Genomic DNA, 52,901 nt, shown 5'->3' on the forward strand with positions numbered 1-52,901 from the left:
GTGCCCGTCAAGTGGCGTGCCTTAGTGGAAATTCGCGTCGCTCGGACCACACCGAAATGGGTCGGCCTTGTTGCCATTTCCAATCACGAAAAGTTGTGAACCGAACCGTTCGGTTCGATCTTGAAATTGAGTAAACGATCCAGCGGCCACATTCTTATCACGCGATATCAATGGGTTACGATGATCGTCGCGCGAAGGCCATCCCTGTATGGGGTGCCGGTGTTCACCATAGTTACACGAACCGTCAACGTTAATTGAACCGAACGGTTCGGTTTTATTGCTTGCACGACCCAACAGGCGGCTCGGCAGGCACCACGACCGGGATTTCGACAGCCGAGAAACCACGTTTGCCTTGAGCGCGGATCGATACTATCGGTTGCCTCGGGAACCAATTTGGACACCGCCTGCCCTTTGGCGAGGTCGATGCCATTGGGAGGAAACAGCGACAAACGATGCGGCTGCTGCTTGTCGAGGACAATCGCGAACTGGCCGATTGGCTGAGCAAGACGCTGCGCCAGGCGAGCTATGTCGTCGACGTCGTGCATGACGGCGAGGATGTCGAACATGCTTTGGCCGCCGGCGACCATGCCTTGATCATCCTCGACCTTGCCCTGCCCCGCATGGGCGGCATGGAGGTGCTGAAGAGGCTGCGGGCGCGCGGCAACCCGGTGCCGGTGATCGTGCTCACCGCCAATGCCAGCCTCGACGGCCGGGTCAAGGGCCTAAACGAAGGCGCCGACGACTATCTGGCGAAACCCTTCCAGATCGAGGAGCTGGAGGCGCGCATCCGCGTACAGCTGCGCCGCGCCAACGATCGCACCGCGCCGGTCATTGCCTGCGGCGACCTTGTCTTTGACACCAACACCCGCTTGTTCTCGCTTGCCGGCGCGACGCTGACGCTAACACCGCGCGAGCACGCTGTGCTGGAACAACTCGTCGTCAAAGCCGGCCGCACGGTGAGCAAGACGGCGCTGTCGGCCGCGATCTACGACTTCGAGACCGACGCCGACCCGAGCGCCATCGAGATCTATGTGCACCGCTTGCGCAAGAAGCTCGAAGGCTCGCGCGTCCAGATCGCCACCTTGCGCGGCCTCGGCTACCTCTTGCGCCATGACGATCCGGCGCTATGAGGATCGGCAGGCTTCGGATCGCCAGCCTTCGCCTGCAATTGCTGGCATGGGTGGTGCTGCCGCTGGCGGGGCTCGTCGCCATCAATCTGTGGACCAGCCAGCGCAACGCGCTGGCAACGGCGGATCTCGTCACCGACCGCATGCTGGTCGGCTCGGCGCGCGCCATCGCCGAGCAGGTGGCGATGGCCGACGGCGCACTCGACGCGACGGTGCCGCCGGCGGCGATCGAGATGTTCGACACCGGCGACCGCGACAGCGTCTACTATCGCGTCGAGACCGCCGGTGGACGACTGCTGACCGGCTATCCCGACCTGCCCGTGGCTCCGGAGCACGGCAGTATCGAAGCCTCCTATCGCGATCACCGGCTGCGCCTGGCGTCGCTCAGCCATGCGGTGATCGGTGCCGGCACGGATTCGCCGATCAAGGTCACGGTCGGCGTCACGCTCGCCGGACATGACGCCATGGTCAGGCGCCTGTGGCTCAGCGCCTTCGCCCAGCAGCTTGCCCTGGTGGCTATTGCGGGCGTATTCGTGCTGCTTGGCCTGCGCCGCGGGCTGGCGCCGCTGATAAGGCTGCGCGATGCCGTGCGCTCGCGAAGCCGCAGCGATCTCGAACCGGTCGAGGTCTCGGGCGCGCAAAGCGAGATCCGGCCGCTGATCGAGGCGCTCAACGTCTATATGGAGCGTGTGCGGGCGCAGATGGCGGCGCAGCGGCGCTTCATCGCCAATGCCGCGCATCAGCTGCGCACGCCGCTGGCGCTCTTGTCGACCCAGGCAAGCTATGCCTTGCGGGAAACCGCGGCCGACCAGCGCCAGGAGGCCCTGGTTGCCTTGCAGGCGAGCTCCGGCAAATTGGCGCGGTTGGCCGAACAGCTGCTTACCTTGTCGAGGGCAGAACCCGGCAGCCGGCGGCCACGCGCCGACCGCATCGACCTCACCGAAGCCGCCCGCCATGTGCTGGAAGCGCAGGCGCCGAAGGCAGTCGAACGCAACATCGACCTCGGCCTCGAGGAGAACGGACCGGTGCCGGTGATGGGCGACGGCACGATGTTGCGCGAGATGATCGTGAACCTGGTCGACAACGCGCTGCGCTATTCCAAACCGGGCGGCAGCGTCACCGTGAAACTCGCCGCCTCGGATGGTAAGGCGGAGCTCTCGGTCAGCGATACCGGGCCCGGCATTGCACCTGAAGAGCGGCAGCATGTCTTCGAACGCTTCTATCGTATTGCCGGCGCGACCGAGGAAGGCAGCGGGCTCGGCTTGGCAATCGTGCGCGAGGTGATCGAGAATGCCGGCGGCAGCGTCACGCTTGGCGACGCCGCCGGGGGCGGGCTCAAAGTCGAGGTGCGGCTGCCACTGGCCGACTCCTGAACGGCCATCTGCCTGATCAAGCCCCCTGCTCGTTGAACGGCGCCGGACGCCACTTCACCACATAGTTCTCGAAGCGGGTGATCAGGAACTCCACCACCAGCGCCATCACCGCCAGGATGATCATGGCGGCGAAGACGCCATTGGCGTTGAAGGCGCCCTGCGCGGTGGAGATCAAGAGGCCCATGCCCTGCTTGGCGCCGAGAAACTCGCCGACGACCGCGCCGACCAGGGCGAAACCGAATGAGACATGCAGGCTGGCGAGGATCCAGCTCATCGCCGAAGGGATGATGACCGAGGTGGTGATCTGGAACGGCGAGGCGCCGAGTATCTGGGCGTTGGCGATCATCGCCCTATCGGCCTCGCGCACGCCCTGGAAGGCATTGGCGAAAACGACGAAGAACACCATGACCACGGCCAGCGCCACCTTGGACGCCATGCCCAGCCCGAGCGCGATGATGAACACCGAGCCAAGCACCACGCGCGGCACCGAGTTCGCTATCTTGATGTAGATCGAGAACACATCCGCCAGCAGCTTGTTGCGGCCGAGGATGATGCCCGCCACGATGCCACCGACGGCGCCAATGGCGAAGCCGAGGAAGGTTTCCTCAAGCGTGACATAGATCTGCAGCCAGAGCGGTCCCTGCGAGGTGCCCTCGGTGACCCAGGACCAGATCTGTTCCCAGATACCCGACGGGCTGGAGAAGAAGAACGGGTCGATGATGTTGTAATCGGCGCCGAGTTCCCAAAGGCCAAGGAAGACGACGAGGATCGCGAGGCGCAGGCCGATGACCAGAGCGTGGCGCTTGCGCAGCCGGGCCCTTGCCTGCGCTTCGGCGGCGATGATCGAGGTGGCGCGGGCGGCGGCCTGATCGGCTGGAGAGATGGCGGTCATGACAATTCTCCCCTCAATGGCTTGCCTGGAGGCCACGGCTCTGGCCGAGCTGCACTTCCTCGCGCAGATCGTTCCAGATCACCTTGGCGATTTCGATGAATTTGGGATCGTAACGGATGTCGGACATGACGCGCGGGCGCGGCAGGTCGATGCGATAGACACTCTTCACCGTGCCGGGGCCGGCGGTGAGCACATAAACCTTGTCGGCCAGCGCCACCGCCTCCTCAAGATCGTGCGTGACGAAGACGACGGATGACTTCAGCCCGGACCATAGGCCCAAGAGCTCGTCCTGCATGGCGGTGCGGGTCTGCATGTCGAGCGCGCTGAACGGCTCATCCATCAGCAGGATCTTGGGCTGGTTGATGAAGGTCTGGGCAAGCGCCGCGCGCTTGCGCATGCCACCCGAAAGCTGGTGCGGGTAGTGCTTCTCGAAACGCGAAAGGCCGACGCGACCGATCCAGTCGCGCGCCTTCTCATAGGCTTTCTGCTTCGGCGTGCCGCGAAAGAGCGGGCCGGCGGCAACGTTGTCGATGACGCTGCGCCACGGAAACAGCGCATCGGCCTGGAAGACGAAGCCGATGTCGCGGCTGATGTCGGTGACCGGATTGCCCATGACGCGGACATTGCCGGTGGTCGGGCGCAGGAGCCCAGTGACGAGGTTGAGTGTCGTCGACTTGCCGCAGCCGGTCGGGCCGACGACGCAGGCGAACTCGCCGCGCGCCACCGTCATGGTGAAATCGCGGATCGCCGTCATCATGTGGCCGTCGGGCGTGACGAAGCGCAGCGTCACATCGTCGATGGCTATCGCGGCGTCGGCCGGCGGCGCGGCGGGAGACAATTTCTCCGCCGCCATGGTCTGCGATTGCATGGCACACTCCTGTTGCGGTGGCGCGGGATGGCGATCCAGGCCCGCGGGCCTGCTCGCCGTCATCCGGAAACGCGGCCGCCGAATTGATTCAGGCAGCCGACGCAAGCTATTGCTTTCAAGGGCGGACGGGTCCGTCCGCCCTCGCCTGCCGGCGGTTACTTCGCCGCGTCGACGAACTCGGTCGTGTAGGTCTTCGACAGGTCGATCTGCTTACCCTGCAGGCTCTTGGAGAAAGTCGACAGAACCTTCAGCACGGTCTGCGGTCCATCGGCCGGCATGCGCCCGTCCGGCGTGAACATAGCCTTGCCACCTGCCAGGCCCTGAACATAGAGCTCCTTGCTGCCGGCGTAATAATCCTTCGGCATCTTGTCGGCGATCTCCTCGGCCGAATGGCCGGCGATGAACTTCATCGTCTTGACGAAGGCGTTGGCGAGCTTCTGCGCCTCGTCCTTGTGACCCTCGAGCCAGCTCGACTGGACGTAGAAAGAGGCTGCCGGATAGTCGCCGCCCAGCGCTTCCTTGGTCTTCTCGGGCGTGCGCATGTCGACCAAAACCTTGGCCTCGCCGGTCTGCAGCAATTTGGCGATGGTCGGCTCGGTGGTCATGCCGGCCTGGATCTGGTCCTGCTTGACGGCGGCGATGAAGGTGTTGCCGGCGCCGACGGGAAGCAGCGTGTAGTCGCCCGGCTTCAGGCCGCTGCGAACCGCGAGATACTGCGTCAGGAAATCGGTCGAGGAGCCGAGACCGGTGACGCCCAGCGTCGCGCCTTTGAAATCGGCCGGGGACTTGATTTCCGGATGCTTGGCCGAGACCAGCTCGACCTCACCCGGCGCCTGGCTGAACTGCACGATCGACTGGATGTACTTGCCCTTCGACTGCAGGTCGACGGTGTGGTCATAGAAGCCGACAACGCCTTGCACGGCGCCGGCCAGCAACTCATTCTCGGCTTCGACGCCCGCGCGGGAGTTCACCAACTCCACGTCCAGCCCTTCATCCTTGAAGTAGCCGAGCTGCTGGGTGAGCACGGCCGGCAAATAGATCTGCTTTTCCATGCCGCCGACGATGATGGTGATCTTGTCGGCTGCGGATGCTGCCGATGCGCCAGCGCCAATCATGGCAAGCGTCAGCGCCACTGAACGCAGGGCGCGTTTAGAGATGAAACGGGTCACTAGTCTTCCTCCACTGGGCGGCGCGCCGCGCCGCATTTCCTCCTGCCGGCCGCTCCCAGGCCGTTCATGTGGCGACCGCCACAAAACCGTCATGGCATGGCCAAGCTTTCAGCTGGCTTTCAGCCGTTTTAGAGGCCGTTGGATGGCGTCCGGCGTGGTTCCCGGTCACGAGGCGGTTAAGCCCAGCACATCGTTCATGTCATATTCGCCGGGCGGCCGTCCGGCGACCCAGAGCGCTGCCGCGATGGCGCCCCTCGCGAACATCGAGCGGTCGGAAGCGGCATGCGAAAGCGTGAGCGTCTCGCCATCGCTGAGGAAGCTCACGGCGTGCTCGCCGACGATGCTGCCGCCGCGCAGCACGGCAAAGCCGATCTCGTCCATTGGGCGCGAACCAACCAGGCCGTCGCGGGCACGCTTCACCACATCGTCCAGCCTGACGCCACGTCCTCGCGCAGCCGCTTCGCCCAACATCAGCGCCGTGCCCGACGGCGCATCGACCTTGAAGCGGTGATGTGCTTCGAAGATTTCGATGTCGCAGTCATCAGGCCCAAGCGCCCTCGCCGCTTGCTCGACCAGGCCGGTCAGCAGGTTCAGCCCGAGCGAATAGCTGCCGGAGCGCACGATGGCGATCTTCTTCGCGGCTTGCGCTATCGCTTCCAGCTCGGCGACGTCAAAACCTGTCGAGCCGATCACCAGCGCCGGACCGTCGCGTTCGGCGCAGGCCGTTGCCAGTTCGGCAGAAGCCGCTGGCGTGGTGAAGTCGACGACCACATCGGTAAGCGCCAGAGCTTCGTCGCGCTCGACCAGTCCCTCTCCCGCGCTGCCCGGCCGATGGAAGCGGGCGACGAGTTCCAGCCGAGAATCGGCAGCGATTGTCTCGGCCATCTGCCCGCCCATGCGGCCGAGCGCGCCGGCGATGGCTATCCTGAGCGGCTGCGGCATGGCTATCCTGTCGAAAGCTGAGTCGGAACAATCCTCTAGCACGCCGCCTTGGCAAATTGATTCAAACGGCGCCAGCGGCGGCGCCTCGGCCGGCCCACGCAGATAGGACGAATTCTCGTCATGCGGAATGCCCAGAAGCGAGACCTTGGCCACGACATCCTCCCTCGTTGCCGAGACAAGGGGCCTCTATAGACGCCGGAGCTGGCGGGTGCGACGAGAGGTGCTTGGGCCAGATGGAAGGCTAGAGCATGATCCGAAAAGTGGGAACCCGGTTTTCGGAGAAGATCATGCTCCACAAGGAGTTAGATCAGGATGGCGATTCAACGAAACGTCATCCTGATCTATCGCCGAACTCTTCAGCTTTCCGCAGCCACACCTTATTGTCGTGGACGGCGGCGCCGCCATAGGGCGCGGGCGCATCGGCGCCGGTCAGCACGTTGATGCCTTCGCCGCGCTCATGCGCGCTGTTCGGCCAGATGCCTTCGGCGATCACCACGCCGCGCTTCACGCCATCGAAGAGTTTTGCGTGCAGCACCACGTCGCCGCGCCGGTTGCCGACCTCGACGCGGCCGCCATCCTCGATGCCGAGCGCTGCCGCATCCTGTGGGTGGACGAGCAGCTCCGGCCTGCCCTCCTTGGCTTTGGACACCGGCGTTTCGGCGAAGCTCGAATTGAGGAAGTTGCGCGCCGGCGAGGTCGCCAGCCGGAACGGGTGCTCCTCGTCCGCGACCTCGATCAGCTCGACATGGTCGGGAAATTCCGGCAGCCGCTCGACCGGGCCGAACAGGCCCATGCTTTTCGGTGGCCGGTTGGGCGCCGATTGCCCGGTCCAGTTGGGCCGGAAGTGGAACTTCTTATCGGCATGGCCGAAGCCGTTGATGAAATGCGCATCGTCGAAGTCGGGCTGCAGGTCGACCCACTTCTCAGCCTTCAGACTATCGAAGCTGCCTAGCCCGCGCTTGCCGAGGATGATGTCGATATGCTCGCGCTCGGTCAGGCCGAAGCCGGGCCGATCGCCGACGCCGAGGCGCTTGCCGAGTTCCTCATTGACATAGTGGTTGGTGCGCGGCCCTTCCGGCGGCTCGATCAGCTTGGGGCCGAGCGTGATGTGCTGGTTGCCGCCGCCCTTGTAGATATCGTCATGCTCCAGGAACATCGTCGCCGGCAGCACGACATCGGCGAGCTTGGCCGTATCGGTCATGAACTGCTCATGCACGCAGGTGAACAGGTCCTCGCGCAGAAAACCATTTCTCACCAGCCGCTGCTCGGGCGCGACGTTGGCCGGATTGGTGTTCTGGATCAGCATCGCCGTCACTGGCGGGCCGCCATAGAGCGCATCGGCCGCGCCCATCAGCACCGGACCGATGCGCGAATGGTCGAGATAGCGCACCTTCGGGTCGCGCATCGCGGTGCCTTCGAGCACGTCCTGGTTCAGCTTGAAGATGCCCGAATTGGAATGGAAGGCGCCGCCGCCCTCATACTGCCAGGCGCCGGTGACGGCGGCGATGCAGGAGACGGCATGCATGTTGACGGAACCATTGCGCTGGCGTGCGAAGCCGTAGCCAAGGCGGAAATAGGTTTTCTTGGTCTTGCCGACGAGATGGGCGAACGCCTCGATCTCGGCGACGGACAGCCCGGTAATGGCGGCCGCCCATTCGGGCGTGCGGGTGCGCAGATGCTCTTCCAACCCGCGCGGATCGTCGGTGTATTTCTCGAGATAGGCGCGGTCGGCGAGCCCGTCGCGGAACAGCACATGCATGACCGCGCAGGCGAGCGCGCCGTCGGTGCCGGGCTTCAGCACCAGGCCAAGATCGGCCTGTTTCATCGTGGCGTTGTCATAGATGTCGATGACGACGATCTTCGCCCCACGCTCCTTGCGCGCCCGCATCGCGTGGGTCATGACATTGACTTGAGTGACCACGGCATTGGTGCCCCAGATCACCACGCAGTCCGACTTCGCCATCTCGCGCGGATCGGGACCGCGCAAGGCGCCCACACCCATCATCCAGCCGGTCCAGGCGAGATTGGTGCAGATCGAGCCGAAGAAACCCGAGTATTTCTTGGCGTGGCGCAGCCTTTCGATGCCGTCGCGCTGCACCAGCCCCATCGTGCCGGCATAGAAATAGGGCCAGACGGTTTCCGAGCCGTATTTCTCTTCGGCCGCGAGGAATTTTTCCGCGACGAGATCGAGCGCGGCTTCCCAGCTCGCCTCCTTCCAGGCGCCCTCGCCCTTGGCGCCGGCGCGCACCAGCGGCTTCAGCAGTCTATCGGGATGGTGGATGCGGTCGGCATAGCGGGCGACCTTGGCGCAGACGATGCCCGCGGTGTAGCTGTTCGCCTTGGCGCCATGCACGCGGCCGATGCGGTTGTCATCGAGCAGCTCGACTTCGAGCGCGCAGGTGGAAGGACAGTCATGCGGACAGGCAGAATGGCCGATCCGGAGCTTGGCGTGCTGGTTCATGCGGGGTGTGTAGCGGGTTTTAGGGACGAGGTGTAGGGCCAGATGGGCTCCCCTTCTCCCCTTGCGGGAGAAGGTGTCGCCGAAGGCGACGGATGAGGGGTGTTCCAGGAAACGCCGACGTCTCCGCTGGAACACCCCTCATCCGTCTCGGCGCTGCGCGCCGATCCACCTTCTCCCACAAGGGAGAAGGGAAATCGCGCTACTCCGCGATCCCTTCCTCATACTCCGCCGACATCGTCAGCCACTTGTCCTCGTTTTGCGCCAGCGTATGCGCCAGTTGCGAGCGCTCCTTGGCAAGCTGCGTCGCGGTCGAGGGATCCTTTTCGTAGACTGCCGGATTGGCGAGTTCGTCCTCGATCAGGTCGATGCGCTTGCGGATGCGGTCCATCAGCGCCTCGGTGGCGCGGATCTCCTTGGCTAAAGGCTCGAGCGCGGCGCGGCGCTGGGCGGCTTCGCGGCGGCGGTCGGCCTTGGACGCCTTGTCCGCCTCCTTCTGCTCGCGGCGGTTGGAGGACACGCCGGTGACCAGCGTCTTGTAGTCCTCGAGGTCGCCGTCATAGGGATTGACCGCTCCGTCCTTGACCAGCCACAGCCGGTCGGCCGTCGCCTCGAGCAGGTGCCGATCGTGCGAGATCAGGATCACGGCGCCCGGAAACTCGTTCAGCGCATGGATCAGCGATTCACGGCTGTCGATGTCGAGGTGATTGGTGGGCTCGTCGAGGATGAACAGGTTCGGCCCCTCGAAGGCCGACAGCCCCATCAACAGCCGCGCCTTCTCGCCGCCGGACAGATCCTTGGCGGCGGTGTTCATCTTCTCGGTGGTAAGCCCAAACTGGGCGACACGGCCGCGCACCTTCGATTCCGGCGCCTCCGGCATCAGCCTGCGAACATGTTCGTAGGCGTTTTCCTCAGGCCTGAGATCGTCGAGTTGATGTTGGGCAAAGATCGCCACCTTCAGCCCGGGCGCCACCGTCATCGTGCCGGCCTCCTGCTTCAGCCGGCCGGACAGAAGCTTGGCGAAGGTCGACTTGCCGTTGCCGTTCGCGCCGAGCAGCGCGATGCGGTCATCGGCATCGATGCGCAAGGTCATCTTCTTCAGAATCGGCTCACCAGGCGTATAACCGACACTAACGTTGTTGAGCGCAACGATCGGCGATGCCACCGTCTTCACCGGTTCCGGAAACGAGAATGGCCGCACCGTGTCGTTCACGATCGCCGCGATCGGCTTCATCTTTTCCAGCGCCTTGATGCGCGACTGCGCCTGCCTGGCCTTGGAGGCCTTGGCGCGGAAGCGCTCGACGAAGGATTCCATATGCTTGCGGGCGGCTTCCTGCTTGATGCGGCCCTTCTCCTGCTGTTCCTTTTGCTCGGTGTACTGGCGCTCGAACTGGTCGTAGCCGCCGCGCCAGAAGGTCAGCTTCTTCTGATCGAGATGGACGATCGAGTTGACGGCGCGGTTGAGCAGGTCGCGGTCGTGCGAGATCAGCAAGACCGTGTGCGGATATTTGGAGACATAGTTCTCCAACCACAGCGTGCCTTCGAGGTCGAGATAGTTGGTCGGCTCGTCGAGCAAGAGAAGGTCCGGCTCGGAGAAGAGTACCGCGGCCAGCGCCACGCGCATGCGCCAGCCGCCTGAGAAGGACGAGGCCGGACGCTTCTGCGCGGCATCGTCGAAGCCGAGGCCGGCAAGGATGGTGGCGGCGCGGGATTCGGCCGAATGGGCGTCGATATCGGCCAGCCGCGTGTGGATCTCGGCGATGCGATGCGGATCGGTCGCGGTCTTTTCTTCTTCGAGCAAGGCCTGGCGCTCGACATCGGCCTTCAGCACGATGTCGATCAGCGGCTCCTCGGTTCCGGGCGCTTCCTGCGCCACCTGGCCGATGCGCGTGCTCTTCGGCAGGCTGATCGAGCCAGTCTCCGAAGGGAAATCGCCGGTGATCGCCTTGAACAGCGTGGTCTTGCCGGTGCCGTTGCGGCCGACAAGGCCGGCCTTGGTGCCGGCCGGCAGCGTCAATGAGGCATGATCGAGAAGCAGCCGCCCCGCCATGCGCAGCGTAAGGTCGTTGATGATAAGCATAAGCGGGCTTTTGCACGGGACTTCGGAGCTTCGCAAGAGCCAGCGCCTGGACGAGGCCCTGCGCACGCCGTCTGCGGCCGTTCAGCAAAGACTCGACGAACTGGAACCAGTTGCCTGCCGGAGCGTTTTGGAGCCCGTGATCCGCTATCTCGCCCTCGCCTTCATCTTTTTCCAGGTCGCCACGACAACCGCGCTGGCGACGCAGGTGGTTCTGTTCGAGGACGGGACCGCTCACATTGCTCTCGCCGCTGGATCCGCGAGCGGGCCGCAGGCCCAACCAGCCTCCTCCCAAGCGGCCAAGGTTGCGAGCCGGCTAGAGACGCGGCAGCCGGAACACCTGTTGATCCAAATCGATTCCGGAAAAACATCTTAGGCTTCGCCTATGATTGATGAAGAGGCTGGCGGGACCGCCGCCTCTGCTCTGCCGGGCCAATTTCCCCTCAAGGAAAGATTGTTCGTTCCTCCGCTTTCGCCAATCACCGGTCACACTTTGCTTGCCACGTCACAGGTTTGGCGTTGATCGCCGCTGTTGTCTCAACCTATGCTGGCGCGAGCGGCGGGTTCGGTTCAAGCAGAGGACAGATCAGATGCCGAGCAAGACCACGCTCCTTTCGGCCTCGCTGACGGTCACGATTTTCGCAGTCGTCGCCGGGCTGGCCATGCTTCTCACCAGCCCCGCGGCCCGTGCGGCAGGCATCGACTGCGCGGCAGCGAAGACACAGGCCGACCTTGCTACCTGCACGGCCGCGAATGCCGCTTCGGCGGACGCGGGGCTCAATGCAGTCTACAAGGCGCTGGCGGGCCGCCTCGCTCCCGCCGACCTGAAGCGTTTGCGCGACGCGCAGCGCGCCTGGATCCCGTTCCGCGACAAGGAATGCGCCTTTCGCACCCAGCCCTATGCTGACGGCTCGGTGTATTCGAGCCTCGTCGAGACCTGCAAGGCGGAGTTGACTAAAGTGCGGCTGGCGCAGTTGCAGCACCAATTGCAATGCCCGGAAGGCGACCTCTCCTGCGTGCCGCAAAGCGGCGGCAATGCCGCGCCCACGAAGAACGCGCCTGCGACGGCCAAGGCCGCGCCTGCGACGGCTGGCGCCGCGCCTGCGAAACCCGCCCCTGCCCAGTCAAGCCAGAACGACACGAAGCCATGCGTGCAATCCGCCGGCAAGGCGAAGTCGGACCAGTATGTCTCGCAGTGCATCCAGGTGTCGCCGGCGACCAATCCGCCCTGCAACGGGCAGAATGCATGCAGCATGATGATCGACGAGATCAAGCGCGGCTGCGCCATGATCGGCAACGACAACCCGCCGGGCTTCTGCTCTGCCTATAAAGGCTGAGCGGCCTCGCCGCCGTAGCCGGCCCGGCGCGATCAACGTTCCGTTACGGAAAATCAACCGGGCGCGGCAAGATAACCGCAAGTTCGGCTTTGGCTGAATATTGGCGGGACAAGCCACCGTGCCACCAAAAAAGGACAGCGAAATCTTGCGGGCCAAGCATGATGCTTATCAAAAATTGATTTCAGTTTTATCGCAAACCTGCAAACCTGTAGACGCGCCGTGAGTCGTGAGTGGGCGCCAACGATAACTTGGTCCCAACATAACTTGGCCCAAATACTTGGCCGCATCAGGAGCTCACGATGGATGGAGCGCCCAGCGATTTACGAATGTTGAGATATGTCGCGGAGATCACGCGCAAGCTGGCAAAAATGCTCTCGCATACGCGCTATCAGATGCTTGTCTATCTTCTTGAAATGACAGCGGTTGAAGCGGAGAGCCTTGCCGGCGAGCAGGATCCCAAACGCACCCGCCCGGTCAAGCCATCTCAGGCCCGCCCTCGCTAGTTCTAACAGCTCGTGCGCGGCCGACCGTTGCTGCAAGGCGGTCCAGAACGGCCAGGCAATTCAGCCTGCGCGCCTCGATGACCGACGGGTCATCGCATTCAACAATAGCGCGCTCGAACCGGTCGAGCGCGTCGAGCGCGGCAAGCAGGTCGCCGGACGGCTCGCCCAGTGAAAACAGGATGCGCCGCGCCTTGACGCCATTGGCTGCGTCCGCCGAGGACTGGGCGGCCACCCCGCGGCGCAAAGAGTCGAGCGCAGCCTGACGGTCGCGCCATGGCCATGGCGCGACGTCACCCAATGCGGGCGCCATGCCTCAGGCCTTGGCCTTGCGCTTGCCCTTGCCTGCATCGCCGCCGGCCGGCTTGCGGCCGAGGCCGGACGATTTGGCCAACGCCGAGCGGGTCGCCGAATAGCTCGGCGCCACCATCGGATAGTCGGCGGGCAGGCCCCATTTCGCGCGGTATTCGTCCGGCGTCAGGCCGTGATCGGTCGCAAGGTGGCGCTTCAACGACTTGAACTTCTTTCCGTCTTCGAGGCACACGATGTAGTCGGGAAAAACCGAGCGCTTCGGGTTGACGGCGGGCGTCTGCGCCACCGCCTCCTTGACAACGCTGCCGCTGGCGAGCTTGCGCACCGAGGCGCTGACGCTGGCGATCAGGTCAGGCAGGCCAGAGGCAGGAAGCGGATTGTTGCCGACATAGGCCGAGACAATGTCGGCGGTCAGTTCGATTGCAGTCTTGTCGTCGATGTTGGACAATTTTTTCACCTTCTGCTGGCGCTCAAATCGCCAGCTCTTTTTTTAAGACTTTCGTCGGTGTATCGAGTTGGACCTGTCCCCCAACGGACCGTCCAGAGTCAGTAAAGCTACGAGACTCAATACCGGACGATGTTTCTACACAGACTGGAGACGCGCAAGTTAGGAATTCTAATAGCTATAGCCAACGCTTTATAGCACCGGCTGCCCGCCTGGATGCGTAAAAGGGGCTATAGCACTTCAACCTGCGGTAGGAGTTGCTGAAAAATCGAAGTTCAGACCAAGTTCCGGCACGGCAACGATAACCCGCCGGCCAGACAGTCGACCATGCGCGATTCGGCGCTTCCATGGCAAATCCCTCATTTGCCGGCGACACTGCGCCTGAGCTCCGCAGCCGGCGTGTCCGCGAGGATCTCCAAGACGCGCTTCCAGCGCGCACAGCGGCCGAAATCCTTCTGCTCGATGGCCTTTTCCGCCTTCATGGCTGCATAGAGCGGCGCCTCCGCGCCAAACTCCCGGACCAGCCAATGCGCCTCCTGCCTGGCGCGGCATTCGTCCTCGTCAACGGCGATTTTGGACATTGTGCCTGGTCTCCGTACCTTCAATGCCGACCGCGAGGCAGCTGCCAATGACGAGGACGGCGCCGGCAATCGCCGTCATCGACAGGCTTTCGCCCGACAGGGTCAGCAGAAACGTGGAAGCGATCGGCGTCAGATAGGCGACGATCGCTATCCTGCCGCCGTGGTCGAGCTTTGCCGCTCGCGACCAGAAATAGTAGCCGAGCCCCATCGGGCCGATGCCGAGATAGAGGCCGAGCAGAAGGTGCGCGACGCTCGGGCGCACGACGCCGTCATGCACACACCAGGCGAAGGTGAGCGCGACGCCGATCAGCGCCGAGGGCAAGAGCAGACGCTCGGGCGACACTGCAAGGCGGCCGACCGTGAGCGAGTAGAAGGCCATGCAGAGCGCTGAGCCGAAAGCGGCGAGATAGCCGACGAGGCTGCCGCCTTCGAACCAGGCGCTGTTGGACCAAAAATGCGCGCGGCCGCCGGAAATCACCAGCGCCACCCCAACGAAACCTAGCGCCGCCGCCAGCCCGAGCAGCAGCGGACGGCGCGGTCGGTCAAGCAGGATGACCGCCGCGGCGGTGATCAGCGGCCAAGTATAGGCGACGAGGTTTGCTTCGATAACCGGGACCGAGGCGAAACCGATATATTGCAGGACCATCGTGCCGACCAGGCCGAGGAAACCGACTGCGTAGGCGACCGCAGCATTTCCCTTCTCCCCTTGTGGGAGAAGGTGGCCTCGCGAAGCGAGGTCGGATGAGGGGTGCTCAAGGGAACGCCGACGTCCCGCTTCGCCGGAACACCCCTCATCCGTCTCGGCGCTACGCGCCGATCCACCTTCCCCCACAAGGGGGGAAGGAGAAGCGCTCGTCAGCCGGATCAGCGCGAAGACCAGGGTCGCGCCGCAAAATTGCAGGAACTGCACTTGCGACACCGGATAGGCGGCGAGCAGCGTCTTGCCGACCAGGGCGTTGGTCGCCCACAGCGCCACGGCGCCAAGGGCGAAGGCAAGCGCCGCCCCGAGGGCGCCGGAACGGCTTTGGCTTTCCGGCACGACCGGACCGAGGCTCAGCGACACTGAGGGCGGCAGACGCTCGACCGGATCGTTGGTCATTACCAAGACTCCCTCGCCCCGCCGGAAACCGCTTCCGCCGTCGGCTGCGGCACAGGATGCTCCTCGGCATGGCGGCGGTAGGCGGGCAGTTGGTTGGTCCAGACATCCTCGGCCAGTTCGTTCACCCAGGAACGGTCATGGTCGTTGTCGGCGGCAAGATAGAACATACGGTTGTCGTCGACATAGGGTTTGATCGCCGAGCGCTGGTTGAGCACCAGCGTGACGCGATCGCCGAGCTGGATCGGGGCGGTGCGGTGGAGCACGCCGAGGAACTGGCCGAGCGTGGCGTAGTTCATCTTGTGATCGATGCGCATGATCTTGTTGCGCGGCAGCTCGCGGCCGGATTCTAGGATCGAGCGGCCGGTCTCGGAATCGTCGCAGTAGATTTCAAGATGACCGCCGATGAGCGGATCGCTGATCGACAGCGGAATGAGCTCCGTCACCGGAACGCCGTCGCAATGCCATTCGACCGCGCCGTCCCTGGGGTTCATGAAGGTGACGGTCGAGCCGACGATCGACAGCGGATACGGCTCGAGCTTGGTGCCCATCATGTCCGACAGCCTTTCCAGGCGCAGCTTGTCGTGCAGGAGTTCCTTGATCTCCGGAATATAGCGGTCGGCGCCGGTGATGAAGGTGAGGTCGAGGTGCTTGTGCACGGCATGGCTGGCCTTCAATTTGAGCGCCGCTTCTTCGATGGCGGCAAGCAGAGCCGGGTCGTAACCGTGACGATACTGGGCGACGCCGAAACCCGACACTTTCCAGGAGGTCTCATGACCAATGATGGCCTCGCGGCTCATTGCACAGCGCAGTTCGGGAATTGTATGGGCGTTCATTCTATTTTCTCCAAGGTGGGGGCAACACTTGGTTAACAGTCATTTAAACGCCTACCCCTGTAAATTTAGGAATGCTGGTGGTAGCGTAAGCCCAGCTTAAGGTCGAAAACCCCGTGCGTCTGCTCAGTCAGGTCAACCTCAATTCGCTGAAAATCGTGGAGAGCGCCGCGAGACACAGGAATTTCACGCGCGCCGGCGAAGAGCAGTTCATCACCGCTTCCGCCGTCAGCCAGCGCGTGAAGAGCCTGGAGGATCAGTTGCGCTTCAAGATCTTCGAGCGCGGCGGCAATGCGGTGTCGCTGACGCCGGAGGGCGAAACCTATGTGGCGCGCGTGCGCGAGGCGCTGGAGCGCATCGTGGCGGCCAGCATGGAGGCCACCGGCCAGTCGCAGGCGCATGTGCTGCGGATCTGCGTGCTGCCGACTTTCGCGGCGCGCTGGTTGTTTCCGCGGCTTTCGGCCTTCCAGCATCAATATCCCGACATCGAGATGCGGGTGTCGACCTCTTACGCCACGCATGAATTCTCGACCTCGGAATACGATCTCGAAATCCGTTATGGCGACGGCAATTTCCCCGGTCTCACTTCGGAGCTGCTGTTCAAGGAAGATCTGACGCCGGTGTGCAGCCGCAAGCTCTTCCATGAGGTGCTGGGCGACAAACCGCTGTCGAAGGTGGTGCCGGAGGATCTGCGCTACTTCACGCTGCTGCATTCCGACACGTGCACGCAGAACTGGCAGTCGTGGCTGGGCTTTGCCGGCGCGAGCTTCGTGCTTGGCGAAACGAGGAGCGTCTATTTCGATAGCTGCATGATGTCCTACGAAGCGGCCAATGCCGGCATGGGCTTTGCCGTCGCCAACCGCGCCTATATGGCAAGCGACATCCGCGCCGAACGGCTGGTGGCCCCCTTCGCGGTCCACCATCCCAACACGGCGGGTTGGTATTTCGTCAGCCCCATCAAGGCGGTCGGCGCCCGCAAGGTCGAGCTGTTCAAGCGGTGGATCATGGCCGAAGCGGCGCTGACGCAGCGCCAGTTGGACATCGAGATCGCCAAAGTGCCGGTACGGCGCGTGGCGATGGCGTGAAGGTCAGTCTTCCACGGATACTCACTTGAGCGAATCCCGCACCATCGGAGGCCTCACAATGACGGGCCCTGCAGAATTTCGTGATTTTCCGGTGGCTCCATAGCCGGCTACCGCGATCGCACCATGACGCGAAGCGGAGACTCAGCTATCTTGTGTTGTGCGGCGGGCCTGATTTTCCCGCTTGGCCGGCGCTACCGAGCTTCCTCCCAAGCGGCGCCGGCCTTCTTCGTTTCGGCCCAACGATAATCCGACCTGCCCTGCCCTATTGCTTCGGCGGCGTGCCCGGCTGGTCTCCGCCGGTGGTCGATTTCGGCACCGGGTTCTTGTCGACCTGAGGGTTCTGGTTGACTTCGTCGCCCGGCGCCTTGGTGGGCTGCACGCTGTTGTCGCAGGCGGCGAGCGCGAGCCCTGCCGCAAGAGCCAGCAGTACAGGACGTTTCTTCATGACGACCTCCTCTCGTTCGCCCCTTTCATGAGGGGCAAACGAGGCGGTGGCGGTTTGGTTGCGTCGACCGGCGGGAACCAACCGACCCGAGTCCGGTTGAAATCCCGAGCCAATCGAACGCAACGAGGAACTGATCATGGTCCGCCTTCTGCTTGCCGGCCTTTTTGCCTACACCGCCTATCGCGTTGCCGTGAGGATCATCGACGAAGTGCCTGGAAATGTCGCGCCGCTGGATATGCCGGGCGACGAAAGGCGCAGGCTGCGTCGGCAGTCGGCGGCGATGGGAGTCGAGCCGAAGCGGTAGTTCAGCCGATCTCCCCCTTGTGGAGAAGCTGAGTTGTATTGCGAACAAAGCGGAAACGATGCTTGATGGGCGATGAACATCGCCGCCCGTGATTCGTCCTTCGAGACGCCCGCTTATCTTGCCCGGCTGAACGACGAGCAGCGGCTGGCGGTGGTGCATGGCGACGGCAAGGCGGCGGGACCTCTGCTGGTGATCGCCGGCGCAGGTTCCGGCAAGACCAACACGCTGGCGCATCGCGTCGCCCATCTCGTCGTCAAGGGCGCCGATCCGCGCCGCATCCTGTTGATGACCTTCTCCCGCCGCGCCGCCGCCGAAATGGCCAAGCGCGTCGAGCGCATTGCCGGCGAGGTGCTGGGGCGCGACGCGGCGATCATCGCCGACGCGCTCGCCTGGGCCGGCACGTTTCATGGCATCGGCGCAAGGTTGTTGCGCGACTATGCCGAGCAGATCGGCCTCGATCCGGCCTTCACCATCCATGATCGCGAGGATTCCGCCGACCTGATGAACCTTGCCCGGCACGAGCTGGGATTCTCCAAGACCGAAAGCCGTTTCCCGACGAAAGGCACCTGCCTGCAGATCTATTCGCGGGCCGTGAACGCGCAGGCGCCGCTCGGCGAGGTGCTGGGTTCCGCCTTCCCCTGGTGCGCGGCTTGGGCGGACCAGTTGAAGGAACTTTTCGCGGCTTATGTCGAGGCCAAGCAGGCGCAAAATGTGCTCGATTACGACGACCTTCTGCTTTACTGGGCGCAGATGGCGGCCGAGCCCGAGATCGCCGCGCATCTCGGTTCCCGCTTCGACCATGTGCTGGTCGACGAGTACCAGGACACCAATCGGCTGCAGGCCTCGATCCTGCTGGCGCTGAAGCCCGACGGCGCGGGGCTGACTGTGGTGGGCGACGACGCGCAGTCGATCTATTCCTTCCGCGCTGCGGAAGTGCGCAACATCCTCGATTTCCCGAAACTATTCGCAAAGCCCGCCGAGATCGTCATGCTGGAGCGCAATTACCGCTCGACCGTGACGATCCTGGCCGCCGCCAACAAGGTGATCGGCGAGGCCAGCGAGCGCTTCACCAAGAATCTGTGGACCGAGCGCCAGTCTTCGCACAAGCCGCAGCTGGTCAGCGTGCGCGACGAGGCCGAGCAAGCCAATTATGTCTGCCAGTCGATCCTGGCCGAACGCGAGGCCGGCACGGCGCTGAAGGCGCAGGCGGTGCTGTTTCGCACCTCTAGCCACAGCGGACCGCTGGAGGTGGAGCTGACGCGCCGCAACATCCCCTTCGTCAAGTTCGGCGGCTTGAAATTCCTCGACGCCGCGCATGTCAAGGACATGCTGGCAATGCTGCGCTTCGCCGAGAACCCGCGCGATCGCGTCGCCGGCTTCCGCGTGCTGCAGCTCATGCCGGGGATCGGTCCGTCCGCCGCCTCGCAGATCGTGGACGCCATGACGACGTCACTCGACGAGACGCTGGGCCTTGCCCGCTTCCGACCGCCGCAGCGCGCCGCGCAGGATTGGCCGGTCTTCCTCGACATCTATAGCGGGCTGCGCGCGGGCGCCAAATGGCCGGCCGATCTGGAACGGATCAGGCTCTGGTACGAGCCTCATATGGAGCGTATCCATGAGGACGCGATCACGCGACGCGCCGACCTCCTGCAGCTCGAGCAGATCGCATCGACCTATCCGTCGCGAGAGCGCTTCCTGACCGAGCTCACCCTCGATCCGCCCGACGCCACAAGCGACCAGGCCGGGCCGCCGCATCGCGACGAGGATTACCTCATCCTGTCGACCATCCACTCGGCCAAGGGCCAGGAATGGAAGAACGTCTTCGTGCTCAACACGGTAGACGGCTGCATCCCGGCCGATCTCGGCGTCGGCACCAAGGAGGACATCGAGGAGGAGCGGCGCCTGCTCTATGTCGCGATGACCAGGGCCAAGGACAGCCTGCATCTGGTGGTGCCCCAGCGCTTTTATCCGCACAACCAAGCAGCCCGCGGCGACCGCCATGTCTATGCCTCGCGCACCCGCTTCATCCCGGCCTCGATGCTTTCGGCCTTCGAGCAATCGTCCTGGGCAAGCGCGGCGCTCAAGGACGACCCGCGCCAGAGGCCAGGCGTCAAGGTCGATCTCGGCGCCCGCATGCGCGGCATGTGGAAATAGGCTGCCTGCCCTTTCCAGCCGACCAGAGCCGCTCAGCGTTCGATAGAACCGCCGGGCTGCTCCAACTCTTTGTTTTTACGCAATTCCTGACGGAGAACCACGATTTGTTTTCCTGGAATGGCTCCAGGCGTTGGAGCCCTTCGTTCACGAGGGATCAAGTCCAATGCGGAAAAATCGGCATGCGCGGAACTTCCGGTCGCAAGCCGCGTTGTGTGGCGTCCTTCCCCCAGATCGGAGGCCCGCCGCCTCCGCAGCCAACAGTCGAGGTCCGAATGCACGACAGGACGTTCTTCACCCCCGTCGCCCTCAGCGTCGGCGCCGGCCACAAGCGCATGATCGCCTCGCTGTTCGACATGCATGACTTCCTGACCGAGTTTCCGCCCTCGCGCCGGCGCCTCAGCTACGGCACTGCGGTGAAGGCCTGCGAGGCCGCGCGGAGTGGAGAAATCTCGGTCGAGGCGGCGCGCGATGCGCTGATCACCTTCGCGGTGACGGCCGGCGTGCTCTGGCCTTCGGAGCAGCCGATCGTCTCGGTCAAGCCGGTGGCGCGCGGCTGTGGCGGCTTCGCTGCCTGACAACAAGGCACTACCCTTTCAGGAGTCCTGCCACCTATGAACCGACCCCGCAGGTCAGTTCACCGAGGCGGGCATTTCCCTGCCGTCATTCCGGCTTGGCGGCCGCCGGCGAAGCTTCGGCGATCGGCGCGACCGGCTCGGCCGCGGTCACGAAGGGATAGACGAGCTGCTGGTGATAGAGCTGCGGCACCGGCTCGTCGACACCGTATTTTTCCGGCATATGCTGCGGCATGAACAAGGTGCCGCCGATCAGGTCGAGAACGGACAACTGGGCGGCGAAATTCTTGTCATAAGCCTGGCGTTCGTTGGCATGATGCCAGTGATGAAACTGCGGCGAGGCAATCAGCCATCTCAGCGGCCCGAACTTGATGCGGGTGTTGGCGTGGATGAACACCGACTGCCAATGATAGATCAGCACATAGATGAGAAGCGCCTCGCCTGAAAAACCCAGCGCGAAGAGCGGCAAGAACGAAGCCGACTTGGTCAGGATCTGGTCCACCGGGTGCACGCGGTGGGCCGCCAGCCAATCCATCTCCTCGATCGAGTGATGAATGGCGTGAAAGCGCCACAGGAACGGCATCGCGTGAAAGGCGCGATGGGCAAAGTAGAAGCCTATATCGGCGATGATCAAGGCCTCGATCGCCTGCAGCCATAAAGGCTGCGACTGGAGGGCGGCGGAAAGCGCCTCGGGAACGACGCTCGGGATCACCAGCATCGCAGCGCCGATCACCAGCAACAGGCCGAACTTGATAACGATGCCGTTGAAGAGCAGATAGAAGACGTCGTTCAGCCAATGCCGGCGCGTGGCCGATTGCTCGGCATGCAGCGGCAGGAGCTGCTCAAGCGGAATGAAGATGAGGGCGATGACCAGCACCGCCTTGTAGTCGATGAGATCGAACACGGTCGCTCGCGGATCGGCTGAGGCCAGTCTCCGACACTAGCCGCTAAAGGATGAACGGACCGTTGCTGGCGCAGAGCATGATGGAATTGATTTAGTGGACCGTGCCAGAGGCGTCGCCTGCCGGCGTGCCGCGCGGGATTTCGAAGCTCACCTGGTCGCGGCCATTTGACTTGGCCTTGTAGAGATGGCGGTCGGCGACCTGGAACATGTCATGGTAGGTGGTCGGGCCGCTGAAGGCGGTGCCGCCGATGCTCACGGAAAGCGGCCAGGGCCGCCCGCCGGGTGCAAACTCGGCCTCGCGAATGCGGCGCCTGATGGATTCGGCGACCAGAAAGGAGCGTGCGGCGTCGGCGCCGGGCAGGAAGACCGCGAATTCCTCGCCGCCGATGCGTCCGACAATGTCGGCGCCGTGCAGTTGCCCCTTGATCGTCGCGGCGATCAACCTGAGCGCCTGGTCGCCGCAATCATGACCGAGGCGGTCGTTGATCGATTTGAAGTGATCGGCATCGACGATCAGCAGCGCGCCGGTGTCGGCGACCGTTTGGCCGCGCGCCCGCTCGAGATAGGCCTCGACCAGCATCGAAAAGGCGCCGCGGTTGAAGACCGCCGTCAGGCTGTCGGTCGCGGCAATGACGCCGAGTTCCTTCTGCGTGATGGCCAGCTGGCGCATCTTCCACATCAGGAAGAACAGGAAGGAGCCGCCAAGGATAAGCGGCAGGAGAAGGTCCGTGAGTTGCGCCCAAAGCAGCGCCTGCGGCGACAGCGAGGGGAAATTGAAAGAATCGACGAAGAAGGCGGCGGCAATGAAAAAGGCGGTGCCGGCGGCAGTGACCACCACGACCCTGCCCCAACTTGTCGGGGACAAATCGATGCGCATTTCATTGCTCCCACTGCAACTGGCTTATTGTGGGGCGCGAGCGCAAAAGAAGTCCTAACATATTAGCTTCAATGCAAGTGTGGTTAACACGCCGTCGGCCCACCACAGATGTGGCGGGCTTCCCGATTGGCCGAAGATTCTCGTCAGCGCAGCGCCGGTCGCAGCGGCAACGCGGTAGGAAGCCGCAGAGCCCTCACGGCCGGTTCGACACTCCCGCTGGGCCGTTGGCAGTATATTGCCCCGCTGCAACCGGTCGATTGTCCAGCGGGAAAACAATATCGGCTTCAATGCAAGCTCGGTGCGCGCAGCGATCACGCGACGCAACCGGCAGGCCCGCCCCCACGGCGGCGGGCCAGCCTGTTCCTGAAACCGCTTTAGTGGGAGGTTTTAGTGGGCGGTCGAGCTGCCCGAACCACCCACGGTGCCACCAGTTCCACCGGTCGAGGTATTGCCGGAACCCATGGTGGGGCCGGCGGCCGAGCCCACCGTGCCGGTACCGCCGACGCCGCCCGTCGCACCGAACGACGTACCGGTATTGGTGATGATTGTGCCCATGACGCCGCCAATCGAGCCGCTGGTGCCGACGTTCAAGCCGCCGGCGCCGCCCACCGTGCCGATGCCGCCGATGCCGCCCGTCGTACCGAACGAGATGCCGGTGGTTATACCCGTGGCGCCGCCGATCGAGCCAGTAGTGCCGGCGTTCAAGCCGCCGTCGCCGCCCACCGTGCCGGTGCCGCCGACAACGCCGGTGGTCGTGCCTGGGGCGCCGCCGATCGAGCCAATAGTGCCGGCGTTGAAGCCGCCGGAGCCGCCCACTGTGCCAGTACCGCCGACGACGCCGGTCGCACTGAACGAGGTGCCGGTGGTCGTGCCCGCGGCGCTGCTGATCGGGCCGCTAGTGCCGGCGTTGAAGCCGCCGGAGCCGCCCACGCCGACGCCACCGATGCTGCTGCCAAAGCCCGAGCCGAGACCGGTTGAACCGCCCATCGAGGAGCCCGCGCCGTTGATCGCGCCGCCCGGACTACCCACAGCGACGCCGGTGTTGCCGATACCAAAGCCGATGTCGAGACCAGCGGCATTCGCCGGCACGGCGAGAATGGCGATGCCGCCGACCAACGCGCCGGCGATTTTTTCTACGATACCATTCATGGCATTCTCCTTCGTTGCCACATTTTTCCGCACCGCATCGCCGGAGTGCCGGGTCCGTGCGCATGCCTGTGTGCGAGAGGGATGAAGGGAATACGAACGGGCTCGGTCAGGGTTCCATTTTTTCAAGGGAAAAATTCGTTGTTTCCTTGATGGTTGGTTCGATCAGCAACTGGCTCGCGGAAAAGCCCGGACGATGCTGCGCTCACGCGTAGGCGCGACCTTCCTCGGAGCGCTGGAACAGCGCCAGGTCGAGCGGCACCGAGGGCCGGCCGAGCACCGTGAGCACCATATGCGCCTGGCCGCGATGGTGGGTCTGGTGGTTGAAGAAATGGCCGAGCGTCGGCGAAAGACGCTGCGAGACGGTGCGCATGTCGACGGTCATGTAGGAGAAACGGCCGGCGAGCGCCTTGTCGCCCATCCCGCCCACCCAGTCGAGGATCCTCCTGTCCTCGGCCTCGCGCGCCAGCTTCAGGGCCGGCAAGGCGTGATAGAGCATGGCGGCGGTGTTCGAAGGCGCGTCGCCCTCGCCGGTGAAGCGCTTCATCCAGACGCGGTCGACGGCGAGCAGGTGGTTGAGCGTGCCGAGCATCGAGCCGAAGACGGCGCCGACGTCGCGACCGAGTTCGTCTTCGCCAAGATCCGCGGCGGCATCATAGATGCGCGTATTGGCCCATTGATTGTAGGCCGCAAACATCATGAAATGCTGTTTCATTCTTCCATCCGGCTCACAACGAATCCCGGCTCTTCGTAACCCGCAGGAACCGTAATGACCATTCTGTTCTATGACCTCGTCGGTCACGACACCGAACGCCCGTTCAGCCCGCATTGCTGGAAGACGAGGATGGCGCTGGCCCACAAGGGGCTCGCCGCGACCAAGGTGCCGACGCGCTTCCTCGAAGTGCCCAAGGTGGAGGGCGGCGTGTCGAAGACGGTGCCGGTGATCCGCGACGGCGAGCGGGTAGTGGTCGATTCCTTCGCCATCGCGCTCTATCTCGACGAGGCCTATCCCGAGCGGCCGACGCTGTTTGCCGGCGAAGGCGGCAAGGCGACGGCGCGCTTCGTCGAGCGCTGGTCGCAGCTCACCATCCACCCTTATGTCGCGACGGTGGCGCTCACCGACCTGCACGGGATGCAGGACGAGACGAACGGCCGCTATTTCCGCGAGGACCGCGAGAAGCGCTACGGCAAGCGGCTGGAAGAGGTGGTGGCCGGCCGCGACGCAGGGCTCGCCGGCTTCCGCGCCTCGCTGGAGCCGCTGCGCTCGATGCTCACCTACCAGCCCTTCATCGGCGGAGCCTTGCCGCTGTTTGCCGATTATATCGTCTTCGGCGCGCTGCAATGGGCGCGCATCGCCTCGCCCTACCGGCTGCTCGACGACAGCGACAGCGTGGCCAAATGGTTCGAGCGCTGCCTCGACCTGCATGGCGGGATCGGCCGGCAGGTCGCGGCCGCGGCGTGAACGGCGCGAGCACCGGACTGCCATGTTGCGCTATGAGATGAAGGCCGAGATCTGGGTCTACCCGGGCAAGGGCGGTTGGCATTTCGTGACGCTGCCGACGGATGTCGCGGCGCGCATCAAGGCGGCGATGGCGGGACTGGCGCGCCCTTGGGGCTCGCTCGGCGTCACCGCGATGATCGGCGCCACGAGATGGCAAACATCGCTCTTCCCCGACAAGGCCTCAGGCAGCCTGCTGTTGCCGGTCAAGGCCCCGGTGCGCCAGCGCGAAGGTCTCAAAGCGGGGGATTCGCCGACACTGACCATTGAGGTCGAGCTTTAGATCAGGATGACGTTTCGTTGAATCGCCATCCTGATCTAACTCTTTGTTGGAGCATATCTTCTCCGAAAACCGGTTCCCGCTTTTCGCGATCATGCTCTAGCATCTACTTTCTTCTCCGAAAACCGGTTCCCGCTTTTCGCGATCATGCTCTAGCATCTACTTTGACGCGTCTCTGTTTGATGCGCCCTTGTCGCGCGTGTCGTCATTCGGCGCATTGCCTTCGGCCAGCCTCACGCAGATCGGATCGCCATCACCCATGCGCACGCATTGCCATTCCGGACCGAAGCCGAAATTCTGCTCCGCGCGCTGTGGGAAGAACAGCAGGGCGAAGGCGGCCGCGGCAAGAACCACGGCCATGAAGACAATGCCCGCCATGTCGCCGCGTCTGAGGTAGGGCCAGTTCATCGCCTCAGCTCCAAGCCTGCGTCGAGCGCGTTCGCAGCCGTCTAATTATCCCGCAAAGCGCTCGCCTTGGCCAGAAGCGGCCTCCCCTTGGCAAGCCGCCGAGCGGCTTGTATAGAGCCCGCCACTCCAATTTCCATTCCCAGAACAAGGACGACCATATGGCGATCGAACGCACCTTCTCCATGATCAAGCCGGACGCGACCAGGCGCAACCTGACGGGCGCCATCACCAAGATGCTGGAAGACGCCGGTCTGCGCGTCGTCGCATCGCGCCGCGTGTGGATGAGCCGCCGCGAGGCGGAAGGGTTCTACGCTGTCCACAAGGATCGCCCGTTCTTCGGCGAGCTGGTGGAATTCATGTCGTCGGCGCCGACCATCGTGCAGGTGCTGGAGGGCGAGAACGCCATCGCCAAGAACCGCGAAGTGATGGGCGCCACCAACCCGGCCAATGCCGCCGAGGGCACCATCCGCAAGGTGCATGCACTGTCGATCGGCGAGAATTCGGTGCACGGCTCGGACGCGCCGGAGACCGCCGCGCAGGAGATCAAATACTGGTTCTCGGACACCGAGATCGTCGGCTGAGGCGCAAGCTCGAGTTTCACGGAACGGCCCGCTCCAGCGGGCCGTTTTTATTTTGAGACGGGTGGTCACATCCGCCGCGTGCCCTAGGTTCAGCGAAATTGGCAACAAAGTAGCGCTGGGCGTCGGCGGCTGTGAGCCGCGCTTCCGCCGAACCGAGGGAGGGAAGCATGATCAAGCCTCATGTTTCTGAAAGTGGCCTTGCCTATCCGGACGATCTTGCTTTGTTGAAGCGTATCTATGACCAGGTCTGCGAGGAGCGCGGCATCGTCATAGGCAGTTCCGAGGCGTCGGACTTGGGGATAGAGGCCATGAAACTCTTTTCCGCCGGTATCTTCGACGAAAGGACGATCGGCCGCCGGCTTCGTGGCGGCTGATGGGAGATGGCGGGTTCAGTCGCCGTCGCCGTAGCGGATGACCTCGACCTTCTCCCTGGTGATCAGGCAGCTCTTTGTCTTGGTCAGCGCTTTGATCTCCGGGATCAGCGCATCGATCTTCTCCGGCGCATCGACGATCTCGACGACGATTGGCAGGTCCTGCGACAGGCGCAGGATCTTGGCGGTGTGAAGCACGCTCGAACGGCCGAAGCCGAGCGGACCTCTCAGCACCGTGGCGCCGGCCATGCCGACCTCGCGCGCCTTGATGACGATCGCCTCGTGCAGCGGCTTGCCGTCATCAGCCCTGTCGTCCTCGCCGAAGAAGATCCTGAGCAGCGCGCATTGCGCGGGAAGTTCCATGTTCTCCTCCTTTTGTTACCCGCCGACCGGCAAGCGGTTGAGCCTGGACGCCATGAGATAGCCCAGCCACGCGGCGGCGAGCGACAGGCCGACCACACTGATGAGATAGGTCGCGGCCAGCCGCCAGTCGCCCTCGAACAACAGGACGAAGGTGTCGAGGCTCATCGCTGAAAACGTGGTGAGCCCGCCGCAGAAGCCGGCCATGACGAAGTTGCGCCCGGCCTGCCCGACCATCAGGCGGCCGTCCGGCCCGGTCAGCGTGGCGAAAGCCATGATGATCCAGGAGCCGACGACATTGACGAAAGCGGTCGACCAAAGCGCACTCAGGCCGAGCAGGGAGACGATGACATAGCCCGACAGGAAGCGGGCCAGCGAGCCGATCGCCGCGCCGCAGCCGACCGCCAGATAAAGCCGCATTGCCATCTGTCTGTCCACCATCGCTCAGCCTGCAGCCCACACTACCGCCCAGAAGCCGAGGGCGACGAACAGCACGCACAGAGCCGACGACGCGACGACGTTGAAGGCGGCGAGGCGCCCCTCGCCTTCGAGCGCCAGGTTCAGCGTCTGCAGGCAGAAGGACGACACCGTGGTGTAGCCGCCGAACAGGCCGACGACGACCAGGTCGCGCACGAGATCGCTGGCGAAGATGCCGCCGACCGAGCGCGCCGCGCCGGCGAAGGCGCCGATGGCAAGGGCGCCGGAAAAATTGACCGCCAGCGTGCCCCAGGGAAAGGTCTCGCCAATGCGGCGGCCAACCACGCCGGACAGGAAAAAGCGGGAAATGCCGCCGAAGAAACCGCCGATCAGAACCAGGGCGCACGCCGCAATAGTCATCGCTTCAATGCCTTTCCTAACGCGATTCCAAATCGGAATCACTTCACGAAATCAGGCATGATACGAGCGGGAAAACAAATCCTGCCGTGCAAGAGCACGCCTGGCAGGAGTCATCAGCCACAAGGGCGGTTTCGGGGGAACCCCATCCCCATTTTCGAGGGAGGCAAGGCGTTCGCCGCCGCGCGGTCAATTGCGACGTGCTTGAATGACAGACAGAACCGTTGACGCGGTCCGACATGCTAGAGCGTTTCACCATTTCCTGGAAACGGCGAACCGCTCTTCACGCAATTCCGGACGGAAAACCACGTCCCACTTTCCTGGAATTGCTTCTTAAAATCCGCCGGGCCCCCCGGCGGGCAGACGTCATTTGGCTTGACGGTCTTTCACATTCGCATGGGCGTTCGCCGCCTCGGTATCGGTGGACGGCGTCTTCGTCTCCTCGCCGGTGAACGGACTGCCCTGTCCAGGCGCAAGGTCGCCGCTGTGGCCGGCCTTATTGGTCTGGAAAGGCTGGCTGTCGGGGCTGAGGCCGTGCTGCGTGGCGTTGAACAGATGATCGTCCGCCCTGGCAAAACCGGCGAAGGCGATCAGCGATATGCTTGTGACTGCGAGAAAGAGCGTGTGCCTTTTCATATCTGGTCTCCTTTGAGTGCCAGATCGATCCGCGCATTCGGTCTGGCGGTTTAAGTGAAGGGACACCGTCCCTTTGCCTGCCCGCCGTCTGCATAAGTCAACGCCTGGCCTTGCCGGTTTATTCCGGCGAACACGGTTTCGAGGCTGAAAAGTCGCGCGGTCGGGCGCGGCGCACGACGTCAGTGCGCCATTTTCAGCAAAACCGTCTGCGGCTTGCCCGCCAGCGGATCGGGCTGGTGGCTTGTATCGGTGATGAACATCAGCCGTTCGCCGACCGTAATGCGCGCCTGCAGCGCGTAGGTTCGGCCCTTCTGGATCGCCTTGGGATCGAAACCGATGTCGAACTTGATCGGCACCTGCCCAGTGGGCGCGATCCTGCGTCTGGCGATCACGGTTGCCGGCGCATCGGGCAGCGAGACGTCGGCAAGCTCGACCACGAGCACGGCATCGGGCGGCAGGGCGATGCGCTCGCGGTAGGTCACGTCGCCCGCGATCGTCCTTTCGTCGGCCTTGGTCAATTCCGGCACGGCAAGCACGCCGACGACCAGCGGCACCAGTCCGAAGATGAAGAATTCCGCGATGCGGTCCAGCATGAGATTGCTCCCGCCAAGCAAATCGAACCACCCGGGAAGCTTGGGAAGGATTGCGGTCGTTCGATGGCCGAACGGGATTTTTATTCGCCCTGTTTCTTCCAGCGATCTGCCGCTTGATCGTCGGCGTCCTTGGCCTCGACCCAGCCGCCCTCGGAGCCGTCGGCGCGGTGTTCCTTCTTCCAGAAGGGCGCGCGCGACTTCAGATAATCCATCAGGAAATTCGCCGCCTCGAAGGCCGCCTGCCGGTGCGACGAGGCCGCGACCACCAGCACGATGTTCTCGCCCGGCGCTATTTTTCCATGGCGATGGATGACGGTGAGCCCCTGCAGCGGCCAGCGCCCGACGGCCTCGGCGGCAATGCGTCCGATCTCGGCTTCCGCCATGCCGGGATAGTGCTCGAGCTCGAGCGCCGACAGCGCACCCTGCTCGTCGCGGCAAAGGCCGGAGAAGGTGACCACGGCGCCGATATCGGCGCGCCCCTTGGTCAGGCCGGCGATCTCGGCGGCGACGTCGAAATCCTCGCGCTGGATGCGGATGGCGGGCACGACGGCGCCGACCATCTCAGCCCCCGGTCATCGGCGGAAACAGCGCGATCTCGCGCGCGCCCGCAATCTTCTCGCGGTGGCCGACATGTTCCTGATTGATGGCGACGCGGATGACATCGGGGTATTGCAGCGCGTTCTCATATTCCTCGCCGCGCGATTTCAGCCAGCGCAGCAGATCGGCGACCGTCTCGATGCCGGAAGGCAATTCGACGTCTTCTTCCGGCTTGCCGATCCGCTCGCGCACCCAGGCGAAATAGATGAGCTTCGTGGACATTGCTCTCACTCGTCCATGATGTGCTTGAGGCCGGCGCGGAAATAGTCGTAGCCGGTGTAGAGAGTAACGAGCGCCGCGACCCACAGCAGCACCAGGCCGATCTGCGTGGTCAGCGGAAATATCTTGTCGCCGGCCGGGCCGACCAGCAGGAAGGCAATGGCGACCATCTGGATGGTGGTCTTCCATTTGGCGAGCTGGGTCACCGGTACCGACACTTTCAGGGCAGCCAGATATTCGCGCAGGCCCGAGACCAGGATCTCGCGGCACAGGATGATGATTGCCGCCCACAGAGACCAGCCGGCGATGCCGCCATGGCGGTCGGTGTCGGCGGCAAGCAGGAGCAGGCAGGTTGCGACCAGCAATTTGTCGGCGATCGGGTCGAGCATCTTGCCGATGTTGGAGGTCTGCTGCCAGGCACGCGCGAAATAGCCGTCGAAGTAATCCGTGATGGAGGCGAGTAGGAAAATGACCAGCGCCGACCAGCGGGCGAAGTCGGACGACTTCAGATGTCCTTCAAGAAAAAAGCACAGCACGACCAACGGCACCGCGACGATGCGGGCATAGGTAAGGATGTTCGGCAAGTTGAACGCGCGTTGTGCCATGTCGTCTCGGGAAATCTCCTCCGCCAGACGTACTCAAATCAGAAGCGAATGTAGGGGGTCAACAGGCGAGATTCGATTGACCAGGGGAAAATGGCGTGAGGCACCTCTCTCTGCTCCCGGTATTTTCCCCCAGACGCGGACGCTCGGCAGCGTCGATGTCGGCCTTTTCTTACAACATTGGGGATTGGCGAAGCCCAGGCAATTTCGTCATCCACGGTCGGAGCGGGAGCGAAGCGGATGCTCTAAGGCATGGCACACCTCGCCGCGCAGCCGCCTTGGTCAACCTTCCGTGCGCGGCCAGTCCTCAGCTCTCGTGGAAGTGATTATAGACCAGCTTCGCCACATGCTCGGAAATGCCGTCGACCTTGACCAGGTCCTCGACCGCGGCACGGCTGACCGCCTTGGCGGTACCGAAGGCATGGAGCAGCGCGCGCTTGCGGCCGGGGCCGATGCCGGCGATCTCGTCGAGCGGGCTCTTCACCATCTCCTTCTTGCGACGGGCGCGGTGCGAGCCGATGGCGAAACGGTGCACCTCGTCGCGCAGGCGCTGGACGAAATAAAGCACCGGATCGCGCACCGGCAGCGTGAAGCTTTCCCTGCCCTTGACGAAGAAGCGCTCGCGGCCGGCGTCGCGGTCCTGGCCCTTGGCGATGCCTATTGCCGCGACGCGGTCCTCGACGCCGAGATCGGCCAGGATCTGGCGCACCGCCGTCATCTGGCCCTGGCCGCCGTCGATCAAGATGACATCGGGCCAGGCCGGGAAGCCGCCATTGCCGGCGACCAGGTCTTCCTCGCCGGTCTCGTCCTGCGCGGTGGCGCCGGGCTGCTCGTCGCCATGCTCCTTGAGCAGCCGCGAAAAGCGCCGCTGCATCACCTCGCGCATCATGCCGAAATCGTCGCCCGGCGTGATCTCGGTCGAGCGGATATTGAATTTGCGGTACTGGTTCTTCACGAAACCTTCCGGTCCGGCGACGACCATGGCGCCGACCGCGTTGGTGCCCATGATGTGCGAGTTGTCGTAGACCTCGATACGCACCGGCGGCTTTTCCAAACCGAAGGTCTCCGCAAAACCCTTGAGCAGACGGGCCTGGGTCGATGTCTCGGCCAGCCTGCGGCCGAGCGCCTCGCGCGCATTCTGCAGTGCGTGATCGGTCAGATCCTTCTTCTCGCCGCGCTGCGGCACCGAAATCGTAATCTTGCGGCCGGCATGGGTGGAGAGCGCCTCGGCGAGCAGTTCCTGTTCCTGCGCGGTCTGTGACAGAAGCAGCGTGCGCGCCGGCAGCTTGTCGTCATAGAATTGCGCCAGGAACGAGCCCAGCACCTCGGCCGGTTCCAGCGCCGGATCGGCCTTGGGGAAATAGGCGCGGTTGCCCCAGTTCTGGCCGGTGCGGAAGAAGAACACCTGGATGCAGGTCTGGCCGCCTTCCTGGTGGATGGCGAAGACGTCGGCCTCCTCCACCGTCTGCGGGTTGATGCCCTGATGCGCCTGCACATGCGAGAGCGCCGCAAGGCGGTCTCGATAGATCGCGGCGCGCTCGAAATCGAGTTCTTCCGCCGCCTGCTGCATGGCGGCCGAGATCTCGGTCTTCACCTTCTGGCTGCGGCCGGAAAGGAAATCCTTGGCCTCGGCGACGAGCTCGGCATAGCCCTCATGCGAGATCTCGCCGGTGCAAGGACCGGCGCAGCGCTTGATCTGATAGAGCAGGCACGGCCGCGTGCGGTTCTCGTAGAAGGAGTTGGTGCAGCTTCTGAGCAGGAAGGCGCGCTGCAGCGAATTGATGGTGCGGCCGACGGCGCCGGCGGAAGCGAAGGGACCGAAATAGTCGCCCTTGCGCGAGCGCGCACCGCGATGCTTGTAGATGCCGGGCGAGACATGGTCGCCAGTAAGCAGGATGTAGGGGAAGGACTTGTCGTCCCGCATCAGCACGTTGAAGCGGGGCCTCAGCCGCTTGATGAGGTTGGCCTCGAGCAGCAGCGCCTCGATCTCGGTGCGGGTGACGACGAATTCCATCGTCGCCGTCTCGCGCACCATGCGGCCGATGCGGGCGGTGTGGAAGCGCCCCTGCGCATAGTTGGTGACGCGCTTCTTCAGGCTGCGCGCCTTGCCGACATAGAGCACGTCGCCGGCGGTGTTCATCATGCGATAGACGCCAGGCTGGTTGGGCAGCCGCTTGACCAAGGTCTGGATCACCTCGGCGCCTACCATGCCGTCGGCGTCGCCGGCATGCGGCGTCCAGTCGATGGCCGTGAAGGCGACTTCGGGGCCGATGGGGACGGACTCCGGTTCGACGATCTCCTCCGCCGCCTCGTCCTCGATGTCGAGATCGACATCGGGCGGCAGATCGTCGGCGGCGCCGTTTCTCTTATGTCTCTGGACTGCGGGACTCATTCCACCATGCCTGTCACATCCGGCGTCTGCCACGCAAGATGCTGGCCGCCGTCAAGCGCGATCATCTGGCCTGTCACGGAGCGCGCTTGCCAGAGATAGCGGATCGTGGCGCCGAATTCGGACAATTGCGGGCCGCGCTTCAGGATCAGGCCCTCGACCTGGCTTTCGAAATCATCGTCGTCCTGGCGCTTGTTCTTCAGTGTCGGCCCGGGGCCTATGGCGTTGACGCGAATGCGCGGCCCGAGCGCCTGCGCCAGCATCTGGGTTTGCGTCCACAGCGCCGATTTCGACAGCGCATAGGAGAAATAGCGCGGCGTCGGCCGCCAGACGCGCTGGTCGATGATGTTGACGATCAGCCCCTCCTCGCCTTGCGGCAGTGCGCGGGCAAAGGTCCGCGCCAAAAGCGCCGGCGCCTTCACATGGATGGCGAAGTGGCGATCCCAGGCCTGCCAGTCGAAATCCTCCACCCGGTCGTCGACGAACAAGGACGCATTGTTGACCAGCAGGGTGACAGGGCCGAGCGCGGCCTCGGACCTGCCGACAAGATCGCCGACGGCGTCCATATCGGTGAGGTCGGCGGCGACCACGGCGGCGCGACCGCCCTCGCCCCCGATCTTCTTCGCCAGCGCCTCGGCCTCGTCGCTTGACCGGTTGGCATGGATGACGACGGCGAAGCCATTGGCGGCCAGATCCTCGACGATCGCCTTGCCGATCCGCCTTGCTCCACCCGTCACCAGCGCGACGGCTGTGGTTTGTCTCATGGTGTCAATCCTCAATCGGCTTCACGATTCCGGACGCCGGCACAATGTGACGGGCCAAGCGTTAAATGCCATTTCCACCTGGGGCAGGAATGTGGCGAAGCGGCCCGGATGCATTTGCGCCCCGCTAGATATGGGGCACCGTCCATGGCAATATATGTCCCTGGACCCCTTGAACCAAGCGGCGTGCAGCGCAACATGATTAGCCTGCTGACATTCGCTGTTGCGAAGATGCAACGTCACCTTTCGGCCTCATTCGTGCCTGGGAATGACCCAAGTTCAGGTTCGCTTCAGCCGCATTTCAGCACGACATTTGGAACCGTTGAGCGCCGAGCCCGTTTTATCCCCCCGGACGGGCCGGGGCGTTTCATGAACAAAAAAGCCTAAGTGTCTTGTGGCTTAAGGAGAGTATAACAATGAAGACCAATCTCAAATTCGCGCCGCTTGCCGCTGCGCTCGGGCTGTTCGCCTTTGGTGGTACCGCCTTTGCAGCCGACGTCGTTTCCGAAGAGCCGCCGGCTCCCGCTCCGGTTGCGGAGCTTCCGGTCGCTTCCTGGGCCGGCCCCTATGCCGGTATCAGCCTCGGCTACGGCTTCAGCGGCCATGCCGATGCTCGTGACGCCGGCGTCAATGTGAAGACCAAGGGCTTCATCGGCGGCGTGTTCGGCGGCTACAATTGGCAGCAGGAGAACTTCGTCTACGGTGCTGAAGCCGATCTCGGCTACAACGGCGTCAAGGGCGACAGCGCTGGCATCAACGCTAAGGGCGGCCTCGAAGGCTCGCTGCGCGCTCGCCTCGGCTATGCCGTGACCCCGGAAATCCTGCTCTATGGCACCGGCGGTCTCGCCGCCAAGAACCAGAAGATCACGGATAGCTTCACCGCCACCGACGAGAGCAAGGCAATGCTCGGCTGGACAGCCGGTGTCGGCACCGACATCAAGATCACGGACAACGTGTTCGGCCGCGTCGAGTACCGCTACACCGACTACGGCGACAAGGACTTCGGCGCCCTCGGCAACGTCAAGTCGAAGGACAACCGCGTCACGTTCGGCGTCGGTATGAAGTTCTAAGTCGTAGAAGCCACGACACGGAAAAGCCGGGCCTTGCGCCCGGCTTTTTTTGTGTCCGCGAAATCAACAAGAGTTGCGCCCTCAGTCGGTCCTCATTTCGACCCCTTCGCCGGTCTGGCCTTTGCCTTCGGCGGCAGTGTCTCGACGAAGGCCAAGGCGCGATCGAGCCAACCGGCGAGATCGGCATCGGTCGTCGTCCCTTCCGGCGCGACGCGGATATAGCCTTGCATCGAGCGCCCGCCCATTTCCATCGTGCTTGCATGAGGAAGTGCTGCGGCGGCCGCATGTGCGTCCTTGCCGACGCGCACCAGAAGCCCGCGCTTCGAAGTGCCGATCAGCATGTTGCCATCGATCATGAAACAGGTGCCGCCGAACATTTTCTGTTCGGTGAAGGCGCGCCGGCCGAGGGCGGCACGAAGGCGCTCGACCATGGGGTCGGGTGCGGCGCTGGTTGAGGGTTTTGCCATCTCACCACTCCCACTTAGGTGAATGTCAGGCAAGCATGGAAGCGGGCGGCGTTCAAGACGGGACTTCTGGGAGAAGGAAAATCGCCGTCACCCCGGCACGCTGTCTTTCAATTCCGGAAACTTCTCATCAAACCTCGCGGCCCAGCGCACGAGCCGGCCGCGGCCTTTCTCCCATTGGCCCGAAAAGCGCAGCGCGAGATAGCCAAGGGTTGCGCGCAGCGCCATGTGGCCGGCAGTGATCTTCTTCGGCAGCCTCGGCGGATCGGCGTTGATGAGGTCGAGCGCCGCGGTGATCTTCGTCCATTTCCGGTCGAGCCAGGGTTGATAGACCATCGCCTCCGGCCGGGTGCGCCGCTCATAGACCATCGACAGCGCGCAGTCGCAGATGCCGTCGGCAAGCGCCTCCAGAACCTCCGCCTCGAGCCGCTTGTCCGGGTTGCGCGGGAACAGCGCGTTCTTCGACAGGCGATTGAGATGCTGGGTGATGGCGCGGCTGTCATAAATCGAGCGGCCGTCCTCGAGCACCAGCACCGGGATCTTACCGAGCGGATTGGCCGAGATTAGTTCGGCGGGTTTGTCCTCCGTCTTGACCGGCATGAGATCGATGGCGATGCCGGCATAGGCGGCCGCCATGCGGACCTTCGAGCTGTAAGGGGATGTGGAAGCATAGAGCAGTTTCGGCATGATCGGGTTCCCAATTGTTTGCGGCACTGTTGACCGATCAGGGTCCGACGGGCAACGGCCAGCCGGCCGATCCGGATTAGCCAATGCATCTTGTCGGGCGGGCACCTGAAAAGAAAAAGCTCCCGGAAGTTTTGCTGGCCGCAAAATTTCCGAGAGCTTTAGGAGGAGCGTCCGCTCCGACTCCGCTTGTCTTGACACCGAATTGGCGAGAGGGTGCCTAAGTGGCACCCGCCCTCACCTGTTGCGGTTCGCGAGCGAAGCTACGCGATTACTTCTTGGCGGCCGGCTTCTTCGCCGGAGCTGCCTTCTTCACAGCGGCCGGCGCCTTGGCCGCGGCCGCCTTCATCGGAGCCTTGGCGGCGGGCTTGGCCGCGGCCTTCGCTGCCGGCTTCTTGGCGGCGGCCGGCTTGGCTGCTGCCTTCGCTGCCGGCTTGGCCGCTGCCTTGGCGGCGGGCTTTGCCGCGGCCTTCGCGGCCGGCTTGGCCGCAGGCTTAGCTGCCGCCTTGGCCGGAGCCTTGGCGGCCGCCTTCGGCGCCGCTGCCTTCTTCACTGCTGCAGGTTTCGCGGCAGCCTTAGCTGCCGGCTTCTTTGCCGGCGCTTTCGCCGCCGGCGCCTTGGTTGTCGTCTTTGCCATGCGATGCCCCTTGCGTTTTGCCGATGGTCGTGAGTGACCCGGCGTGTCTATGCATATCTGACTCGCGACTGTCTAGCCAGCGAAGCAACACAATGATTTTCAGTTATTGAATTTTGGTTACACGAAACGCGTCCCATTAAAAAATTGTGAGCGAATCTGTCACTTTCCAAGTGACGGCCCGCCGCACAGATTTTCGAGCGGCTTCTATCCCCCGATCATCCATCCATCCGCCGCATAAGCTTGTATCACAATGTGAGCGGAGTGCTCGCAATAGAGAACGCGTCGCCGAACGCCGGCTTCATCTTGTCCAGCGAAAACATCTACAGATGAATTGGCCAGGTAAGACGATCAAAGCTTAGTGGTTTGAAAGTGAGCTTCTAGCTCATATTCGAGCGCCGCCGTCAATCTCCGCCGGCTTAGGTTCATCCCTGCAGGCGGCGCGCGGCTCGAAGCGATGCAGATGAACGGCGTAGGTGTCCCAAGGCGGCGCGACCGCGATTCCGGCCAGCATGCGGCCGATCTCGCCGCGATGGTAGCTGCCGTGCAGGACGATATGGGTCAGCATCTCCTGCCTCGTCATGCAGCCCTCGTCGCCATCGGTGAAGGTGAAGGCGACCGGGTCCCCAAGCTCTTGCTCCGAAACGGTTTCGAGATAGTCGAGATACCAGCCGTCGACCTCGGCCAGGGCGGTGCGCAATGCGCGCGGCTCGGACGTGTCCGGCGTATTGTCGCTCGCATAACCATGGGCAACGCCCTTCAGATGCGCGGCAAAAATCCGCGATACGACATGGATATGGCTCATCAGGCGGATCGCGGCGTTGCGTATCCCAGGATCGCTCGAGGGGTCCATCCTGGCAAGCTTCTCCACCAGCTCATCATTCGCCCAGGTCTGGTAGGCGAGCATGCCCTTCAGCAACGTCTTGGCACTCATCTTTGCGGCCCCATTTGCGTTGGTGAAATGAATGTGAGTATCCTGTTTATATTCTCGGGAGACGGGCCAGCATGTCTACTCGCATTGCAAAGCCGGCCGCACGCATGCGCAAGCAGCCGCGCCAGGCGCGTTCGATCGCTACCGTCGAGGCGATCATCGAAGCCGGTGCTCACGTTTTGAGCGAGCTCGGCTGGGCGGGCTTTTCCACCAACAAGGTGGCGGAGGCCGCAGGCGTCAGCATCGGCTCGCTCTATCAATATTTCCCCGACAAGCTCGCCCTGGTCGAAGCGATCCGGCGCCGCCACTTCGATCATGTGCTGTCGGTGATTCGCGAAGCGGCGGCGGAGGAGAAGCCGCTCAAGCAATTCGCGCGCGAACTGGTGCGCGGCATGATCGGCGCGCACTCGATCCATCCGACGCTGCATCAGGTGCTGCTGGACGAGGCGCCCGGCGACCGCGGCTCACGCGCCGCGCATGCCTCGTTCCAGGCGCGCTATCTCGAACATTACGCAGCGGCCGTCGCGCAGTATCGCAAGCGCCGCAAGGATACCGAGACGATGGCGCGCGTGCTCTCATCGGCAGTCGAAGGCGTGATCCACAACGCGGCACGGCGCAATATGCTCGACGCGCCGGAGCTGCAGAAGCAGCTCATCGAGCTGATCCAGGTTTACATATCGGGCGGCAGGGCCGCGTGAGATTGTCGGCTTGGCGTCGGTTCAGCGGGCAGCGACAACGGCGACGCCAGCACCGACCATCACGCCACCTGCCGCACGGTTCACCCGGCGCACGACCTTCGGCGTGCGCAGCAGCTTTCGGGCGCGGCCTGCGAGGACGACATGGCCGCCGATCACGACAGTCTCGACAGCCAGGATCACCAGCATCAGCGCGCCGAGACGCTCGGCGTCCAGCGATGCGCCGACGACGTTCGGCAGCAGCGCCAGATAGAACAAAGGCATCTTCGGATTGCCGAGATTGAGCGCGACGCCGGTGGCGAAAGTCGCAAGCAGCCCGCGCCGCCCGGATAAGGGCTGCAGGTCTGGCACGATGGGCGCTGCTGTCCATAGCCTGACGCCCATCCAGATCAGATAAGCCGCGCCGCCATAGCGAAGCACGGCCATGACGACCGCCATCTTGGCGGCTACGACCGACAGACCGCAGGCGGCGAGGACCAGGAAGATGAGGATACCGGCCACCGTTCCGGCGCCATAGGCGATGCCCGATGCGGCGCCGCCGGAGATTGTGCGGGCGACGATGGTCATGTTGTCGGGGCCTGGGCTGGCTGCGAACACGAAGAAGGCCGCCGCAAATGCAAGGAGGGTAGCAGTATCCATGAAGGTCCCCGAGGAAGTCGTTGCTCTCGGGAGTTCAGATTAACTGATTTGCATTCCAGCGAAAGCCGGAAGGCACAACATTCGCGGCGAGACCTATTCAGCGCGCAAAAGGATGCGGTCCCTCTGACCGCAGGCGCGCGGCGGAAGCGACAAACCTAGCGCAGCACTCGGCAGCGGCCGTTGTAGACCAGCCAGCGGTCGAAGCCCAAGACGCAGAATTCGACATTGTCGCCGATCGAGGCAAAGCCCTGACCTTCCTCGATCAGGTAAAAGATCGAGCGGTCGTGGCCATCCGACAGGTTCACCGTGGCGCGGCAGTAATGGCGGCCGATCGGCCATTCATCGCTCGCCGGCTCGTAGCGATGCTGGCGGATGTTACGGAAATCGGTGATCGCGACCTGCGGCAGATGCGGCACGTGATGCACCTGATAGGAGAAGCGATCGGTGATCTTGTTCAGCACCCAGGCCTCGCCGCAGACGCTGCCGTCGTCCTCGGTGTAGACTGATAGGTCGGCGGCACGCGCCGCCTGGCCGAAGCCCAGCGGAGCGGCAAAGGGAGTGGAGAGCGCAACCAGCGTAGCAAGGGCGGAATGGGCGAAGCGAGTCATGACAGCCTCTCAAGGTCGGTCCCCCACTGTGCGGATTCGCTCGGCGGTGGTCAAGCGGGTGCGAAATAAAGGTTTTTCGGAAGAGACTTTGGGGTTTCCGCCAAACTTCGTTCCCGACATCGCCAGCTCATTGGGTTGTATGGAGATTCAGGTCATGCCAGCATCGCCTGAAACTCCATACAACCTAAAACGTGCCGGCAAGCAGCAGCCCGCCGATGACCGCGATGTTGACCAGGAACGCATTGCGCAGCACCTGGCGCTCCGGTTCCTCGCTCGCCCAAAAACGCAGCACCATGAGGTTCGTCGCCAGCGTGAAGGCGACCAGCGCGCCGGCGGCGAAGGGCCGGGCCATGCCAATGGCAAGCAGGAAACCCGCAATGATCTCGACCGCCGAACCGGCGACCAGCATCAAGGCTGGGGCCGGAAATTTCTGGGCGGCCAGATAGTCGCGCATCGCCCCGAATTTCAGGAAATGCTCGATGCCGGCAAAGACGAAGACGCCACCGATGAGGAGAGTGCCAAGCGCTTGAATGATTTGAACAGGCATGGCGGCCTCCTCTCGACGGCGTGTTTTGCTCCGTTCAGTCCTCGGGGACGAAGGCCGGATTGTAGACAACCTCCCACAGATGATCGTCGGGATCCTGGAAGTAGCCGGCATAGCCGCCCCAGAAGGTCTTTTGCGCCGGCTTGACCACGCGGGCGCCCGCCTTGACGGCCTCGGCCATCACGGCGTCGACCTCGGCCTCGCTGCCGACATTGTGGCCGATGGTAAATTCGGTTGGGCTGCGGCCGCTTTGCGGCACCGTGGCATCCCAGGCGATGTTGGCGCGCTCGTAGATCGCGAATTTCAGGCCCCCGGTGAGTTCGAAGAAGGCGACGGCGCCATGCTCGAATTCCCGGCCGATGATGCCCTCGCTCGGCAGGCCGAGGCCGTCGCGATAGAATTTAAGGGAGGCTTCCAGATCGTCGACGCCGAGCGTCAATACGGTGATGCGAGCTTTCATTTCTCTCACTCCTTTCTATATTCGTGACCACAGCCGCAAACGGATGCGGTCCGATGCGAGCGCGTGAAGCGCCGTGAAGTTCGTCCCTTTTGCCATGGATGACGTCGCCGGCATTGAATATTTCGGCCAAAATGACCGTCACACCGATCCGGCAACTCCCGCTGGAGCAGATCGGAGAGAGAATGGAACCGGTCCTGGCGCAGACCACCGGCTTCTTTCGCGAGCGCCCCGTCGCCGGCGGCCTGGCCGATGCCTTCTCCGCGGTCTGGGTCCACCGCATGGACGAGCGCGCCGTTCCACCCATCGTCATCACGCCGGACGCGACGATCGACCTGCAATGGATCGACGGCCGCTTTCGCGTGGCCGGGCCGGACAAGGAGCCGCAAATAGAGACACCGCCGGCCGGCGCGGTGATCGTGGGCTTCCGCTTCCGTCCGGGCGCCGCCGCCGGCTGGCTGGGCGTGCCGGCCAGCGAGATCGTCGGCGGACGGCTGAGCCTCCACGAATTATGGGGTACGCGTGCCCGCGAACTGTCGGATCGCATCAAGGCTGTGACCGATCTGCCGGCCATGCTGCGGCAGTTGGAAGAGACGGTCGGCATGCGCACCGAAGGCCGCGATGCGCTCGTCCCGCAGATGGGCCGGGCCTTCGACGTGATCCATAAAGGTTTGCCGCCGGAAACGCCGCTGGTTCCGTTCCTGCAGCGCCAGCTGCATATGAGCGAACGGACGCTGCGACGCCGTTTCGAGGATGCCTTCGGCTATGGCCCGAAGACGCTCGACCGCATTCTGCGCTTCCATCGCTACCGGCGCCTGCAACGGCAGCAGGGCGAAGCCTCGACCGCGCTGCTCGCCATCGAGGCCGGCTATGCCGACCAGGCGCATCTGATCCGCGAAAGCCGGCGACCTAACCGGTGTGACGCCTACGGCGCTGGCGTAAGGGAAGGCGGCGCCCTACTCGCCCGCCAGCCAATCGAGCGTCCAGCGCGACGGCTGCCGGACGGCGAGCGCTCTGTGCAGCACCGGCAGCATCACCCGCAATTCGCTCTCCAGCGTATAGGGCGGATTGACCACCACCAGCCCGCTGCCGTCGAGGCTGGGCTCGTCCGAGGCGGGCTGAATCTCGAAGGCGATGTCGAGCAGCTTCGGAATGCCTGTCTCCTTCAGCGTCGCGCGGAAGGTCGTCACCGCCTTGCGATCCTTGATCGGGTACCAGAGCGCGTAGATGCCGCCCGGCCAGCGCCGGTGCGCCTTCTGCAGCCCTTCGACGAGCCTCAAGAACTCGCCCTCCTCCTCAAAGGGCGAATCAATGAGGACGAGGCCGCGCTTTTCCTTCGGTGGCAGTTGCGCGCCGAGCGCCAGCCAGCCGTCAAGCTCGATCACCCTTGCCTGGAAGTCGCCGGCGAAGACGGATTTCAGCCGCGCGGCATCCTCCGGGTGCAATTCGATCGCCGTCAGCCGGTCCTGGCTGCGCAGGAGATCGCGCACGATCAGCGGCGAGCCGGGATAGTGCTTGAGGCCGCCATCGACATTTTGCGCGCACACCGCTTCCAGATAGGGCTGAAGCAGCGCCGCCGCCTGCGGCTCGAGCGTGGCCTCGGCCAGCCGGCCGATGCCGCTCTGCCATTCGCCGGTCTTGCCGGCTTCCACCGAGGCGAGATCGTAGCGGCCGATGCCGGCATGGGTGTCGATGACACGGAAGGCCTTGTCCTTCTGCTTGAGATATTCGACGAGGCGCGCGAGCACGGCATGCTTGACGACATCGGCGAAATTGCCGGCGTGGTAGGCGTGGCGATAATTCATGCGCGCTTACCTCTAGAGAGCATGATGTCGACCGAAAACCGCTTCACGCTTTTCGGCATCATGCTCGTGGCGAACCGTTGCGGCCCCAGCGCGGCGGTGGCGGCTGCGAATTGGGGTTTTGCGGATGGCCACCACCGCGGCGTCCGAAGACCAGCGACAGCGCCAGTCCGGCAAGGCCGACGCCCATCAGCGTATAGCCGGCCGGCTGCGCGCGTTCGTCGATCGAGCCGGTGCCGGCGCGCAGGATGAGATCGACCGCGCGCATGTCGATGCCGTCGGCATCGCCCGGGCCGAGTGTGAAGACGTAAGGTCCGGGCGTGACCGCCTCGATGACGCCGGCCTCGTCGCGAAAGATATTGTCGGGCAGTTGCGGGCTGGTCTGGCGCGGATTGTCGGTGTGGTTGAAGGAGAGCGCCGAGGCTAGAGCCGTGCGGCCGCCATTTGCGGCGGTCAGCGTCAGCACCGTGCGCTGCTGTCCTGCGACCCGTTCGGCCCGCGCGGTCAGATCGACCAGCACCCTCACCGGCGCGTCGCTTGCGGCAAGCTGCACGGTAACGGGCCGGAAGCGGCCTCCCTCATAGACGCGATACGTACCGATCGCGTGGCCGGAAAAATTGCTCATCGCCCAAGGATAGAAGATGCCAATGGCAGCACCGGCGATGAGGAGAAGGACACAAAGGAAGCGCATTCAGAGCCTTGGCTATTTTCTTCGGCTGGCCGCCATTCTTACGAGCGGTTTTCGTCTCGCGCAGCTTCGCGGACCCGCTCCATCTCGTCCAGAAACATTTCCAGGCCAAGCTCGAAAGTCTTGTCGAAGCCAGCGGCGCCGAAATAGGCGCCGGCCTTCATGACACTCGGATAGACGCGCGCCAGCTCCTCGTCGCTGACGGTGGTGACCGCCGAAGGTCCCTTGGCGTAGCCGGCTGTCTCGTCAAGAATCGCGCCCATCAGATAGTAGCCGGCGGCGCGAAACAGACGGGCGCTGAGCTCGCGACCGAAGCCGCCATCCTCGAACAGGCCGATGATGGCGTTCAGCTTGGCGAGGCAGGGTGGCGAGTTCATGCGATAGACAACGATGAAGGGCGCAAAGGCCGGGTGCTCTGTCGCCACACGGCGGAACTCCTGCATGCAAACGCGGGCGCGCTCGCGCCAAGGCAAGCTGTCGTCGGGAATGACGAGGCCGCTCATCTGCCGGTCGACCAGCGCCTCATAGAGATGCGCTTGCGAGGGGAAGTGATGGTAGATGCTCATCGCCTCGCAGCCGAGCCTGGCGGCGAGCTTGCGCATCGAAAAGCCGGAAAGCCCTTCCCGCTCTATCACCTCGAAGGCGGCGTCCTCGATCATCTCGCGGGAGAGTTTTCCGCGGGGTCGCTTTTTTTTGCTCGGTGCATCCATGGCCGCGCTTGACAACTTACACTGTAAGGTTCATCTTCCACATACCTTACATCGTAAGGCTAACAAAAACCAGAGGAGAACATCATGTCAGTCATTCGCATCGTTCCAACCGTGCATTTCTGCCTTCGTTCCGCCTCGCTCATCGCCGCCGCGGGCGTGTTTGCCGCCGTGCTTGGGTCCACGCCCGCCCGGGCCGATGACTATGACGCCGCCGTCAAGGACATCCAGTCGACGATGGGCGGCGTGCCGAGCTTCATCAAACAGTTCCCGAAAGCCGGTCTGCCCGGCGCCTGGGCCGAGGTCAAGGCCATCGAGCTCAGCGACAAGACGGCGCTGACGCCGAAGGAGAAGTCGCTGATCTCGCTGGCGGTCGCGGCTCAGATCCCGTGCAGCTACTGCATCTGGTCGGACACCCAGAACGCCAAACACGCCGGCGCGACCAACGAGGAGATCCAGGAAGCCGTCGCCATGGCGGCGCTGACGCGCCACTGGAGCACCATCTTCAACGGCATGCAGGTCGATTTCGACCAGTTCAAGAAAGAGATGAGCGGAGAATAAAGCTTATCCCGGCAAAGCGGGCGGCGCGACGTCCGCCCGCTTTTTCGCCGCCCCGATCGCTGCTCCAACCAAGCTTGTGGATTCGCCGCCGCCGCTGCGCCAGAGCGTTTCACCGTTTCACGGAAACGGCGAACCGCTCTATCTATTTGTTTTGACGCAATTCCGGACGGAAAACCGCTCACACTTTTCCTGGAATTGCTCTATAGGAACAGCGCCTTGAAAAAGCCGGTGCGGATCCGATATCGGACCGGCGCCGGCCGGGCCGGCATTCGGGAGTTGCCCCCTTTGCTGGCCTTCGGATGGCGCTTCCGCCCGACCGGGCGGCCCGTTGGAGACCTGTTTGAAGCGAGCGATATCGATAATCGTCACTCTGGCGTTGCTGGCATGGCTTGCCAGCGACCAGCGCTGGAAGATGGTCGGCGATGCCTTCGCCTCCATTACGCCCGGCGCCTTTGTGGCGGTCGCGGCGGCGCTGTTCGTCACCTATGTGCTCAGGGCGCTGCGCGTCTGCGACGAATTCCGCGACGATGTGAACGGCCGCTTCGGCGCCACGCTGCGCATCATCCTGATCCACAATGCGATGATCAACATCGTGCCGTTCCGCGGCGGCGAGACGGCCTTCCCGATCCTTTTGCGCCAGGTGTTCGGCGTATCGATCGTGCGCGCCAGCGCTTCGCTGCTGTGGTTCAGGCTGCAGGACGCCTTCGTCGTCGGCGTGCTGGCCTGCCTCGTCTGGCCGGGCCTGCATCCGGCGCTGAGGGCCGCCGGCATCGCGGTACCGATCGCCGCCGCATGGTACCTACCGCGCTGGGCGCGCGCGCCTCACAACTGGACGGCGGGCGGCAGGATAGTCTCGAAACTCGGCAAATTGCGCGACATCTTCACCGAGGCAACGGGGCGCTCGCGCTACGGCTGGTGGTGGACGATCGCCAACTGGGCGCTGAAGCTCGGCGTGCAGGGCTGGCTGCTCGCCATGCTGCTCAACACCTCGTTCCAGACCGCCTTTCCGGGTGCCGTCGGCGCGGAGGCAGCCGCGATCCTGCCGGTGCAGGGCGTCGCCGGCTTCGGCACCTACGAGGCGGGTGCGGCGGCGGCGCTGCTCTATTCCGGCATCGCCATCAAGGACGGCCTGCAGGCGGCGCTTGCGCTGCATCTCTTCATCCTGTGCTCGGCGGTTGCAACCGGTGCGATCGCCTGGCTGTTTCCCTCGAAATCGAGGCTGCCGGAAACCCCGGCGGCGGGACCGGCAAGGAAATGACCGCCATGAATGTGCTTCCCATTCCGGCTTCCGGATTGCCCGAGGGCGCGGTCATGCCCGAGCACAAGCTCTCCATCGTCATCCCGATGTACAACGAGGCCGACAATGTCGAGCCGCTGCTTGTCCGCATCCACCAGGCGATGGAGAGCTACAGCCAGCCCTGGGAAGCGGTGCTGGTCGACGACGGCAGCACGGATGCCACGCCCGCCGAGATCCACCGGCTCGCGGCTCAGTACGGGCCGCATGTGCATGGCGTGGAACTGGTGCGCAACTACAAGCAGACCGCCGCCATGCAGGCCGGCCTCGACGCCGCGCGCGGCGACGTCATCGCGACGCTCGACGGCGATCTGCAGAACGATCCGTTCGACATCCCGCGCATGGTCTATCGCCTGCTGACCGAGGATCTCGACCTCGTCGCCGGCTGGCGCAAGGACCGCAAGGAAGGGTTCTGGATGCGTCGCCTGCCCTCGCGCATCGCCAACAGGCTGATCGCCCGCGTCACCGGTGTTAAGCTCAAGGACTATGGCTGCAGCCTGAAGGTGTTCCGTGGCAGCGTCATCCGCAGCGTGCGGCTCTATGGCGAAATGCACCGCTTCATCCCAGCGTGGCTCGCGACAGTGACGACGCCTCGCCGCATCGCCGAGGAGGTGGTGACGCATCACGCGCGCATCCACGGCCAGTCGAAATACGGCATCTCGCGCACTTTCCGCGTGGTGCTGGACCTCGTCTTCATGTTCTTCTTCCTGCGCTACCGCACGCGGCCCGGCCATTTCTTCGGCGGCATCGGTATCGTGCTCGGCGTGCTCGGCTCGCTGATCCTTGCCTACCTCTTTGCGATCAAGGTTTTCTGGGGGCAGGATATCGGCACTAGGCCGATGCTGATCACCGGCTTCTTCCTGGTGATCGCCGGGCTGCAGGCGGTGACGTCAGGCGTGCTCGCCGAGATGCTGTCGCGCGTCTATCTGGAGGCCAACGGCGCGCTCGCCTATGTGGCGCGGCCGCAGCCCGCGCATAGCGAGGGCGACGGCTGGCATTGGCCGAGCAAGCCGGGGACCGAAAAGGCGAAGCGACGCCGGAAATGAGCCGGCCAACCGGGCGTCGACAGCAGCCGCGTTGCCAATCACGTCCGTGTGGTAACCCGCTCAGCCGGTACCGTCCTGCCGGTTCCGACAATCCTGATCCGCATTCTTCCCCCGCCGCATGAGCTTGGCCCTGTCTAGCGCAAAAAGGGCGGCACTTGCGACTCCGGAGTCGATCAATCGGCGGCAGGGCTGGCTGGCCGAACCGCCAGTCCCGCCTGCTCCAACCGTTCGACGAGCCAGGCGATACCTGCGTCCATCATCGCGACCTTCGGCACCAAGGCGGTGATCTGAAAGCGCGGCAACGTCACAGGGGCGTCGACGGCGCTGACGCCGAAGCGGCACCCATGCATGCCCACGAAACGACGCGGCAGTGCCGAGACGAAGTCCGTTTCGGCCAGCACGGCAAGCGCGAACATGAAATTGGGAACGGTGAGCGCGATGCGCCGCGACCGGCCATGCGCGGCAAGCGCGGTATCGACGAAGCCCTGCGCATCGCCTGTCTGCGATACCACGAGGTGATCCATGGCGCAGTATGCCTCGATGCCAGTGTCCTGCAAAAACCGGTGTCCGGCGCGCATGGCGATGACGAAAATCCTCTTCATAGAGCGTGCGTCGAAGAAAGCGCTCGGGCGCATCGGCGACCGGGATGACCGCCACATCCATGACCCTTGCCTCAAGCTCGGCGATGACATCGCTCCAGGCGGGCAATGGCGAGGTCTCGCCTTGTCTCGGCAGCAACTGGCGGATGCCGATGTCGATGCCCGGGGCGCTTCGATGCAGGACTTCGAGCAGCGGCGGCAGGAGGACCGCGGAGGCGCCGTCGGGCGCACCGATGACGAAGCGGCGGCTGGAGCGGCTTGGATCGAAGGGCTCAGCGCTGGCGACGACGTTTCTCACGCGCGCCAGAATTTCGCCGACGGGCGCGGCGAGCTCCAGCGCGCGGTTGGTCGGCACAACGCCCCTTGGCGTGCGCAGGAACAGCGGGTCGCCGAGCAGGCCGCGCAGCCGGCCGAGGCCATGGCTGACCGCCGACGGCGACAGATTCAGCCGCGACGCGGAGCGGCTGACATGGCGCTCCTCCATAACGGTCTCGAACAGGACCAGCAGGTTGAGGTCGACGCGAGATAGATCAATTTCGTGCAGCATATTGCTGAAATCATATCACTGAATTCATCTCGGTTGAAGTGAGATCCTTCCGGCATCGGTCGGATGCGAAGTCCGTCTGGCTTGATTGCCAAGTTTTTCGAGGAGATTTCTCTATGTCCAAATCCATAAACACGACCGGCAAGGCCGGCGCGCCGCTCAAGCCGAAAGTTCGGAGCAAGACAATTTCCAGGCGGCTGGCGCTGGCGGCGCCGCTCGCCCTGCCGCTGGCGATGCAAGCTGCCGCAAGCAAAGCCGCGCCGCAGGCGGCCATAGACGACGCGGCTCTGAAGAAGCTTCTGGCAAGGGCGGAGGCGCCCAGTTCGGCCTTCATGCGTGGCGACATGAAAGCCTATCTCAACCTGATCGAGATCGCGCCCGACTTCACCTTGATGCAGCCCTTCGGCGGTCCGTTCTCAAGAGGTTTCGACAGAAGCTCCAAGCATCTGGCCGAACTCGCCAGCTACTTCCAGGACGGCGGGGTAAGGATGGAACTGGTGCAAGCTTACGCATCGGGCGACATGGCAGTACTCGCGGTGATCGAGTGGGGGCATGGCAAGGTCGGTGGTCTGGAGCAGGAATGGCCGCTCAGGGTGACGCTGGTTTTCCGCCGCGAAGACGGCGACTGGCTGCTGGCACACCGGCACGCCGACCCGCCGTCCAGAAGATCAGCCTGGAGCAGCTGTCAGTGCTGGCAAAGGGCTGACGGCAGCAAAGACGCTTCGGTTCGGCGGGCGGCGGAAGTCTGGGCGCCGGACCGATGGTGAAGAGATGCTAAGCCTTGCGCTCCCAGCGCCGGTCCGGCGTCTGCTGCCAGTAGGTCACGGCGTGGCCGGCTTCCTTCATCGTCTTCCAATGGCCGCGGGCGGCTTGGAGCTGTGCCGCGTCATGGCCATCGAACAGGAAGACGGCGCGCTCATATCCCGATAGCTCGGGCGGGCTGGCGCCGTCGACGAGGAAACGGATCTGCGCTGCGTTCTGGTTGCCTTCGCCCGTGGTGAGCAGGATCGGCTGTTCGGCCGGATAGGCCTCGCGGTCGGTGGCATGCGCCAGGAAAGAATCGTCGCGGAAAGTCCACAGATGCTGGTCGAGCGCGTCGCGCCGCTCCTCCGTGCCGGTCTGCACCACCGCGCGCCAGCCACGATCGAGGCTGCGCTCGAGCAGGCCGGGCAGAGCCTCCTCCAGGGTCGATTCGGTCAAATGGTAAAACAGGATGTCGGCCATCCCCTACCCTTCATAGTGATCGCGCACCAGCCTATCGAGCAGCCTCACGCCGAAACCCGAGCCCCAGGACTGGTTGATCTCACTGGACGGCGCGCCCATCGCGGTACCGGCGATGTCGAGATGCGCCCAGGGCGTGTCCTTGACGAAGCGCTGCAGAAACTGCGCAGCGATGATGGCGCCGCCATATCGGCCGCCGATATTCTTCATGTCGGCGTTCTTGGAATCGATCAGCTTGTCGTATTCGGGACCGAGCGGCATGCGCCAGACCCGCTCCTGGCTGGCTTGACCTGCGCCGAACAGCCGGCCGGCGAGCTCGTCATTGTTGGAGAACAGGCCGGCATAGTGCTGGCCGAGCGCTACCATGATGGCGCCGGTCAGCGTCGCCAGGTTGATCATGAATTTCGGCTTGAAACGGTCGTTGGCATACCAGAGCGCGTCGGCCAGAACGAGGCGGCCTTCGGCGTCGGTGTTCAACACTTCGATCGTCTGACCCGACATCGAGGTGACGATATCGCCGGGGCGCTGGGCATGACCGTCGACGGCGTTCTCGACGAGGCCGATGACGCCGACGACATTGGCCTTGGCCTTGCGCGCGGCGAGCGCGTGCATCAGCCCGGTGACGGCGGCCGCTCCGCCCATGTCGCCTTTCATGTCTTCCATGCCCGAGGCCGGCTTCATCGAATTGCCGCCAGTGTCGAAGGTGACGCCCTTGCCGATGAAGGCAAGCGGCGCGTCCTTGGCCTTGCCGCCGTTCCAGCGCATCACCGCGATGCGCGCGCCGCGCGGCGAGCCCTGGGCGACGCCGAGCAGCGAGCCCATGCCGAGCTTCTTCATCTCTTTTTCAGCCAGGATCTCGACCTCGACGCCGAGCTGCTCCAGCGCCTTGACGCGCTCGGCGAATTCGACCGGCCCCAGCGCATTGGCCGGTTCGTTGACGAGCTCGCGCGCAAGCAGAACGCCGTCCACCACCGCTTCCTCGCCGGCGAAGGCCTTCTTCGCGGCCGCGGGGTCGGCGCAATGGATGGTTATCTTGGCCGGCTTTGCCGCCCCGGCCTTCTTGGTAGCAGCCCCCTTTGCATCGGCCCCCTTGGTATCAGTTTGCCCGTCTTCCTTGTCCTTCCTGGTCTTGTATTTATCGAAGGAATAGCTGCGCAGCAGGATGCCGGCGGCAAGGCCGGCCGCCTGGCGACCATCGGGCTGCAGATCGGGTAGATCGAGGACAATGGCCACCTCGGTTGCCTTGCGCAGCGAACTTGCAACGACGCCGCCGAGCTTCAGCCAGGCATTGTCGTCGAGGTTTGAGACGTTGCCGGCGCCGATCGCCACGAGCCGGTCGACAGATGTTCCTTCCGGCGCCAGCACCTCGACCGAGCTAACGAACTTGCCGGAAAAATCCGCGACCGGAAAGGCACGCGTAAGCGCGCCGGCCGGATCGCAGGCCTTCGCCGCCTCGCCGAGCCCGCCGCCGTCGGCGGCGAACAGGAAAACGCTGCCCTTTTTCGGCGCGGCGAATTTGGCAAAGGAAATGGAGGGTCTCGGCGTCATCAGGTCCTGCTTTCGGGGATAGCCGTGGGGTGTCGGCGAAGGTTTGGCAAGCGTGCGCGACATTTGGTCGTTTTCAGCCATTTGGCAAGACTTGGCCGAAATCGCTGTCTATATCAGGGCCACAATAGACAAAGGATTCGCCTCGGCACGGCGTTAGGTTGCTGCCGTAACCTGCTGTTAGCCATCGATGTTCTGCATTTCTTATCCATTGGCGCGGAGACTCCGCCGCGCCGGGGCACGCGGCGTGGGGCGACAATCCGGAGCGAGCCGCCTATGACCCAGTTGTGTGCGCGTCGCTGGATCACTACTTTGTCGGCGGGCATGATGCCGTTCGGCAAAATCGAGAAAAGCCTTCATGAAGGTCGTTGAACGCTACATCATGCGCCGGGCGCTGACGATGTTCCTCGCCGCGCTGGCCTGGACGCTGGCGATCGTTTGGACGACGCAGGTGCTGGCCAAGATCGACCTCGTCACCGACAATGGCCAATCGGCGCTGACCTTCTTCGAGGTCGCGGCGCTCATCATCCCCTCCATCATCCCGATCGTGGTGCCGTTCGCCCTGGTGGTGGCGGTGGCGCAGACGCTGAGCGCCATGAACACCGATTCGGAGCTGGCCGTGCTCAGCGCCGCGGGCGCCTCGCGCTGGACGATCGCGCGGCCGATCCTGCTGCTCGCGGCTTTTGCTTGCGCATTCTCCTTCATCGTCGACAACGCGATCGACCCCTACGCCAGGCAGAAGAACCGCCAGCTGGTGGCGGCTTCGCGCGCCGACCTCGTGTCGCTGATCATCCAGGAAGGCACGTTCCGCAAGATCGACGATGGCCTCTACCTGCAGGTCGGCGAACGGCTTCCCGGCAACCGGCTGGGCGGCATCTTCGTCGCCGATTCGCGCGAGGAAGGCGCCAGCCTCACCTACTACGCCAAGACCGGCAGCATCGTCGAAAAAGGCGACGAGAAGGTGCTGATGATGAATGACGGTGTCATCAACCGCAAATCGGCGACCGGCGACCTTTCCGTCATCCGCTTCACCTCTTACGCCTTCGACATGTCGGCCTTCATGTCGGCGGCGAACGACATCACGCTTTTGCCGAAGGACCGCACGACCGCGTATCTGCTCAACCCGGATCCCAACGACAAGATGTTCCAGCGCGAACCGGGCAGCTACCGTGCGGAGCTCAACGAGCGCTTCGCCGAATGGTCCTATTCGCTGGTGTTCGCGCTGATCGCGCTTGCGGTGGCGGGCGACGCGCGCTCGCATCGCGAAGCACGCATCAATCCGCTGATCACGGCAATCGCGATCGCGCTTTTCGTGCGATGGCTGGGCTTCTTCGCCGCCGGTAAAGCCGACAAGCTCTGGTACTATGTCTACCTGCTCTACGGCATACCACTTATCGCTTCCGCGGTTTCGATCTGGTTCATCGTCTCGTCCCGCACTATGGAATTGCCGGTCAGCTGGGCCGACTGGCTGACGGGCCTTGCCAAGCGCGCCGGCGAAAACTGGACGACATTCAAGCTCTGGCTCGCCCGGCGCACTTCGGGCCAGGGAGCCTGACCATGGGCTGGACGCTGGGCCGCTACTTCTTCTTCCGCTACGTCTCGATCACGTTCTGGTTCTTCCTGGGCCTGCTGGCGCTGGTGTTCCTGATCGACTTTACCGAGCTGTCCGGGCGCACGACCGGGCTGCCCGGCTTCACCTACGGCATAGCCTTCGCCATTTCGGCGCTCAGGATGCCGATGATCATGCTGCAGACGGTGCCGTTCGTCGGGCTGTTCTCGGCGATGGCGACGCTGGTGTCGCTCAACCGCCGCTATGAGCTGGTCATCGCGCGTTCGGCAGGCGTTTCGGCCTGGCAGTTCCTGTTCCCCTGCTGCGTCGGCGCGCTGATGTTCGGCGTGCTGTCGGTCGCCATCATCAACCCGATCGCCGCGCATGGCTTTTCCTGGTCCGAGCAGATGGAGAACGACCTCAGGGCCGGCAAGTCGAACGCGGTCACGACCAACGTCACGCCGTGGCTCAGGCAAAAGACCGAATCGGGCGACACCATCATCGGTGCCCGCGCCATCCTCAACCAGGGGCTGGAGATGGCGGATGCGGTGTTTTTCATCCTCGGCCCGCAGGGCGACATTGCGGAGCGCAAGGATGCCGCCAAGGCCTTCCTGCGCGACGGTTACTGGGAATTGCAGGACGTCAAGGTCTTCAAGGGGGGCAATATCCAGGCGCTGGCGTCGGACAAGGTGCCGACCAATCTCAAGCCGGAATTCGTACAGGAGCGCCTGGCGCGCCCGGAAACCATCCCCTTCTACGAGCTGCCGCGCAAGATCGAGGTTGCCCGCTCCTTCGGGCTCAAGGCAAACGCCTTCGCCATGCAATTTGATTCGCTGGTGGCGTTGCCGTTTCTTCTGGTCGCCATGACGCTGATTGCTGCAACGGTTTCAATGCGATTTGCGCGAATGGGGCAGTCGGCAACGATGATTCTGGGTGGCGTCGTGGCCGGCTTTCTGCTTTATGTCGTTTCGGTACTGGTTAAGGCATTCGGTG

The 52,901-nt window shown here is 63.9% G+C and carries 61 protein-coding genes, 2 pseudogenes and 1 riboswitch (1 of these 64 only partly in view); of the genes and pseudogenes, 22 read left to right on the forward strand and 41 right to left on the reverse strand.

Translation table 11 applies throughout. The annotated features are described in order from the left end of the window. Nucleotides 1–452 precede the first annotated feature (452 nt). Both O7A05_RS17065 and O7A05_RS17070 read left to right on the forward strand, forming a co-directional pair. Nucleotides 453–1,130 (forward strand): response regulator, encoded by a 678-nt coding sequence (locus O7A05_RS17065; protein WP_337094206.1) that lies wholly within the window; start codon nt 453–455, stop codon nt 1,128–1,130. Next, on the forward strand, nt 1,127–2,500 hold the full coding sequence (locus O7A05_RS17070; RefSeq protein WP_337094207.1) for a sensor histidine kinase: 1,374 nt from the start codon (nt 1,127–1,129) through the stop codon (nt 2,498–2,500). The genes O7A05_RS17065 and O7A05_RS17070 overlap by 4 nt, the downstream gene beginning before the upstream one ends. 16 nt (nt 2,501–2,516) lie before the next feature. On the opposite strand, the gene O7A05_RS17075 is transcribed toward O7A05_RS17070, so the two are convergent. The 6 genes from O7A05_RS17075 to O7A05_RS17100 all read right to left on the reverse strand — a co-directional run bounded on the left by O7A05_RS17075 (nt 2,517) and on the right by O7A05_RS17100 (nt 10,909). Beyond that, nucleotides 2,517–3,392 carry an ABC transporter permease gene (locus tag O7A05_RS17075; protein ID WP_337094208.1) on the reverse strand — a complete coding sequence of 292 codons (876 nt, stop codon included), beginning with the start codon at nt 3,390–3,392 and terminating at the stop codon, nt 2,517–2,519. Nucleotides 3,393–3,405: 13 nt separating this feature from the next. After that, nucleotides 3,406–4,260: an ABC transporter ATP-binding protein gene (locus O7A05_RS17080; RefSeq protein WP_337094209.1), complete on the reverse strand. Its 855-nt coding sequence runs from the start codon at nt 4,258–4,260 to the stop codon at nt 3,406–3,408. Between the two features lie 155 nt (nt 4,261–4,415). Continuing rightward, the gene (locus O7A05_RS17085; protein ID WP_337094287.1) at nt 4,416–5,375 is read right to left on the reverse strand and encodes an ABC transporter substrate-binding protein; all 960 of its coding nucleotides are present in this window, start codon (nt 5,373–5,375) and stop codon (nt 4,416–4,418) included. Nucleotides 5,376–5,594: 219 nt separating this feature from the next. Then, on the reverse strand, nt 5,595–6,371 hold the full coding sequence (dapB, locus tag O7A05_RS17090; protein ID WP_337094288.1) for a 4-hydroxy-tetrahydrodipicolinate reductase: 777 nt from the start codon (nt 6,369–6,371) through the stop codon (nt 5,595–5,597). Between the two features lie 331 nt (nt 6,372–6,702). Further along, on the reverse strand, nt 6,703–8,832 hold the full coding sequence (locus tag O7A05_RS17095) for a molybdopterin-containing oxidoreductase family protein (RefSeq protein WP_337094210.1): 2,130 nt from the start codon (nt 8,830–8,832) through the stop codon (nt 6,703–6,705). A 199-nt stretch (nt 8,833–9,031) separates the two neighbouring features. Then, nucleotides 9,032–10,909, reverse strand: a complete 1,878-nt coding sequence (locus tag O7A05_RS17100) for an ABC-F family ATP-binding cassette domain-containing protein (RefSeq protein WP_337094211.1) — start codon at nt 10,907–10,909, stop codon at nt 9,032–9,034. Between O7A05_RS17100 and O7A05_RS17105 the strand changes: the two genes are divergently transcribed. The 3 genes from O7A05_RS17105 to O7A05_RS17115 all read left to right on the forward strand — a co-directional run bounded on the left by O7A05_RS17105 (nt 10,899) and on the right by O7A05_RS17115 (nt 12,746). Continuing rightward, the gene (locus O7A05_RS17105; protein WP_337094212.1) at nt 10,899–11,282 is read left to right on the forward strand and encodes a hypothetical protein; all 384 of its coding nucleotides are present in this window, start codon (nt 10,899–10,901) and stop codon (nt 11,280–11,282) included. The two genes, O7A05_RS17100 and O7A05_RS17105, sit on opposite strands and share 11 nt — an antisense overlap. Before the next feature lie 214 nt (nt 11,283–11,496). Then, nucleotides 11,497–12,243 carry a lysozyme inhibitor LprI family protein gene (locus O7A05_RS17110; protein WP_337094213.1) on the forward strand — a complete coding sequence of 249 codons (747 nt, stop codon included), beginning with the start codon at nt 11,497–11,499 and terminating at the stop codon, nt 12,241–12,243. A 299-nt stretch (nt 12,244–12,542) separates the two neighbouring features. Further along, entirely contained in the window at nt 12,543–12,746 is a 204-nt protein-coding gene (locus O7A05_RS17115; RefSeq protein ID WP_337094214.1) for a hypothetical protein, read from the forward strand. On the opposite strand, the gene O7A05_RS17120 is transcribed toward O7A05_RS17115, so the two are convergent. The 5 genes from O7A05_RS17120 to O7A05_RS17140 form a co-directional block, all read right to left on the reverse strand. Continuing rightward, nucleotides 12,718–13,056, reverse strand: coding sequence for a hypothetical protein (locus O7A05_RS17120; RefSeq protein WP_337094215.1), 339 nt, complete (start codon nt 13,054–13,056; stop codon nt 12,718–12,720). The two genes, O7A05_RS17115 and O7A05_RS17120, sit on opposite strands and share 29 nt — an antisense overlap. Nucleotides 13,057–13,059: 3 nt before the next feature. Beyond that, nucleotides 13,060–13,503: a Ros/MucR family transcriptional regulator gene (locus O7A05_RS17125; RefSeq protein WP_337094216.1), complete on the reverse strand. Its 444-nt coding sequence runs from the start codon at nt 13,501–13,503 to the stop codon at nt 13,060–13,062. A gap of 356 nt (nt 13,504–13,859) precedes the next feature. Further along, nucleotides 13,860–14,081, reverse strand: a complete 222-nt coding sequence (locus O7A05_RS17130) for a hypothetical protein (protein WP_337094217.1) — start codon at nt 14,079–14,081, stop codon at nt 13,860–13,862. Then, nucleotides 14,062–15,180 carry a DMT family transporter gene (locus tag O7A05_RS17135; RefSeq protein WP_337094218.1) on the reverse strand — a complete coding sequence of 373 codons (1,119 nt, stop codon included), beginning with the start codon at nt 15,178–15,180 and terminating at the stop codon, nt 14,062–14,064. The genes O7A05_RS17130 and O7A05_RS17135 overlap by 20 nt, the downstream gene beginning before the upstream one ends. Beyond that, nucleotides 15,180–16,013: a hypothetical protein gene (locus O7A05_RS17140; protein WP_337094219.1), complete on the reverse strand. Its 834-nt coding sequence runs from the start codon at nt 16,011–16,013 to the stop codon at nt 15,180–15,182. Before O7A05_RS17140 ends, O7A05_RS17135 begins: the two co-directional genes overlap by 1 nt. 113 nt (nt 16,014–16,126) lie before the next feature. Between O7A05_RS17140 and O7A05_RS17145 the strand changes: the two genes are divergently transcribed. Continuing rightward, complete coding sequence (locus O7A05_RS17145; protein ID WP_337094220.1) at nt 16,127–17,095, forward strand: LysR substrate-binding domain-containing protein; 969 nt, start codon at nt 16,127–16,129, stop codon at nt 17,093–17,095. A 262-nt stretch (nt 17,096–17,357) separates the two neighbouring features. Here the strand turns inward: O7A05_RS17145 and O7A05_RS17150 are convergent, their stop codons facing one another. After that, nucleotides 17,358–17,540, reverse strand: coding sequence for a hypothetical protein (locus O7A05_RS17150; protein ID WP_095767065.1), 183 nt, complete (start codon nt 17,538–17,540; stop codon nt 17,358–17,360). Between the two features lie 136 nt (nt 17,541–17,676). Between O7A05_RS17150 and O7A05_RS17155 the strand changes: the two genes are divergently transcribed. The 3 genes from O7A05_RS17155 to O7A05_RS17165 all read left to right on the forward strand — a co-directional run bounded on the left by O7A05_RS17155 (nt 17,677) and on the right by O7A05_RS17165 (nt 20,573). Next, entirely contained in the window at nt 17,677–17,844 is a 168-nt protein-coding gene (locus tag O7A05_RS17155; protein ID WP_095767064.1) for a hypothetical protein, read from the forward strand. A 72-nt stretch (nt 17,845–17,916) separates the two neighbouring features. Then, on the forward strand, nt 17,917–19,998 hold the full coding sequence (locus tag O7A05_RS17160) for an ATP-dependent helicase (protein WP_337094221.1): 2,082 nt from the start codon (nt 17,917–17,919) through the stop codon (nt 19,996–19,998). 272 nt (nt 19,999–20,270) lie between these two features. Beyond that, nucleotides 20,271–20,573 carry a DUF982 domain-containing protein gene (locus tag O7A05_RS17165; RefSeq protein ID WP_337094222.1) on the forward strand — a complete coding sequence of 101 codons (303 nt, stop codon included), beginning with the start codon at nt 20,271–20,273 and terminating at the stop codon, nt 20,571–20,573. Between the two features lie 85 nt (nt 20,574–20,658). On the opposite strand, the gene O7A05_RS17170 is transcribed toward O7A05_RS17165, so the two are convergent. From O7A05_RS17170 to O7A05_RS17185, 4 genes are all read right to left on the reverse strand, one after another. Further along, complete coding sequence (locus O7A05_RS17170) at nt 20,659–21,474, reverse strand: sterol desaturase family protein (RefSeq protein WP_337094223.1); 816 nt, start codon at nt 21,472–21,474, stop codon at nt 20,659–20,661. A 91-nt stretch (nt 21,475–21,565) separates the two neighbouring features. Next, nucleotides 21,566–22,351, reverse strand: a complete 786-nt coding sequence (locus O7A05_RS17175; protein WP_337094224.1) for a GGDEF domain-containing protein — start codon at nt 22,349–22,351, stop codon at nt 21,566–21,568. 387 nt (nt 22,352–22,738) lie between these two features. Next, the gene (locus O7A05_RS17180) at nt 22,739–23,500 is read right to left on the reverse strand and encodes a hypothetical protein (RefSeq protein WP_337094225.1); all 762 of its coding nucleotides are present in this window, start codon (nt 23,498–23,500) and stop codon (nt 22,739–22,741) included. A gap of 202 nt (nt 23,501–23,702) precedes the next feature. After that, entirely contained in the window at nt 23,703–24,212 is a 510-nt protein-coding gene (locus tag O7A05_RS17185; RefSeq protein WP_337094226.1) for a DinB family protein, read from the reverse strand. 54 nt (nt 24,213–24,266) lie between these two features. On the opposite strand from O7A05_RS17185, the gene O7A05_RS17190 reads away from it, so the two are divergent. Beyond that, complete coding sequence (locus tag O7A05_RS17190; protein ID WP_337094227.1) at nt 24,267–24,959, forward strand: glutathione S-transferase family protein; 693 nt, start codon at nt 24,267–24,269, stop codon at nt 24,957–24,959. A gap of 22 nt (nt 24,960–24,981) precedes the next feature. Continuing rightward, on the forward strand, nt 24,982–25,278 hold the full coding sequence (locus O7A05_RS17195; RefSeq protein ID WP_337094228.1) for a DUF1905 domain-containing protein: 297 nt from the start codon (nt 24,982–24,984) through the stop codon (nt 25,276–25,278). Nucleotides 25,279–25,434: 156 nt separating this feature from the next. On the opposite strand, the gene O7A05_RS17200 is transcribed toward O7A05_RS17195, so the two are convergent. Then, on the reverse strand, nt 25,435–25,683 hold the full coding sequence (locus O7A05_RS17200; protein ID WP_337094229.1) for a hypothetical protein: 249 nt from the start codon (nt 25,681–25,683) through the stop codon (nt 25,435–25,437). A gap of 158 nt (nt 25,684–25,841) precedes the next feature. Between O7A05_RS17200 and ndk the strand changes: the two genes are divergently transcribed. Beyond that, on the forward strand, nt 25,842–26,264 hold the full coding sequence (gene ndk / locus O7A05_RS17205; protein WP_041010781.1) for a nucleoside-diphosphate kinase: 423 nt from the start codon (nt 25,842–25,844) through the stop codon (nt 26,262–26,264). Nucleotides 26,265–26,431: 167 nt separating this feature from the next. Further along, on the forward strand, nt 26,432–26,638 hold the full coding sequence (locus O7A05_RS17210) for a hypothetical protein (protein WP_337094230.1): 207 nt from the start codon (nt 26,432–26,434) through the stop codon (nt 26,636–26,638). 15 nt (nt 26,639–26,653) lie between these two features. Here the strand turns inward: O7A05_RS17210 and O7A05_RS17215 are convergent, their stop codons facing one another. From O7A05_RS17215 to O7A05_RS17260, 10 genes are all read right to left on the reverse strand, one after another. Beyond that, nucleotides 26,654–26,998, reverse strand: a complete 345-nt coding sequence (locus tag O7A05_RS17215; protein ID WP_337094231.1) for a DUF190 domain-containing protein — start codon at nt 26,996–26,998, stop codon at nt 26,654–26,656. 15 nt (nt 26,999–27,013) lie between these two features. After that, the gene (crcB, locus tag O7A05_RS17220) at nt 27,014–27,421 is read right to left on the reverse strand and encodes a fluoride efflux transporter CrcB (protein ID WP_337094232.1); all 408 of its coding nucleotides are present in this window, start codon (nt 27,419–27,421) and stop codon (nt 27,014–27,016) included. An 18-nt stretch (nt 27,422–27,439) separates the two neighbouring features. Next, nucleotides 27,440–27,832, reverse strand: a complete 393-nt coding sequence (gene crcB, locus O7A05_RS17225) for a fluoride efflux transporter CrcB (RefSeq protein ID WP_337094233.1) — start codon at nt 27,830–27,832, stop codon at nt 27,440–27,442. Nucleotides 27,833–27,929: 97 nt separating this feature from the next. Further along, nucleotides 27,930–27,991, reverse strand: a riboswitch (Fluoride riboswitch). A 204-nt stretch (nt 27,992–28,195) separates the two neighbouring features. Then, nucleotides 28,196–28,465, reverse strand: a complete 270-nt coding sequence (locus O7A05_RS17230; RefSeq protein ID WP_224512651.1) for a hypothetical protein — start codon at nt 28,463–28,465, stop codon at nt 28,196–28,198. Between the two features lie 179 nt (nt 28,466–28,644). Beyond that, complete coding sequence (locus O7A05_RS17235) at nt 28,645–29,058, reverse strand: YbaY family lipoprotein (protein WP_337094234.1); 414 nt, start codon at nt 29,056–29,058, stop codon at nt 28,645–28,647. An 80-nt stretch (nt 29,059–29,138) separates the two neighbouring features. Continuing rightward, the gene (locus O7A05_RS17240) at nt 29,139–29,618 is read right to left on the reverse strand and encodes a molybdenum cofactor biosynthesis protein MoaE (protein WP_337094235.1); all 480 of its coding nucleotides are present in this window, start codon (nt 29,616–29,618) and stop codon (nt 29,139–29,141) included. Nucleotide 29,619: 1 nt separating this feature from the next. Next, nucleotides 29,620–29,877 carry a molybdopterin converting factor subunit 1 gene (moaD, locus tag O7A05_RS17245; protein WP_041001878.1) on the reverse strand — a complete coding sequence of 86 codons (258 nt, stop codon included), beginning with the start codon at nt 29,875–29,877 and terminating at the stop codon, nt 29,620–29,622. 5 nt (nt 29,878–29,882) lie between these two features. Then, nucleotides 29,883–30,479, reverse strand: a complete 597-nt coding sequence (pgsA, locus tag O7A05_RS17250; protein WP_040984724.1) for a CDP-diacylglycerol--glycerol-3-phosphate 3-phosphatidyltransferase — start codon at nt 30,477–30,479, stop codon at nt 29,883–29,885. Between the two features lie 304 nt (nt 30,480–30,783). Further along, on the reverse strand, nt 30,784–32,868 hold the full coding sequence (gene uvrC, locus O7A05_RS17255) for an excinuclease ABC subunit UvrC (protein ID WP_337094236.1): 2,085 nt from the start codon (nt 32,866–32,868) through the stop codon (nt 30,784–30,786). After that, nucleotides 32,865–33,629 (reverse strand): SDR family oxidoreductase, encoded by a 765-nt coding sequence (locus O7A05_RS17260; RefSeq protein ID WP_337094237.1) that lies wholly within the window; start codon nt 33,627–33,629, stop codon nt 32,865–32,867. The genes uvrC and O7A05_RS17260 overlap by 4 nt, the downstream gene beginning before the upstream one ends. Before the next feature lie 413 nt (nt 33,630–34,042). Between O7A05_RS17260 and O7A05_RS17265 the strand changes: the two genes are divergently transcribed. After that, nucleotides 34,043–34,696 carry an outer membrane protein gene (locus O7A05_RS17265; RefSeq protein WP_224512642.1) on the forward strand — a complete coding sequence of 218 codons (654 nt, stop codon included), beginning with the start codon at nt 34,043–34,045 and terminating at the stop codon, nt 34,694–34,696. Between the two features lie 92 nt (nt 34,697–34,788). Here O7A05_RS17265 and O7A05_RS17270 read toward each other — a convergent pair whose 3' ends face one another. The 4 genes from O7A05_RS17270 to O7A05_RS17285 form a co-directional block, all read right to left on the reverse strand. Then, the gene (locus tag O7A05_RS17270) at nt 34,789–35,163 is read right to left on the reverse strand and encodes a TfoX/Sxy family protein (protein ID WP_337094238.1); all 375 of its coding nucleotides are present in this window, start codon (nt 35,161–35,163) and stop codon (nt 34,789–34,791) included. A gap of 87 nt (nt 35,164–35,250) precedes the next feature. After that, a complete protein-coding gene (locus tag O7A05_RS17275; RefSeq protein ID WP_337094239.1) occupies nt 35,251–35,847 on the reverse strand; it encodes a glutathione S-transferase family protein in 597 nt (198 codons plus the stop codon). Between the two features lie 268 nt (nt 35,848–36,115). Then, nucleotides 36,116–36,481 (reverse strand): hypothetical protein, encoded by a 366-nt coding sequence (locus tag O7A05_RS17280; RefSeq protein ID WP_337094240.1) that lies wholly within the window; start codon nt 36,479–36,481, stop codon nt 36,116–36,118. Nucleotides 36,482–36,863: 382 nt separating this feature from the next. Beyond that, entirely contained in the window at nt 36,864–37,412 is a 549-nt protein-coding gene (locus O7A05_RS17285; RefSeq protein WP_337094241.1) for a DinB family protein, read from the reverse strand. A gap of 104 nt (nt 37,413–37,516) precedes the next feature. On the opposite strand from O7A05_RS17285, the gene O7A05_RS17290 reads away from it, so the two are divergent. Further along, the gene (locus O7A05_RS17290; RefSeq protein ID WP_337094289.1) at nt 37,517–38,107 is read left to right on the forward strand and encodes a TetR/AcrR family transcriptional regulator; all 591 of its coding nucleotides are present in this window, start codon (nt 37,517–37,519) and stop codon (nt 38,105–38,107) included. A gap of 21 nt (nt 38,108–38,128) precedes the next feature. Here the strand turns inward: O7A05_RS17290 and O7A05_RS17295 are convergent, their stop codons facing one another. The 4 genes from O7A05_RS17295 to O7A05_RS17310 all read right to left on the reverse strand — a co-directional run bounded on the left by O7A05_RS17295 (nt 38,129) and on the right by O7A05_RS17310 (nt 40,355). Beyond that, nucleotides 38,129–38,743: a LysE family translocator gene (locus O7A05_RS17295; RefSeq protein ID WP_337094242.1), complete on the reverse strand. Its 615-nt coding sequence runs from the start codon at nt 38,741–38,743 to the stop codon at nt 38,129–38,131. A 155-nt stretch (nt 38,744–38,898) separates the two neighbouring features. Beyond that, nucleotides 38,899–39,351: a hypothetical protein gene (locus O7A05_RS17300; protein ID WP_337094243.1), complete on the reverse strand. Its 453-nt coding sequence runs from the start codon at nt 39,349–39,351 to the stop codon at nt 38,899–38,901. 184 nt (nt 39,352–39,535) lie between these two features. Then, complete coding sequence (locus O7A05_RS17305) at nt 39,536–39,898, reverse strand: DoxX family protein (RefSeq protein WP_337094244.1); 363 nt, start codon at nt 39,896–39,898, stop codon at nt 39,536–39,538. A gap of 34 nt (nt 39,899–39,932) precedes the next feature. Then, entirely contained in the window at nt 39,933–40,355 is a 423-nt protein-coding gene (locus O7A05_RS17310; protein ID WP_337094245.1) for a VOC family protein, read from the reverse strand. Between the two features lie 716 nt (nt 40,356–41,071). Here O7A05_RS17310 and O7A05_RS17315 point away from each other — a divergent pair. After that, nucleotides 41,072–41,200 (forward strand): annotated as a pseudogene (locus tag O7A05_RS17315) (AraC family transcriptional regulator); the annotation flags it as partial. A 108-nt stretch (nt 41,201–41,308) separates the two neighbouring features. Here the strand turns inward: O7A05_RS17315 and O7A05_RS17320 are convergent. From O7A05_RS17320 to O7A05_RS17330, 3 genes are read right to left on the reverse strand one after another with little or no spacing between them, the layout of a single operon-like run. After that, a complete protein-coding gene (locus O7A05_RS17320) occupies nt 41,309–42,157 on the reverse strand; it encodes a 23S rRNA (adenine(2030)-N(6))-methyltransferase RlmJ (protein ID WP_337094246.1) in 849 nt (282 codons plus the stop codon). Between the two features lie 58 nt (nt 42,158–42,215). Then, a complete protein-coding gene (locus tag O7A05_RS17325) occupies nt 42,216–42,845 on the reverse strand; it encodes a hypothetical protein (protein ID WP_337094247.1) in 630 nt (209 codons plus the stop codon). 38 nt (nt 42,846–42,883) lie between these two features. Beyond that, nucleotides 42,884–43,501, reverse strand: a complete 618-nt coding sequence (locus O7A05_RS17330) for a TetR/AcrR family transcriptional regulator (RefSeq protein ID WP_337094248.1) — start codon at nt 43,499–43,501, stop codon at nt 42,884–42,886. Nucleotides 43,502–43,636: 135 nt separating this feature from the next. Here O7A05_RS17330 and O7A05_RS17335 point away from each other — a divergent pair, with 135 nt between their 5' ends. The 3 genes from O7A05_RS17335 (at nt 43,637) to O7A05_RS17345 (ending at nt 46,450) form a co-directional block, all read left to right on the forward strand. Continuing rightward, nucleotides 43,637–44,110: a carboxymuconolactone decarboxylase family protein gene (locus tag O7A05_RS17335; RefSeq protein ID WP_337094249.1), complete on the forward strand. Its 474-nt coding sequence runs from the start codon at nt 43,637–43,639 to the stop codon at nt 44,108–44,110. Between the two features lie 340 nt (nt 44,111–44,450). Beyond that, entirely contained in the window at nt 44,451–45,368 is a 918-nt protein-coding gene (locus O7A05_RS17340; protein WP_337094250.1) for a lysylphosphatidylglycerol synthase domain-containing protein, read from the forward strand. 5 nt (nt 45,369–45,373) lie between these two features. Beyond that, complete coding sequence (locus O7A05_RS17345) at nt 45,374–46,450, forward strand: glycosyltransferase family 2 protein (protein WP_337094251.1); 1,077 nt, start codon at nt 45,374–45,376, stop codon at nt 46,448–46,450. A 173-nt stretch (nt 46,451–46,623) separates the two neighbouring features. On the opposite strand, the pseudogene O7A05_RS17350 reads toward O7A05_RS17345, so the two are convergent. Further along, a pseudogene (locus O7A05_RS17350) lies at nt 46,624–47,596 on the reverse strand (LysR substrate-binding domain-containing protein). A gap of 113 nt (nt 47,597–47,709) precedes the next feature. Here O7A05_RS17350 and O7A05_RS17355 point away from each other — a divergent pair. Next, nucleotides 47,710–48,360, forward strand: coding sequence for a YybH family protein (locus tag O7A05_RS17355; RefSeq protein WP_337094252.1), 651 nt, complete (start codon nt 47,710–47,712; stop codon nt 48,358–48,360). Nucleotides 48,361–48,367: 7 nt separating this feature from the next. Here O7A05_RS17355 and O7A05_RS17360 read toward each other — a convergent pair whose 3' ends face one another. After that, nucleotides 48,368–48,817 (reverse strand): DNA polymerase III subunit chi, encoded by a 450-nt coding sequence (locus tag O7A05_RS17360; RefSeq protein ID WP_337094253.1) that lies wholly within the window; start codon nt 48,815–48,817, stop codon nt 48,368–48,370. Nucleotides 48,818–48,820: 3 nt separating this feature from the next. Beyond that, nucleotides 48,821–50,362 (reverse strand): leucyl aminopeptidase, encoded by a 1,542-nt coding sequence (locus tag O7A05_RS17365; RefSeq protein ID WP_337094254.1) that lies wholly within the window; start codon nt 50,360–50,362, stop codon nt 48,821–48,823. A 355-nt stretch (nt 50,363–50,717) separates the two neighbouring features. Here O7A05_RS17365 and lptF point away from each other — a divergent pair, with 355 nt between their 5' ends. Next, nucleotides 50,718–51,914: an LPS export ABC transporter permease LptF gene (gene lptF / locus O7A05_RS17370; RefSeq protein ID WP_337094255.1), complete on the forward strand. Its 1,197-nt coding sequence runs from the start codon at nt 50,718–50,720 to the stop codon at nt 51,912–51,914. Nucleotides 51,915–51,916: 2 nt separating this feature from the next. Next, nucleotides 51,917–52,901: the 5' portion of an LPS export ABC transporter permease LptG gene (gene lptG, locus O7A05_RS17375; protein WP_337094256.1), read on the forward strand. Its footprint extends 98 nt past the window's final position; the window shows 985 of its 1,083 coding nt (coding positions 1–985); its start codon is at nt 51,917–51,919; its stop codon lies beyond the right edge, outside the window.

Source organism: Mesorhizobium argentiipisi (SeqCode) (assembly GCF_037179585.1).
Classification (GTDB): Bacteria; Pseudomonadota; Alphaproteobacteria; order Rhizobiales; family Rhizobiaceae; genus Mesorhizobium; species Mesorhizobium argentiipisi.

What these genes read in the sequence shown, in the direction of transcription:
- O7A05_RS17330 (WP_337094248.1), bottom strand. Translation starts at nt 43,501, where the DNA reads ATGATCGAGGACGCCGCCTTCGAGGTGATAGAGCGGGAAGGGCTTTCC.
- uvrC (WP_337094236.1), bottom strand. Translation starts at nt 32,868, where the DNA reads ATGAGTCCCGCAGTCCAGAGACATAAGAGAAACGGCGCCGCCGACGAT.
- O7A05_RS17165 (WP_337094222.1), top strand. Translation starts at nt 20,271, where the DNA reads ATGCACGACAGGACGTTCTTCACCCCCGTCGCCCTCAGCGTCGGCGCC.
- O7A05_RS17115 (WP_337094214.1), top strand. Translation starts at nt 12,543, where the DNA reads ATGGATGGAGCGCCCAGCGATTTACGAATGTTGAGATATGTCGCGGAG.
- O7A05_RS17290 (WP_337094289.1), top strand. Translation starts at nt 37,517, where the DNA reads ATGCGCAAGCAGCCGCGCCAGGCGCGTTCGATCGCTACCGTCGAGGCG.
- O7A05_RS17155 (WP_095767064.1), top strand. Translation starts at nt 17,677, where the DNA reads ATGGTCCGCCTTCTGCTTGCCGGCCTTTTTGCCTACACCGCCTATCGC.
- O7A05_RS17100 (WP_337094211.1), bottom strand. Translation starts at nt 10,909, where the DNA reads ATGCTTATCATCAACGACCTTACGCTGCGCATGGCGGGGCGGCTGCTT.
- O7A05_RS17210 (WP_337094230.1), top strand. Translation starts at nt 26,432, where the DNA reads ATGATCAAGCCTCATGTTTCTGAAAGTGGCCTTGCCTATCCGGACGAT.
- O7A05_RS17355 (WP_337094252.1), top strand. Translation starts at nt 47,710, where the DNA reads ATGTCCAAATCCATAAACACGACCGGCAAGGCCGGCGCGCCGCTCAAG.
- O7A05_RS17215 (WP_337094231.1), bottom strand. Translation starts at nt 26,998, where the DNA reads ATGGAACTTCCCGCGCAATGCGCGCTGCTCAGGATCTTCTTCGGCGAG.
- crcB (WP_337094233.1), bottom strand. Translation starts at nt 27,832, where the DNA reads ATGACTATTGCGGCGTGCGCCCTGGTTCTGATCGGCGGTTTCTTCGGC.
- O7A05_RS17310 (WP_337094245.1), bottom strand. Translation starts at nt 40,355, where the DNA reads ATGAAAGCTCGCATCACCGTATTGACGCTCGGCGTCGACGATCTGGAA.
- O7A05_RS17190 (WP_337094227.1), top strand. Translation starts at nt 24,267, where the DNA reads ATGACCATTCTGTTCTATGACCTCGTCGGTCACGACACCGAACGCCCG.
- crcB (WP_337094232.1), bottom strand. Translation starts at nt 27,421, where the DNA reads ATGGCAATGCGGCTTTATCTGGCGGTCGGCTGCGGCGCGGCGATCGGC.
- O7A05_RS17185 (WP_337094226.1), bottom strand. Translation starts at nt 24,212, where the DNA reads ATGAAACAGCATTTCATGATGTTTGCGGCCTACAATCAATGGGCCAAT.
- O7A05_RS17360 (WP_337094253.1), bottom strand. Translation starts at nt 48,817, where the DNA reads ATGGCCGACATCCTGTTTTACCATTTGACCGAATCGACCCTGGAGGAG.
- O7A05_RS17345 (WP_337094251.1), top strand. Translation starts at nt 45,374, where the DNA reads ATGAATGTGCTTCCCATTCCGGCTTCCGGATTGCCCGAGGGCGCGGTC.
- O7A05_RS17195 (WP_337094228.1), top strand. Translation starts at nt 24,982, where the DNA reads ATGTTGCGCTATGAGATGAAGGCCGAGATCTGGGTCTACCCGGGCAAG.
- O7A05_RS17095 (WP_337094210.1), bottom strand. Translation starts at nt 8,832, where the DNA reads ATGAACCAGCACGCCAAGCTCCGGATCGGCCATTCTGCCTGTCCGCAT.
- O7A05_RS17200 (WP_337094229.1), bottom strand. Translation starts at nt 25,683, where the DNA reads ATGAACTGGCCCTACCTCAGACGCGGCGACATGGCGGGCATTGTCTTC.
- O7A05_RS17320 (WP_337094246.1), bottom strand. Translation starts at nt 42,157, where the DNA reads ATGAATTATCGCCACGCCTACCACGCCGGCAATTTCGCCGATGTCGTC.
- O7A05_RS17180 (WP_337094225.1), bottom strand. Translation starts at nt 23,500, where the DNA reads ATGAATGGTATCGTAGAAAAAATCGCCGGCGCGTTGGTCGGCGGCATC.
- O7A05_RS17300 (WP_337094243.1), bottom strand. Translation starts at nt 39,351, where the DNA reads ATGACTCGCTTCGCCCATTCCGCCCTTGCTACGCTGGTTGCGCTCTCC.
- O7A05_RS17265 (WP_224512642.1), top strand. Translation starts at nt 34,043, where the DNA reads ATGAAGACCAATCTCAAATTCGCGCCGCTTGCCGCTGCGCTCGGGCTG.
- lptF (WP_337094255.1), top strand. Translation starts at nt 50,718, where the DNA reads ATGAAGGTCGTTGAACGCTACATCATGCGCCGGGCGCTGACGATGTTC.
- O7A05_RS17240 (WP_337094235.1), bottom strand. Translation starts at nt 29,618, where the DNA reads ATGGTCGGCGCCGTCGTGCCCGCCATCCGCATCCAGCGCGAGGATTTC.
- O7A05_RS17085 (WP_337094287.1), bottom strand. Translation starts at nt 5,375, where the DNA reads ATGATTGGCGCTGGCGCATCGGCAGCATCCGCAGCCGACAAGATCACC.
- O7A05_RS17140 (WP_337094219.1), bottom strand. Translation starts at nt 16,013, where the DNA reads ATGAACGCCCATACAATTCCCGAACTGCGCTGTGCAATGAGCCGCGAG.
- O7A05_RS17365 (WP_337094254.1), bottom strand. Translation starts at nt 50,362, where the DNA reads ATGACGCCGAGACCCTCCATTTCCTTTGCCAAATTCGCCGCGCCGAAA.
- pgsA (WP_040984724.1), bottom strand. Translation starts at nt 30,479, where the DNA reads ATGGCACAACGCGCGTTCAACTTGCCGAACATCCTTACCTATGCCCGC.
- O7A05_RS17280 (WP_337094240.1), bottom strand. Translation starts at nt 36,481, where the DNA reads ATGGCAAAGACGACAACCAAGGCGCCGGCGGCGAAAGCGCCGGCAAAG.
- O7A05_RS17325 (WP_337094247.1), bottom strand. Translation starts at nt 42,845, where the DNA reads ATGCGCTTCCTTTGTGTCCTTCTCCTCATCGCCGGTGCTGCCATTGGC.
- O7A05_RS17230 (WP_224512651.1), bottom strand. Translation starts at nt 28,465, where the DNA reads ATGAAAAGGCACACGCTCTTTCTCGCAGTCACAAGCATATCGCTGATC.
- dapB (WP_337094288.1), bottom strand. Translation starts at nt 6,371, where the DNA reads ATGCCGCAGCCGCTCAGGATAGCCATCGCCGGCGCGCTCGGCCGCATG.
- O7A05_RS17335 (WP_337094249.1), top strand. Translation starts at nt 43,637, where the DNA reads ATGTCAGTCATTCGCATCGTTCCAACCGTGCATTTCTGCCTTCGTTCC.
- O7A05_RS17305 (WP_337094244.1), bottom strand. Translation starts at nt 39,898, where the DNA reads ATGCCTGTTCAAATCATTCAAGCGCTTGGCACTCTCCTCATCGGTGGC.
- O7A05_RS17270 (WP_337094238.1), bottom strand. Translation starts at nt 35,163, where the DNA reads ATGGCAAAACCCTCAACCAGCGCCGCACCCGACCCCATGGTCGAGCGC.
- O7A05_RS17160 (WP_337094221.1), top strand. Translation starts at nt 17,917, where the DNA reads ATGAACATCGCCGCCCGTGATTCGTCCTTCGAGACGCCCGCTTATCTT.
- O7A05_RS17260 (WP_337094237.1), bottom strand. Translation starts at nt 33,629, where the DNA reads ATGAGACAAACCACAGCCGTCGCGCTGGTGACGGGTGGAGCAAGGCGG.
- O7A05_RS17120 (WP_337094215.1), bottom strand. Translation starts at nt 13,056, where the DNA reads ATGGCGCCCGCATTGGGTGACGTCGCGCCATGGCCATGGCGCGACCGT.
- ndk (WP_041010781.1), top strand. Translation starts at nt 25,842, where the DNA reads ATGGCGATCGAACGCACCTTCTCCATGATCAAGCCGGACGCGACCAGG.
- O7A05_RS17135 (WP_337094218.1), bottom strand. Translation starts at nt 15,180, where the DNA reads ATGACCAACGATCCGGTCGAGCGTCTGCCGCCCTCAGTGTCGCTGAGC.
- O7A05_RS17070 (WP_337094207.1), top strand. Translation starts at nt 1,127, where the DNA reads ATGAGGATCGGCAGGCTTCGGATCGCCAGCCTTCGCCTGCAATTGCTG.
- O7A05_RS17275 (WP_337094239.1), bottom strand. Translation starts at nt 35,847, where the DNA reads ATGCCGAAACTGCTCTATGCTTCCACATCCCCTTACAGCTCGAAGGTC.
- O7A05_RS17150 (WP_095767065.1), bottom strand. Translation starts at nt 17,540, where the DNA reads ATGAAGAAACGTCCTGTACTGCTGGCTCTTGCGGCAGGGCTCGCGCTC.
- O7A05_RS17080 (WP_337094209.1), bottom strand. Translation starts at nt 4,260, where the DNA reads ATGCAATCGCAGACCATGGCGGCGGAGAAATTGTCTCCCGCCGCGCCG.
- O7A05_RS17105 (WP_337094212.1), top strand. Translation starts at nt 10,899, where the DNA reads ATGATAAGCATAAGCGGGCTTTTGCACGGGACTTCGGAGCTTCGCAAG.
- O7A05_RS17075 (WP_337094208.1), bottom strand. Translation starts at nt 3,392, where the DNA reads ATGACCGCCATCTCTCCAGCCGATCAGGCCGCCGCCCGCGCCACCTCG.
- O7A05_RS17175 (WP_337094224.1), bottom strand. Translation starts at nt 22,351, where the DNA reads ATGCGCATCGATTTGTCCCCGACAAGTTGGGGCAGGGTCGTGGTGGTC.
- O7A05_RS17235 (WP_337094234.1), bottom strand. Translation starts at nt 29,058, where the DNA reads ATGCTGGACCGCATCGCGGAATTCTTCATCTTCGGACTGGTGCCGCTG.
- O7A05_RS17130 (WP_337094217.1), bottom strand. Translation starts at nt 14,081, where the DNA reads ATGTCCAAAATCGCCGTTGACGAGGACGAATGCCGCGCCAGGCAGGAG.
- O7A05_RS17110 (WP_337094213.1), top strand. Translation starts at nt 11,497, where the DNA reads ATGCCGAGCAAGACCACGCTCCTTTCGGCCTCGCTGACGGTCACGATT.
- moaD (WP_041001878.1), bottom strand. Translation starts at nt 29,877, where the DNA reads ATGTCCACGAAGCTCATCTATTTCGCCTGGGTGCGCGAGCGGATCGGC.
- O7A05_RS17295 (WP_337094242.1), bottom strand. Translation starts at nt 38,743, where the DNA reads ATGGATACTGCTACCCTCCTTGCATTTGCGGCGGCCTTCTTCGTGTTC.
- O7A05_RS17285 (WP_337094241.1), bottom strand. Translation starts at nt 37,412, where the DNA reads ATGAGTGCCAAGACGTTGCTGAAGGGCATGCTCGCCTACCAGACCTGG.
- O7A05_RS17065 (WP_337094206.1), top strand. Translation starts at nt 453, where the DNA reads ATGCGGCTGCTGCTTGTCGAGGACAATCGCGAACTGGCCGATTGGCTG.